Origin of the sequence: Providencia sp. PROV189, assembly GCF_028480065.1 — a bacterium.
Classification (GTDB): Bacteria; Pseudomonadota; Gammaproteobacteria; order Enterobacterales; family Enterobacteriaceae; genus Providencia; species Providencia stuartii.
This window is the reverse complement of sequence record NZ_JAMPOG010000010.1, coordinates 115343-173013: the sequence shown is the minus strand read 5'-3', so window position 1 is coordinate 173013 and position 57671 is coordinate 115343. Positions and strand designations below refer to the sequence as shown.

Annotated in this window: 47 protein-coding genes and 7 tRNA genes (2 of these 54 running past the window's edge); 37 read left to right on the top strand and 17 right to left on the bottom strand. The window is 42.9% G+C overall.

Annotated features, from left to right (window positions below; all coding sequences use genetic code 11):
- The 8 genes from PR833_RS08835 to PR833_RS08800 all read left to right on the top strand — a co-directional run.
- On the top strand, nt 1-161 hold the 3' portion of the coding sequence (locus PR833_RS08835) for a TDP-N-acetylfucosamine:lipid II N-acetylfucosaminyltransferase (RefSeq protein ID WP_004915504.1). It extends 922 nt beyond the left edge of the window; the window shows 161 of its 1083 coding nt (coding positions 923-1083); its start codon lies off the left edge, out of view; its stop codon occupies nt 159-161.
- On the top strand, nt 158-1513 hold the full coding sequence (gene wzyE, locus PR833_RS08830) for an ECA oligosaccharide polymerase (protein ID WP_004915508.1): 1356 nt from the start codon (nt 158-160) through the stop codon (nt 1511-1513). Before PR833_RS08835 ends, wzyE begins: the two co-directional genes overlap by 4 nt.
- 9 nt (nt 1514-1522) lie before the next feature.
- Entirely contained in the window at nt 1523-2260 is a 738-nt protein-coding gene (wecG, locus tag PR833_RS08825) for a lipopolysaccharide N-acetylmannosaminouronosyltransferase (RefSeq protein ID WP_004915511.1), read from the top strand.
- A 289-nt stretch (nt 2261-2549) separates the two neighbouring features.
- Nucleotides 2550-3938, top strand: a complete 1389-nt coding sequence (gene thrP / locus PR833_RS08820; RefSeq protein WP_004915515.1) for a bifunctional threonine/serine APC transporter ThrP — start codon at nt 2550-2552, stop codon at nt 3936-3938.
- A 155-nt stretch (nt 3939-4093) separates the two neighbouring features.
- Nucleotides 4094-4170 (top strand) — tRNA-Arg (locus PR833_RS08815).
- A gap of 81 nt (nt 4171-4251) precedes the next feature.
- Nucleotides 4252-4327: transfer RNA gene (locus tag PR833_RS08810), tRNA-His, on the top strand.
- Nucleotides 4328-4342: 15 nt separating this feature from the next.
- Nucleotides 4343-4428: transfer RNA gene (locus PR833_RS08805), tRNA-Leu, on the top strand.
- Between the two features lie 30 nt (nt 4429-4458).
- Nucleotides 4459-4535 (top strand) — tRNA-Pro (locus tag PR833_RS08800).
- A 1387-nt stretch (nt 4536-5922) separates the two neighbouring features.
- Here PR833_RS08800 and hemY read toward each other — a convergent pair.
- From hemY to hemC, 4 genes are read right to left on the bottom strand one after another with little or no spacing between them, the layout of a single operon-like run.
- Nucleotides 5923-7116 carry a protoheme IX biogenesis protein HemY gene (hemY, locus tag PR833_RS08795; protein WP_272526034.1) on the bottom strand — a complete coding sequence of 398 codons (1194 nt, stop codon included), beginning with the start codon at nt 7114-7116 and terminating at the stop codon, nt 5923-5925.
- A 2-nt stretch (nt 7117-7118) separates the two neighbouring features.
- Nucleotides 7119-8345, bottom strand: coding sequence for a uroporphyrinogen-III C-methyltransferase (gene hemX, locus PR833_RS08790; protein WP_004915527.1), 1227 nt, complete (start codon nt 8343-8345; stop codon nt 7119-7121).
- Between the two features lie 3 nt (nt 8346-8348).
- Nucleotides 8349-9104 (bottom strand): uroporphyrinogen-III synthase, encoded by a 756-nt coding sequence (locus PR833_RS08785; protein WP_272526033.1) that lies wholly within the window; start codon nt 9102-9104, stop codon nt 8349-8351.
- The gene (hemC, locus tag PR833_RS08780; protein WP_004915533.1) at nt 9101-10045 is read right to left on the bottom strand and encodes a hydroxymethylbilane synthase; all 945 of its coding nucleotides are present in this window, start codon (nt 10043-10045) and stop codon (nt 9101-9103) included. Before hemC ends, PR833_RS08785 begins: the two co-directional genes overlap by 4 nt.
- Before the next feature lie 598 nt (nt 10046-10643).
- On the opposite strand from hemC, the gene PR833_RS08775 reads away from it, so the two are divergent.
- Nucleotides 10644-13214: a class I adenylate cyclase gene (locus tag PR833_RS08775; protein WP_272526032.1), complete on the top strand. Its 2571-nt coding sequence runs from the start codon at nt 10644-10646 to the stop codon at nt 13212-13214.
- A gap of 7 nt (nt 13215-13221) precedes the next feature.
- Here the strand turns inward: PR833_RS08775 and cyaY are convergent, their stop codons facing one another.
- Entirely contained in the window at nt 13222-13539 is a 318-nt protein-coding gene (gene cyaY / locus PR833_RS08770) for an iron donor protein CyaY (RefSeq protein ID WP_053110823.1), read from the bottom strand.
- Nucleotides 13540-13815: 276 nt separating this feature from the next.
- Between cyaY and lptM the strand changes: the two genes are divergently transcribed.
- The 8 genes from lptM (at nt 13816) to PR833_RS08730 (ending at nt 21782) form a co-directional block, all read left to right on the top strand.
- A complete protein-coding gene (gene lptM / locus PR833_RS08765; protein WP_004915541.1) occupies nt 13816-13995 on the top strand; it encodes an LPS translocon maturation chaperone LptM in 180 nt (59 codons plus the stop codon).
- A gap of 21 nt (nt 13996-14016) precedes the next feature.
- Nucleotides 14017-14841 carry a diaminopimelate epimerase gene (gene dapF / locus PR833_RS08760; protein WP_014657285.1) on the top strand — a complete coding sequence of 275 codons (825 nt, stop codon included), beginning with the start codon at nt 14017-14019 and terminating at the stop codon, nt 14839-14841.
- A gap of 27 nt (nt 14842-14868) precedes the next feature.
- Entirely contained in the window at nt 14869-15573 is a 705-nt protein-coding gene (locus PR833_RS08755) for a DUF484 domain-containing protein (protein ID WP_004915546.1), read from the top strand.
- Nucleotides 15555-16484 (top strand): tyrosine recombinase XerC, encoded by a 930-nt coding sequence (xerC, locus tag PR833_RS08750; RefSeq protein ID WP_014657286.1) that lies wholly within the window; start codon nt 15555-15557, stop codon nt 16482-16484. Before PR833_RS08755 ends, xerC begins: the two co-directional genes overlap by 19 nt.
- Entirely contained in the window at nt 16484-17200 is a 717-nt protein-coding gene (gene yigB, locus PR833_RS08745) for a 5-amino-6-(5-phospho-D-ribitylamino)uracil phosphatase YigB (protein ID WP_004915551.1), read from the top strand. The genes xerC and yigB overlap by 1 nt, the downstream gene beginning before the upstream one ends.
- Nucleotides 17201-17249: 49 nt before the next feature.
- Nucleotides 17250-19421 carry a DNA helicase II gene (uvrD, locus tag PR833_RS08740; protein ID WP_004915554.1) on the top strand — a complete coding sequence of 724 codons (2172 nt, stop codon included), beginning with the start codon at nt 17250-17252 and terminating at the stop codon, nt 19419-19421.
- Nucleotides 19422-19633: 212 nt separating this feature from the next.
- On the top strand, nt 19634-20932 hold the full coding sequence (locus PR833_RS08735; RefSeq protein WP_040132551.1) for a hypothetical protein: 1299 nt from the start codon (nt 19634-19636) through the stop codon (nt 20930-20932).
- Nucleotides 20933-21197: 265 nt separating this feature from the next.
- Nucleotides 21198-21782, top strand: a complete 585-nt coding sequence (locus PR833_RS08730; RefSeq protein WP_004915561.1) for a 2OG-Fe(II) oxygenase — start codon at nt 21198-21200, stop codon at nt 21780-21782.
- A 53-nt stretch (nt 21783-21835) separates the two neighbouring features.
- Here the strand turns inward: PR833_RS08730 and prfH are convergent, their stop codons facing one another.
- The 6 genes from prfH to PR833_RS08700 all read right to left on the bottom strand — a co-directional run bounded on the left by prfH (nt 21836) and on the right by PR833_RS08700 (nt 29280).
- Nucleotides 21836-22447, bottom strand: coding sequence for a peptide chain release factor H (gene prfH / locus PR833_RS08725; RefSeq protein WP_395756072.1), 612 nt, complete (start codon nt 22445-22447; stop codon nt 21836-21838).
- Nucleotides 22444-23580 (bottom strand): RNA ligase RtcB family protein, encoded by a 1137-nt coding sequence (locus tag PR833_RS08720; RefSeq protein ID WP_272526031.1) that lies wholly within the window; start codon nt 23578-23580, stop codon nt 22444-22446. The genes prfH and PR833_RS08720 overlap by 4 nt, the downstream gene beginning before the upstream one ends.
- 288 nt (nt 23581-23868) lie before the next feature.
- Entirely contained in the window at nt 23869-25590 is a 1722-nt protein-coding gene (locus PR833_RS08715) for an amidohydrolase (RefSeq protein ID WP_060561490.1), read from the bottom strand.
- A 104-nt stretch (nt 25591-25694) separates the two neighbouring features.
- Nucleotides 25695-27047 (bottom strand): APC family permease, encoded by a 1353-nt coding sequence (locus PR833_RS08710; RefSeq protein ID WP_004915576.1) that lies wholly within the window; start codon nt 27045-27047, stop codon nt 25695-25697.
- 712 nt (nt 27048-27759) lie between these two features.
- On the bottom strand, nt 27760-28650 hold the full coding sequence (gene rarD, locus PR833_RS08705; protein WP_004915578.1) for an EamA family transporter RarD: 891 nt from the start codon (nt 28648-28650) through the stop codon (nt 27760-27762).
- Nucleotides 28651-28809: 159 nt separating this feature from the next.
- Nucleotides 28810-29280, bottom strand: a complete 471-nt coding sequence (locus PR833_RS08700; protein WP_014657293.1) for a thioesterase family protein — start codon at nt 29278-29280, stop codon at nt 28810-28812.
- 186 nt (nt 29281-29466) lie between these two features.
- On the opposite strand from PR833_RS08700, the gene pldA reads away from it, so the two are divergent.
- The 6 genes from pldA to PR833_RS08670 all read left to right on the top strand — a co-directional run bounded on the left by pldA (nt 29467) and on the right by PR833_RS08670 (nt 36108).
- A complete protein-coding gene (gene pldA / locus PR833_RS08695) occupies nt 29467-30330 on the top strand; it encodes a phospholipase A (RefSeq protein WP_376738356.1) in 864 nt (287 codons plus the stop codon).
- A gap of 129 nt (nt 30331-30459) precedes the next feature.
- Nucleotides 30460-32286: an ATP-dependent DNA helicase RecQ gene (recQ, locus tag PR833_RS08690; RefSeq protein ID WP_004915592.1), complete on the top strand. Its 1827-nt coding sequence runs from the start codon at nt 30460-30462 to the stop codon at nt 32284-32286.
- A 15-nt stretch (nt 32287-32301) separates the two neighbouring features.
- Nucleotides 32302-33297: a lysophospholipase L2 gene (pldB, locus tag PR833_RS08685; RefSeq protein ID WP_004915594.1), complete on the top strand. Its 996-nt coding sequence runs from the start codon at nt 32302-32304 to the stop codon at nt 33295-33297.
- A 13-nt stretch (nt 33298-33310) separates the two neighbouring features.
- Nucleotides 33311-34117, top strand: a complete 807-nt coding sequence (gene yigL, locus PR833_RS08680) for a sugar/pyridoxal phosphate phosphatase YigL (RefSeq protein WP_004915597.1) — start codon at nt 33311-33313, stop codon at nt 34115-34117.
- A gap of 223 nt (nt 34118-34340) precedes the next feature.
- Complete coding sequence (locus tag PR833_RS08675) at nt 34341-35054, top strand: hypothetical protein (RefSeq protein ID WP_053110818.1); 714 nt, start codon at nt 34341-34343, stop codon at nt 35052-35054.
- 262 nt (nt 35055-35316) lie between these two features.
- Nucleotides 35317-36108: a tetratricopeptide repeat protein gene (locus tag PR833_RS08670; protein WP_004915601.1), complete on the top strand. Its 792-nt coding sequence runs from the start codon at nt 35317-35319 to the stop codon at nt 36106-36108.
- A 9-nt stretch (nt 36109-36117) separates the two neighbouring features.
- On the opposite strand, the gene PR833_RS08665 is transcribed toward PR833_RS08670, so the two are convergent.
- From PR833_RS08665 to rsgA, 4 genes are all read right to left on the bottom strand, one after another.
- On the bottom strand, nt 36118-36450 hold the full coding sequence (locus tag PR833_RS08665) for a hypothetical protein (RefSeq protein ID WP_004915603.1): 333 nt from the start codon (nt 36448-36450) through the stop codon (nt 36118-36120).
- 70 nt (nt 36451-36520) lie between these two features.
- Complete coding sequence (mscM, locus tag PR833_RS08660; protein WP_040132544.1) at nt 36521-39862, bottom strand: miniconductance mechanosensitive channel MscM; 3342 nt, start codon at nt 39860-39862, stop codon at nt 36521-36523.
- A 38-nt stretch (nt 39863-39900) separates the two neighbouring features.
- A complete protein-coding gene (gene asd / locus PR833_RS08655) occupies nt 39901-40857 on the bottom strand; it encodes an archaetidylserine decarboxylase (RefSeq protein ID WP_272526030.1) in 957 nt (318 codons plus the stop codon).
- 127 nt (nt 40858-40984) lie between these two features.
- Nucleotides 40985-42037 carry a small ribosomal subunit biogenesis GTPase RsgA gene (gene rsgA, locus PR833_RS08650; protein ID WP_040133385.1) on the bottom strand — a complete coding sequence of 351 codons (1053 nt, stop codon included), beginning with the start codon at nt 42035-42037 and terminating at the stop codon, nt 40985-40987.
- A gap of 117 nt (nt 42038-42154) precedes the next feature.
- On the opposite strand from rsgA, the gene orn reads away from it, so the two are divergent.
- The 4 genes from orn (at nt 42155) to PR833_RS08630 (ending at nt 43350) form a co-directional block, all read left to right on the top strand.
- Entirely contained in the window at nt 42155-42697 is a 543-nt protein-coding gene (gene orn / locus PR833_RS08645) for an oligoribonuclease (RefSeq protein WP_014657301.1), read from the top strand.
- A 346-nt stretch (nt 42698-43043) separates the two neighbouring features.
- A tRNA-Gly gene (locus PR833_RS08640) sits at nt 43044-43119 on the top strand.
- Between the two features lie 40 nt (nt 43120-43159).
- Nucleotides 43160-43235 (top strand) — tRNA-Gly (locus PR833_RS08635).
- Between the two features lie 39 nt (nt 43236-43274).
- A tRNA-Gly gene (locus tag PR833_RS08630) sits at nt 43275-43350 on the top strand.
- 698 nt (nt 43351-44048) lie between these two features.
- On the opposite strand, the gene queG is transcribed toward PR833_RS08630, so the two are convergent.
- Nucleotides 44049-45206 (bottom strand): tRNA epoxyqueuosine(34) reductase QueG, encoded by a 1158-nt coding sequence (gene queG / locus PR833_RS08625; RefSeq protein ID WP_040132543.1) that lies wholly within the window; start codon nt 45204-45206, stop codon nt 44049-44051.
- 241 nt (nt 45207-45447) lie between these two features.
- Here queG and tsaE point away from each other — a divergent pair, with 241 nt between their 5' ends.
- From tsaE to PR833_RS08580, 9 genes are all read left to right on the top strand, one after another.
- A complete protein-coding gene (tsaE, locus tag PR833_RS08620; protein WP_004915627.1) occupies nt 45448-45912 on the top strand; it encodes a tRNA (adenosine(37)-N6)-threonylcarbamoyltransferase complex ATPase subunit type 1 TsaE in 465 nt (154 codons plus the stop codon).
- A gap of 14 nt (nt 45913-45926) precedes the next feature.
- Nucleotides 45927-47222 carry an N-acetylmuramoyl-L-alanine amidase AmiB gene (amiB, locus tag PR833_RS08615; RefSeq protein WP_036942650.1) on the top strand — a complete coding sequence of 432 codons (1296 nt, stop codon included), beginning with the start codon at nt 45927-45929 and terminating at the stop codon, nt 47220-47222.
- Nucleotides 47223-47233: 11 nt separating this feature from the next.
- Nucleotides 47234-49189, top strand: a complete 1956-nt coding sequence (gene mutL / locus PR833_RS08610) for a DNA mismatch repair endonuclease MutL (protein ID WP_014657304.1) — start codon at nt 47234-47236, stop codon at nt 49187-49189.
- Nucleotides 49182-50123, top strand: a complete 942-nt coding sequence (gene miaA / locus PR833_RS08605; RefSeq protein WP_004915633.1) for a tRNA (adenosine(37)-N6)-dimethylallyltransferase MiaA — start codon at nt 49182-49184, stop codon at nt 50121-50123. The genes mutL and miaA overlap by 8 nt, the downstream gene beginning before the upstream one ends.
- 106 nt (nt 50124-50229) lie before the next feature.
- Complete coding sequence (gene hfq / locus PR833_RS08600) at nt 50230-50526, top strand: RNA chaperone Hfq (RefSeq protein WP_004915637.1); 297 nt, start codon at nt 50230-50232, stop codon at nt 50524-50526.
- 101 nt (nt 50527-50627) lie between these two features.
- A complete protein-coding gene (hflX, locus tag PR833_RS08595; protein WP_004915641.1) occupies nt 50628-51908 on the top strand; it encodes a ribosome rescue GTPase HflX in 1281 nt (426 codons plus the stop codon).
- An 86-nt stretch (nt 51909-51994) separates the two neighbouring features.
- Complete coding sequence (gene hflK, locus PR833_RS08590) at nt 51995-53209, top strand: FtsH protease activity modulator HflK (RefSeq protein WP_004915644.1); 1215 nt, start codon at nt 51995-51997, stop codon at nt 53207-53209.
- A gap of 2 nt (nt 53210-53211) precedes the next feature.
- Nucleotides 53212-54213: a protease modulator HflC gene (gene hflC / locus PR833_RS08585; protein ID WP_004915648.1), complete on the top strand. Its 1002-nt coding sequence runs from the start codon at nt 53212-53214 to the stop codon at nt 54211-54213.
- 251 nt (nt 54214-54464) lie between these two features.
- The gene (locus PR833_RS08580; RefSeq protein ID WP_004915654.1) at nt 54465-55766 is read left to right on the top strand and encodes an adenylosuccinate synthase; all 1302 of its coding nucleotides are present in this window, start codon (nt 54465-54467) and stop codon (nt 55764-55766) included.
- Nucleotides 55767-55829: 63 nt separating this feature from the next.
- Here the strand turns inward: PR833_RS08580 and PR833_RS08575 are convergent, their stop codons facing one another.
- On the bottom strand, nt 55830-57032 hold the full coding sequence (locus tag PR833_RS08575; protein WP_004915659.1) for a mechanosensitive ion channel family protein: 1203 nt from the start codon (nt 57030-57032) through the stop codon (nt 55830-55832).
- 455 nt (nt 57033-57487) lie between these two features.
- On the opposite strand from PR833_RS08575, the gene nsrR reads away from it, so the two are divergent.
- Nucleotides 57488-57671 carry the 5' end (the start) of a nitric oxide-sensing transcriptional repressor NsrR gene (nsrR, locus tag PR833_RS08570; protein ID WP_014657306.1) on the top strand. It continues 239 nt past the right edge of the window, so 184 of the gene's 423 nt are visible here — the first part of the coding sequence; the start codon lies at nt 57488-57490; its stop codon lies off the right edge, out of view.

The following is a 57671-nucleotide window of genomic DNA, read 5'->3' as shown; positions in this document are numbered from 1 at the left end:
ATGTGCCCGTCTTTTTCTATGGCGATGAGCTATCGTTAGGCCTTGTTGATGAGGCTCAACGGCAAATGACGTTGCTGGATAAACAACATATCGATTTTTTTGCCCCTAACTTTACGGATGGTTGGAAAACGATTTTAGGTGTTGCGGAGGAGCAGGCATGACCTTAGCCGAGTTAGGGGGCTTATCGCTTGTCTATCTAATCTCCATTATCTTTATCGGAACACTGCTCTACACAGAGTTTCGACGTGTACGTTTTAATTTTAATATTTTCTTTTCGCTGTTGTATTTACTGACATTTTATTTTGGTTTTCCGCTGACTTGTGCTTTGGTTTTCCAATTTGATGTGGCAGTCGTTCCGGCTGAGTACTTGCTCTACGCTCAACTGGCGGCAACCAGTTTTTATGCTATTTATTATGTTGCTTATAAAACACGCCTAACCAAAAGTGCGACCACTGCTAAGCGACCGCTCTTCACCATGAATAAAGTGGAAACGAACCTAACCTGCTTATTGTTGATTGCGGTTGCGGTGGTGACAGTAGGGATCTTTTTCTTACAGAATGGTTTTTTACTGTTCAAACTTAAATCGTATAGCCAAATATTCTCCAGTCAGGTTTCAGGGGTCGCGCTAAAGCGCTTTTTCTACTTCTTTATCCCTGCAATGTTGATTGTGTACTTCTTGCGACCATCACAAAAACGCTGGCTTTTCTTTCTCGTCAGTACCGTTGCATTCGGTTTTCTGACGTATGTGATTGTTGGCGGAACGCGAGCCAATATCATTATTGCATTCGCCCTATTTTTGTTTATTGGTATCGTCAGAAGGTGGATCACACTTTGGATGCTAGTGGCGGCAGGTGTCGCGAGTATTATTGGTATGTTCTGGCTAGCGTTAAAACGCTATGGCCTAGATGTGAGTGGTGCAGAGGCGTTTTATACCTTCTTATATCTGACCCGAGATACCTTCTCACCATGGGAAAACCTTGCTCTATTGTTGAGTCACTATGACAAGATAGAATTCCAAGGTTTGGCGCCTATTGTGCGTGATTTTTATGTCTTCATTCCATCGTGGTTATGGCCTGAACGACCTGACACGGTACTGAACTCAGCAAACTACTTTACTTGGGAAGTGCTCAATAACCACTCTGGATTGGCAATTTCGCCTACATTGATTGGTTCATTAGTGGTGATGGGGGGCGTGCCATTTATCCTACTCGGCGCGATTGTGGTTGGGTTAATCATTAAATGGTTTGACTGGATCTACGGCATGAGCCTAAAAGAGTCAAATCGCTATAAAGCCGCCATTATGCAAGCTTTTTGCTTTGGGGCTATTTTTAACATCATTGTGTTAGCACGTGAAGGGGTCGACTCCTTCGTGTCACGCGTAGTCTTTTTCTGCCTCATTTTCGGACTTTGTTTGATTCTGGCGAAATTACTGTACTGGTTATTTGAAAGTGCGGGGCTTATTCGGGCAAAAACAGCTTCTTACTTAGGAAGCCAACGTCGCGGAGACCGCTAAAGGAGCATTATGGAACAGCAATCTATTCCACAATATAGTATCAGAGGCCACCAAATATGGGGCTTCAAAGATATGACGCATTTTCTGGATCACCTATTTGCAGACGGTGAAACAAAATCAGGTACGCTGGTGGCTATCAATGCTGAAAAAGTGATGACAGCAGAAAAGGATGCGGCATTAAATACGTTGCTTGGGCAAGCGGAATATCTCTATGCAGATGGTATCAGTATTGTGCGCGCTATTCGCCGTAAATACCCTCAAGCGCAAGTCTCTCGTGTAGCGGGAGCTGATCTTTGGGAAGCGTTAATGGAACGCGCAGGGAAAGAAGGCACGCCTGTTTTTTTAGTCGGTGGTAAGCCGGAGATCCTTGAGCAAACAGAGAATAAGCTACGAGCACAGTGGAATGTGAATATTGTTGGCTCACAAAATGGCTATTTTACGGCAGAGGATAGAGATGCTCTGTTTGAGCGAATTCGAGCCAGCGGCGCAAAAATTGTAACAGTCGCGATGGGGTCACCCAAGCAAGAGATCTTAATGCGCGATTGTCGAAAAGTTTACCCAGATGCACTCTATATGGGCGTTGGTGGCACTTACGATGTCTTTACTGGGCACGTAAAACGCGCCCCTAAAGTCTGGCAAAATTTAGGATTAGAGTGGTTATATCGCTTATTATCTCAGCCGACCCGCATTAAAAGACAGTTTAAATTGTTGAAATTTTTAGCTTACTACTATGGCGGCAAGCTGTAGTTTTGCATAGCATGTCACGGCGTAAGTTACCTTTATTGCGCTGTGACATGTCACCATCTTGTCAATTTTCACCTCCCTTTAATAACATAAACGTTACTTCTGGTCTCTTTCTTCAATTATTTCTATAATTCATCAAAAATACATGTAAGTTACGAGCTTTCGGTTCAAACACTGGAATATGTCATTTTTTTCGACTGATAAAACAGTCTTTTTATGAATATTGATTGTGCTTATTACTATAAATACTCATAAGCCATGATTTATCTTTTTTGTTACGACAGGGGAATTTATGGAGAATTCACAGCAAGGGCTACAGCGAGGCTTAGAGGCACGTCATATTGAGCTGATTGCACTAGGTGGAACAATCGGTGTTGGCCTTTTTATGGGATCAGCGAGCACCTTAAAGTGGGCAGGTCCTTCAGTATTGTTAGCCTATATTATTGCAGGCATTTTTGTCTTTTTTATTATGCGCTCAATGGGGGAAATGTTGTTTGTAGAGCCTGTGACAGGCTCTTTTGCTGCCTTTGGTTATAAATATTTAAGCCCATTTTGGGGATGTTTAACGGCGTGGGGCTACTGGTTTATGTGGGTGGCTGTAGGTATCTCAGAGATCACCGCCATCGGCTCTTATGCTTCCTATTGGTTCCCCGATGCACCTCAGTGGGTATTTGCCTTAACCGCCGTTATCTTGGTGGCCTTAGCGAACCTTGCGGCGGTTAGGTTGTATGGTGAGCTAGAATTTTGGTTTGCGATGATAAAGGTGACAACTATTGTTGTCATGATTTTAATCGGCTTAGGGCTAATATTCCTTGGGATCGGTAACCATTTTGAGCCAATAGGCCTTGGTAATTTAACAGAGCATGGCGGTTTTTTTGCAGGGGGTTGGAAAGGGTTCCTGTTTGCATTATGTATTGTTGTCGCTTCTTACCAAGGGGTAGAGCTAGTGGGGATCACCGCCGGTGAAGCTAAAAATCCACAGGTTACGTTGAAAAAGGCGATCAATAATATTCTATGGCGTATTTTAATTTTTTATGTCGGCGCCATTTTTATTGTCGTGACTTTGTTTCCTTGGACTGAAGTTGGTCAACAAGGTAGCCCATTTGTACTGACCTTTGCGAAAGTTGGTATTGTTTCGGCGGCGGCTGTCATTAACTTTGTCGTACTAACTGCCGCGTTGTCCGGTTGTAATAGTGGCATGTACAGTGGAGGGCGAATGCTGTATGCGTTAGCTCAAAACAAGCAACTACCACCTTCACTATTGAAACTCACACGTAATGGCGTGCCAGCGCGCTGTGTAGGCTTCACGATACTGTGCCTATTAGTCGGCTCAAGTTTAAATTATATTATTCCTGACTCAGAGAAAGTCTTTGTTTATGTCTATAGTGCGAGCGTTCTACCCGGTATGGTGCCTTGGTTGGTTATTTTGACTAGTCAGCTCCGCTTTCGTCAGCAAAACAAAGATAAGCTAGCTCAACACCCATTTAAATCCATTTTATTTCCTTGGGTGAACTATGCCACCTTACTGTTTTTAGTTTGTGTGTTGGTAGGGATGGCGATTAACCCTGAGACGCGGTTATCGTTAATTGTTGGCGCTATCTTTTTAGCGGTAGTGTCTATCCTGTACTTTTTGCTCCGGATCATCAATCGTGGTAAAGGTGATAGTACAATCCACTCTTGATGATATTTTTATTTAACATTTTCGTGATAAAGAGAGGAAAAATGCTCTCTTTATCGACAAAACGAGCAAAAGGCAAGCAATCGATATTTTTATTGAAAAAAGGACTAGACAGGGAGTGATTAAATCCGTACTATCCACACCCGCAACGGCGTTAAGCGCCCGTAGCTCAGCTGGATAGAGCGCTGCCCTCCGGAGGCAGAGGTCTCAGGTTCGAATCCTGTCGGGCGCGCCATTAAATTAGCGTGCGGCTACGGTTGGCAAGACAATGTTGTATGTAGTATAATAGCAACACTTTGAATAAAGTGAAGTTATGGTGGCTATAGCTCAGTTGGTAGAGCCCTGGATTGTGATTCCAGTTGTCGTGGGTTCGAGTCCCATTAGCCACCCCATTCTTTTGTGACATTGCGAGGGTGGCGGAATTGGTAGACGCGCTAGCTTCAGGTGTTAGTGTCCTCAGGACGTGGGGGTTCAAGTCCCCCCTTTCGCACCACGAAAAGAGTGAAGAAAATACAAATAGTATCGGCGAGTAGCGCAGCTTGGTAGCGCAACTGGTTTGGGACCAGTGGGTCGGAGGTTCGAATCCTCTCTCGCCGACCAAATTTAGAAAACCCCGCTTTGAATAAGCGGGGTTTTTGCTTTTTAGCGCATACCCATTATCGGCGGAATCAATCCTTTTCCTCTCCTAGCTTATCTAATCTTTCGCACTTGATTGTTGTGTGGTCATTATCCCTCGACCTGAAATGTTGTTTACTTCCCTATGTTTTTCACTGTTTTTAAATGCAGACTGGACGTGCTATTTTTGGGGAATAAACTATCTCTAATTAATTGCTTTTATTGGTTATTTTTCATTGATAATAGTTGATGTCGTAAAATAGATACAAAGCTATATTTTGCTGTCTCCAAATGGAGACATATAACATCATGATTTATATGAATAAATAACTAATAGTTATTTGGTGTCTCTGAATTGAGACAGCGAAGTCGGGCTGTCGTCATGATGGATAGCGAGTATCGCTGGCTAAAATAGTGGATATTTGAAAAAAACGATGTCATCTCGCAGGCTTGCTAAAAAAACGGGATAAAAAATAGCCATATTTCTGTTTTGGAAAAGTTGGCACGCATCCTGCATTACTTATTATGTAGATGCTCATTCCACTCATTATGATAGCAATGCTTCATAAACCTAGGAATGATGCAAAGCCGATTATCGGTGCCTATTGTCCAATATAGATGAACAAGAGCTCATCCTCTTCTCATCAACCCATGGACGAAACGTTGAGTGAGGCACCATCCGTCTGTAGACCTGATTGTATATTTACACCTGTCATTGTTGGCAGGTGTTTTTTTTTGCATGCGAACTCATCAGCCAAAACTGATCCCCTCTTGAACCGTATTTTGTTGCTTGAGGAAATCAGTTCACATCATACATTAGATTAATTTTTTCTGTTACAGAACCATTTGCTAAACCAACGAGTAATGTAGGTATAGCAAAGAATAATGAATGTAATGATGAAGATGTCTTTGTTTAAATCAACGGTATTGAAACCGATAATCGTGATAAAAACAAAGGGTGACAAAATGAGAAGTAAAAGATCAAAAAATATTTGCAGTCGATTTGGGGTTGCAATAATCCAGCACCAAATAGTTTTAATTACATTCATGTAGATATCCTGAGTCCGGTTAAATCAAAGCCAATGTATTATTTATACACTATGTAAATGATATATTACAGAACAACAGTTGCTTTGTTTGATGTTATGCGAAAATCAATTATTTTTCAGCTTTATTTGTGCGCTTTTAATTTCATAATGCACAGTTAAGTTCTTTTTTAGATGGGTTTAATAAGTAGGTTGGCTATTAATCATAAGATGGTTAATAAAAAATATTCAATTAACTATGATTCTTTTTAGAAGGAATAATAACAAATAAAAAGCTCCGCATATGAACGGAGCTTTTTTATTATAAATATTTATTGCTACGGTTATTAACTTCGATCTTTCTTCAGTGAATGTAGCAACGCTTCTTGGCGAATTTTTGCAGCTTCTTCGGCTTTATGTAGCTTATCTAGCGCATCGGCTAGCCAAGCGGCGTCGTGTGCATCGAAACGCTGTGCTAATGCTGCTTTGAAATAAGACTCCGCGTGTTCCCATTGCGCATGCTGCAAGGCGATTTGCCCCATTGTGCTATTGAGTAATGGCGTAGCTCCAGATTGTTTAACCAACTGTTTTAACACTTTTTCCAGTTGCTCTGGTTTATCACTACGTAGCCTTGGGGCTAACAGTAATAAGCGCTCATCATATTGTTGCTTTAAGCCATCAATAATAATTTTCTCAGCGCTTTCCATGTCATTACATTCAATTAAATGTTCAGCTAAGAAAGATTGTAATGCGATTTCATGGCGAATTTTACGCGGCTGTGCTTTCCACCACTCTTTAAGACCTTCGCTACCGTTTTCTGCCATACACTGGTTCATTAACCCCTCATAAGCTTTGAGCTTTAAGGCTTCTAACTCATCTTCACTGTGCAGCTGGACTTTTGCCATGACAGGCAGTAGCTCAATCAGTGCTTGATAAGCGCCAGAACGTAGATAGGCTTGCTCGGCAAGGCGTAAAATCTCAGGGTGTCTTGGGGCTTGATCAAGAAGTTTGTCGATGCCAGTTCGAGCCGCATAGACCTCATCTTCCGCTAATTGAATACGAACACGGCTGATATCTACAGGCAGTTGATCACTGCCAGCCACTTCTGCGGCTCTATTGAGATATTGGTGAGTTCGGTATTCATCACCACGCTGTTGCGCGGCTTCAGCAGCCAGTAAGTAGTTGATAACAGGCTGTTGAGAGAAGTCAGCATGCTTACTCATCAACTTTTCGACTTGATCGAAATCCCCTTCAGCTAGCTTTAAGAGGGCTTTTTGGGTTTGCGAGTGCGCTTTATGGTACTTACGACCACTCACCCAGCCTTTAGTCCGAGAGGTTGTGCTGATAAAACGACGATAGCACCAACCTAAAAAGAGCAATACGAATTGTAGTAATATAAAAGACAGAACTAAACTGGTGACACTGGTCGTAATGTCATAATTATCTGTACGGATGAAGACATAGCCTTGGTGACCGGCTAATAGCGGCCCTAAGATAATGCCTGCGATCAGAACAATAAAGAGGATGAATACTTTAATCATAATTACCCCTTCTGCTCATTAGTTGGTGCTGTAACGACCGAACTTTCTGATTTTTCGGGTTTAGCCTCAGTTTCAGAAGGTTGTTTTTCCTCCTTTACTGCGGGGGTTGCTGACGCTTTTGCACTTTCCTCTGATTGGGCAAGTAGGTTACGAACACGTGCCTGCATAACTTTTTCAAGTTTTGGCTGACTTTCTAATGTATCAGGCATTTCAGTGTCGATTGATTGATTAAGTAACTCATCAACTTCAGCAAGGAAAGCTTTGGTTGCCGGTGCATTCACATCAAAATAGGCACGTACCCAAGTAGAGACTTGCTCTAAAGATTGCTTATAGGTCTCTTCTTGATAGCGAGGAACCGCTTGTGCAGCAATGAGTAATTGAGAACGAATGTTTTCACGTAAATAGATGTCCTGATTTGGCGCAAGTAGTGGCGCTTCAGAGCCATCACGAGCACGTACAGTAATAAAATCACTGGTAAAGCTTTTCCAACTGCGTGATAAGTTCTGTTTCCAGTCGGCAATATCACCGGAGACCTGTTCGTCATCATCAACTTTGGCATCACCGCTATTGATATCGTTTAGGCGCAAGTTGTCAACTTCATTACTTAACTGGTTCAAACGTAGAATAATACCGTCGTAATCGACTTGGTTGATAGCCGCTAAGCTAGCAATATCATTTTTAATCGCTTTACGAATATCCAAAAGGCTAGGATCATTCATCTCTGCAAGGCTGGAATCGGCGCTTTTCAAAAGTACGGCGGCAGTAACTGGGTCGTGATCATTCCACAATTTTCTGCCTGCCATTTTGACCATAAAGTCAGCTTGCGCCAGTAACCAGCTTTTTACGTCTGAACTGGATAATGCATTGACGTGCGCTTGTAGCTCTTGCATACGGCGGTTTAGTTGATCTTCATACTCGCGAGCTTGTGAGCTTAGTGCTGACTGAGAAGCGACCAGAGAATCTAAACGTTGCCTATCCGCCTTTTGTTGTTCAATTAATTCACTCAACTGTTTTTTTAACTCACTATTTTCATTAGCGAGTTGTGTATTACTTTGTTGAGTAAAATAATAAATACCACCGCCGATAGCGATGATAATAGCGATAGCGATGGCACTACCGATGAGACCAGAACGTTTTTGCTCCGAAGACGGCTTAGTTTGGCGGTTGTTTGGGGTATCCGCGACAGTATCGTTGTTGACCGTTTCGGTAGATTTATTGTGTTCCGTCATAAATTAGCATCCCATGTCGGTTGAGAGTAATGCTTCTAATAAAGCATTATTATCTGCGCTATTTGCCACACAGACCTGTTGCCAGCCAATTTGGCGAGCTTGGTCTGCAATCCGTTCGCTGACAACCAATAAACGGCGATTAAACCACCATGCTTTTGTATTTTCAGCGATCAATTCATTTAATAAGGCTAACATTTGACCACTACTGATAACAATATCTGTAATGCCCTTATTAACCCATTGTTGATTAAACTCTGCTTTATCATACAAAACAGGGTGTCTTGTATAACATTCGCAATATTCCACCTGCGCTCCCCTAGACCGTAACGTAGAGGCGAGGAGTTCCCTACCACCATTGCCCCGTAAGAGCAGCGCACGTTTCCCTTCAAGAAACTGTAATTCAGGAAGGCTTAGCAATGCTTCGCTGGTTTCGCCATGCTCAGGCCAGCGGATCATTTTGCTTGTTAGCGCCTCAAAATACTGACCAGTTGAACGACCGATCCCATAATAGGATAACTTATCTGACCAGTTGCGTCCTGCTTGTTTAAGGGTTAAATCTGCATACCAGACCGCATTTTTAGATAAAAGAAAAACTAAATCATTTTGAGTGAGCTGTTGAAGGCGTGATCCGAGTAAGTCTAATTCAGCCCCCGGCCCCACCTGAATAAGTGGCAAAGCGAATGCTTCTGCCCCTTTTGCTTTGATGGCAGCAACAAGCTCAGAGCCAGCAGGCTCCGGCCGAGTGACTAATATCTTCATGCTGGCGGATTTCCTTGGTAAACTTCCGCCAGTATTTCACGTGCACCTTTATCAAGCAGCTCCTCAGCGAGGGAGATACCTGCTTGAGTGGCTTGTTCTGGTGTGGTTAAACGTTCCCCACGGATAACTTGACTGCCATCAGGCGCGCCAACTAGTGCACGTAGCCAAATTTGTCCATCTTGCCAAATTGCATAGCTACCGATAGGCACTTGGCAGCCGCCTTCAAGGCGCATGTTCATTGCACGTTCAGCAAGCACACAGACAGAAGTATTATCATCATTAAGCTTTTCAAGTAGTTGGCGAGTGCGTTCATCATCTAGGCGGCATTCGATGCCCACCGCACCTTGCCCAACTGCGGGCAGAGATTGCTCAGGTGCTAATGCTGTACGAATTCGCGCTTCTAGACCTAACCGTTTCAGCCCAGCGACAGCCAAAATGATGGCATCATATTCCCCGTTATCCAGCTTTGAGAGACGCGTACCAACATTACCTCGTAGGTCACGGATAACAAGGTCAGGGCGTAGTTCCCTTAATTGGCATTGGCGGCGTAGGCTGGATGTACCAACGACACTGCCCGCAGGTAGTGCATCAAGACTATCATATTGATTAGACACGAAAGCATCGCGGGGATCTTCACGTTCACAAATTGTCACCAGCCCTAGGCCCTCAGGGAATTCAACGGGAACATCTTTCATTGAGTGAACGGCAATATCGGCCCGTTTTTCCAGCAGGGCAAGCTCCAGCTCTTTAACAAAGAGGCCTTTACCGCCGACTTTGGCGAGTGGCGTATCTAGAATGATATCGCCTTTAGTGACCATGGGAACTAGCTCAACTTGTAAGCCTGGATGAAATTGCTCTAGCTTCTCTTTAACAAAGTAAGCTTGCCACAGAGCTAAAGGGCTTTTACGTGTTGCAATACGGACAATATTCGTTGATGTCATTTCGCTGCTTTCTCAGGCATAAACTGCCATAGATTAACCATACAATTATCCCTAGTTTTAACATTTTAGCGATGGGTTTTCCAGTTAGGGCCTCCTAACCCCTCCGTTTATAGAGCGCATTATTCATAAAAATCTTCTCTTTATGATTGAGATAAATAAGAGGGAGCCATCGTAAACAGAGAGTGCCATCCCTATTTTTTTAGCTATTTGTGCTGTGCAGGGAGTAAAAAAGTTTCAATTTACGTCAATCTAGTGGTGAAGCGTTCAAGCATAGGCGCAATGCGAATTAGATTTGAAATAGGCGCTGGATGTATGTTTTTTGAACGAACGAACAATTTGTTATTATTCCATTGATAAACAAGGGATATTCGGGGGTTATAAAAAATAAAAAGCCTTTTTATACAATATGTTGAAAATTAATTTGTATCAAAAATACACAGATAAAATTATGTGATCTACTTTACCCTTTTGCTGCAAGGTGTTAAATTGATCACGTTTCCGACAATTCATTTGAAAAAAATTTTAAATATATTTCTATCTGTTGGGTGCTGGGTTTTACCCAGATTTGTTGTTAAGTTCATTCAGCCAGGCGTATCCCTTGTATCTCTATATTGAAACTTTAAAGCAGAGACTTGATGCGATAAACCAACTTCGGTTAGATCGCGCGACAGCGTCAATGGATGAAACCTTTTGTAAGGTTTACAGCCTGCTGCCTGTCTTGTTTCATTATCATCACCCTATGATACCGGGTTATATCGAAGGGAATGTCCCTTATGGCGTTTGCTTCTTCACCCCCGACAATGACCAAAAACTTTGGTTATCCCAATTTGGCAAGTATCTTCCCAACGCAGAAAAAGCGAATGGTGAATTACCGATAACGGGAATTTACTCGATGGGTAGCACCTCCTCAGTCGGTCAAAGCCAATGCTCCGATATTGATATCTGGGTCTGCCATCCCTCATGGTTAGATAACGAAGAGAAACGCCTACTACAAAAAAAATGTACCTTAATCGAGCAGTGGGCAGCTTCTTTAGGCATTGATGTGACAGTCTTCTTAATCGATGAAAACCGTTTTCGCCATCATGCTAGCGGGCATATCGGTGGGGAAGATTGTGGTTCAACACAACATATTTTATTGCTGGATGAATTTTACCGCACCGCAGTACGTATGGCAGGTAAAAGATTGTTATGGACTATGGTGCCGGTTGAAGAAGAGCATCATTACGATGAATATGTTATGGCGCTTTATGCACAAGGTGTATTGACGCCAAATGAATGGCTCGATCTCGGTGGGTTAGGGGAGTTGTCAGCGGCCGAATATTTCGGGGCTAGCTTATGGCAATTATATAAGAGTGTCGATTCCCCTTATAAAGCCGTCTTAAAAAGTTTACTTCTTGAGTCTTATTCGTGGGATTACCCAAAAGGTAAGTTATTGGCATTAGAATTTAAACGTCATCTTCATGCGGGTGAGATAGTTTGTTACGGTCTAGACTCGTATTGTTTGATGTTAGAACGTGTCACCCGTTATTTAATTGAAATAAATGATACCACCCGTCTTGATTTAATCCGCCGCTGTTTCTACCTCAAAGTCTGTGAAAAATTATCTAAAGATACAGAAAATGAATGCTCTGGCTGGCGACGCGATGTGCTATCTCAGTTAGTTGAATCATGGGGATGGGGTGCTGAACGCTTAGCGATGTTAGATTCGCGTAGTCAATGGAAAATTGAACGAGTTCGTGAAGCACACAATGAATTGCTCGATACGATGATGCAAAGCTATCGTAATTTAATCCGTTTTGCGCGTCGTAATAATTTAAGCGTCAGTGCTAGCCCACAAGATATTGGCGTATTGACGCGTAAGTTATACGCAGCGTTTGAAGCGCTACCGGGTAAAGTGACGTTAGTGAACCCACAAATATCACCGGATCTTAGTGAGCAACACCTCACATTTATTTATGTTCCGCCGGGTCGTGCGAATCGTAGTGGTTGGTACTTATATAACCAAGCTCCGTATATTGAAACCATTATTGGTCATCAGCCGCTCGAATATAACCGTTATTTAAATAAACTCGTCGCATGGGCTTATTTTAATGGGTTATTGACCGAAAATACTCAGGTGTATATGCATCATGGGCAATCTCAGTGTGATGAGAAGAAATTATTGGAATTGATGCATGACGTATCAGGGCACTTCCCGATACGCCTACCAGCACCGACGCCCAAAGCATTATATAGCCCCTGTGAAATTCGCCATTTGGCTATCATTGTCAATTTAGAGCAAGACCCCACCCAAGTTTATTCGAATCAAGTTGTGCATTTTGATTTTAGAAAATTAGATGTCTTTAGCTTTGGTCAAGAGCAGCGTTGTCTTATCGGCAGTATTGATTTGCTGTATCGCAACTCATGGAATGAGGTGAGAACGCTTCACTTTAGTGGCGAGCAGTGCATGTTAGAAGCACTTAAAACCATTTTAGGTAAGATGCACCAAGATGCCGCGCCACCAGACGCTGTAGAGGTGTTCTGCTACAGTGAGCATTTGCGTGGGCTAGTCAGAACGCGTGTGCAGCAATTAGTGTCAGAGTGTATTGATTTGCGTTTATCAAGTAACCGTAATGATCCGGGGCGTTTCAAAGCCCTGCGCATTGCCGGACAGACATGGGGCTTGTTCTTTGAACGCTTAAACGTCTCTGTTCAGAAGCTCGAAAATGCGGTGGAGTTTTATGGTGCTATTTCGCATAACAAACTCCATGGTTGGCCAGTAAAACTCAATGCGAAAGAGAACAACCATTTACCAGCGGTTGTCGATGGTTATGCAAGTGAAGGGATCGTACAGTTTTTCTTTGAGAATACAGCGGATAACACAGGGTTTAATATTTATGTGTTGGATGAAGCCAACCGTGTTGAGATCTACTCACATTGTGAAGGCTCTAAAGAAGAGTTGGTGCGTGATGTGAGCCGCTTCTACTCCTCATCTCATGATCGCTTCACATACGGTGCAAACTTTATTAATTTTAACTTGCCACAGTTTTATCAAATCGTAAACCATCAAGGCAAAAGCCAAGTTATCCCCTTTTCGGGAGGCTCTTGGCCCTTCGATATCGAAAAAGATGAGATGACACACTCAGAGCATTTTGAGTCATCACCTCATCATCGCGCACACTACTATTAATGAGCCTTTAAAATGCGAAAGGTTCACCACTTTGTGTAGCAATCGCCTGTGCAAGCATATCTGTAAAACGTTGGCCTGAACGGTCGCATACCCAGTCGTTATCTTTATAATCGTAGTGATAGCCCCCCTGTTTCGTGGCGAGCCAAATTTGGTGGAAAGGTTCTTGTCGGTTGATGATGATTTTGCTGCCATCTTCAAAACTGAGCGTCATTACGCCACCATTTGTTTCACAATCGATATCCGCATCGCTGTCATAATTATCCAAATGCTCTTCGATTGAAGCCATCATTTGGTCGGCAAGTTGGTGAAATTCACTATCATTCACGGTTAGTTCCCTATTTGTTTAAATCATTCGCTAGTGGAAATTATAGGTGTGAACATCAATGGGGGTCAATTGACGGTAGAAATGTACCGGTACCCTCTGATTTTCCATGATGGCAGTTAAAACATTTGTTGGTGGCTCCCCTTTTAAGCATTATGCTATTGTGGATGGGGAACAAAATCACGACTCAATTGATGAACAATAGTGATTTGCAAAGGCAGCCCTGTTAATCTGTTACCTTATTCAGACGTCACAAGTTAGTTTTACAGGCGAAATATAATGAAAAAAAGTTTAGTTGGACTCTCTGCGCTTATTATTTTGTTCACTCTTTCTGGTTGTGGCTTAAAAGGCCCTCTTTATTTCCCACCAGAAGATAAGGCGACATCATCACAATCATCTGATGAAACACAAAATAGCACAGCGGCAGATTCGCGAGTGTCGACCTCAAACCAACAATAAGCTGCTGCGATGGAGCGGAATATGCAATTTTCTAAAATGCATGGCTTAGGTAATGACTTCATGGTTGTTGATGGTGTCACTCAGAATGTTTACTTTTCTCCTGAGTTGATTAGCCGTCTTGCTGATAGACATACTGGGGTTGGTTTTGACCAATTACTGTTAGTTGAGGCGCCTTATGATCCTGATTTAGACTTCCATTACCGCATTTTTAATGCAGATGGCAGTGAAGTCGCACAATGTGGGAATGGCGCCCGCTGTTTTGCTCGTTTTGTGCGTTTGAAAGGGCTAACAAATAAACAAAAGATTAAGGTCAGTACCCAATCTGGACGTATGGTATTGACAATCAATGAAAATGACGATGTTTGCGTGAACATGGGAGAGCCGGAGTTTGAGCCTCAGAAAGTACCGTTTCGCGCCATCAAAGCGGAAAAGACCTATATTATTCGCGCTTTAGAACGTACAGTGTTATGTGGTGTTGTTTCAATGGGCAATCCCCATTGTGTGATCCAAGTTGAAAGCGTCAAAACGGCGGAAGTGGAAATTTTAGGCCCTGTATTGGAGAGCCATGAACGTTTCCCTGAGCGAACCAATGTTGGTTTTATGGAAATCGTCAGTGCTCACCATATCCGTTTGCGGGTGTTTGAACGTGGTGCCGGCGAAACACAAGCCTGTGGCAGTGGTGCATGTGCGGCGGTCGCGATTGGCATTCAGCAAGGGTTACTGGCTAATCAGGTAAAAGTTGATTTACCGGGTGGTTCACTCGACATAAGTTGGAATGGTCCAGGCACTCCGTTATATATGACAGGCCCTGCCAGTCATGTTTATGATGGTGTGATCCAGCTCTAAGCTTTATTCAATTATCAAGAGGTTATAATGGATAAACCGGAAGTAGCACTAGACAGCCCTTATCAAATTGATGATAGCCAAGTGGTGCGTTACTTACAGGAACAGCCAGATTTCTTTATCCGTAATGCCTCGCTTATTGAACAGCTTACAATCCCACATGCTATTCAGGGAGCCATTTCGCTCCCTGAAGCCGTCATGAACCGTCAACGTTTGAAAATCAAACAACTCGAACAAGATATCTGTTTCATGGTTGAACAGGCTCATGAAAACGGTCAACTATTTGATGAATTGCTGTATTTAGTGATTGAGATGTCAATGGCGCAGAGCCTGAGTGACATGTTAAACAGCTTGAATCGCTGGGCGAAAAAATTAGGTCTATCCGGGGCGTCTGTGCGTCTATTTAGTGATTGCTGGCGGCTATCTGCTCCGCTTGATGCCCAAGCACTTGTCGTGTCTCGACGTGCATTTGAGTCGATTCGTATTCAGCGTTTCGGTGATAAGACCCACTATTTAGGTCATTTAAACGGCCCTGAAATACAACTTTTACTGCCTGATGCCATGAATGTGGCGTCAGTGGCTATCTCACTATTTGGTCATCATGGGGAGTCTGGCATGGTGATATTCACGAGTCGCGACCGAGATCACTATCAACAGGGTATGGGAACGGTTATGTTAGAGAAAGTGGCTCAAATTCTACCGAGGTTACTTTGCCGATGGATAGAGCGCCTATAACCCCCCAGCCACAAGGGCTGATGAACCAAGTCGAAGCATTTTTACGTTATTTACAAATTGAGCGTAGGCTCAGCCCTGTCACTATCACCAATTATCGCCGTCAACTCACGGTGGTGGTAGAGATGCTGAATGAAATGAACGTCAGCGAATGGCGGCAATTAGATGCCACGAAAGCGCGCAACGTGGCAGCAAAAAGTCGTCGTAAAGGCTTACAAGCTGCCAGTATGGCATTACGTTTATCGGCATTGCGGAGTTTCTGTGATTGGATGGTGCAACAAGATAAGCTTTCTGCAAATCCAGTGACTGCCGTCCATGCACCAAAGGCCAAAAAACGTTTACCCAAAAATATGGATGTGGATGAAGTTTCAAAGTTGCTGAGCATGGAAAGCGGCGACCCGCTGGTGGTCCGTGATAGGACAATGTTAGAAGTGATGTATGGTGCGGGGTTACGTTTATCTGAATTGGTTGGGTTAGATGTTCGTCATTTAGACCTCGCGATGGGTGAGGTTAGAGTGATGGGGAAAGGGAGTAAAGAGCGTAAGATCCCATTAGGCAAAACCGCAGTGAGCTGGTTAAAGCGTTGGTTAGAAATGCGAGAGCTGTACGAGCCGGAAGATGGTGCCGTTTTTATCTCCACAAAGAGTGGTAAACGCATATCTAACCGTAATGTTCAAAAGCGCTTTGAGCAATGGGGGATCAAACAAGGGGTTAATAGCCACATTAACCCTCATAAATTGCGTCACTCATTTGCAACACATATCCTTGAATCAAGTGGTAATTTACGCGGTGTGCAAGAGTTGCTCGGTCATGCAAATTTATCGACGACACAAATCTACACACACCTAGATTTCCAGCATCTGGCTAATGTTTATGATGTGGCTCATCCCAGAGCAAAAAGGGAGAAACCTTAATGCATTTTTACCGTCCGTTATCACCTATTCAGGCCATTACGTTTGACTTAGATGATACATTGTATGACAACCATCCGGTCATTGATAAAACGGAAGAAGAAGTGTTACGTTTTGTCCGTGAATATGATGCGCAGTTTAATCATTTTACCCATGATGACTTATACACTTTTCGCAATATTGTGGCGAAGCAAGAGCCTGATATTTGCCATGACATCACGCGTTGGCGTTGGTTATCATCGAAAATGATGTTTTGCCACTATGGGTACAGCCGTGAAGACGCGCAAAAAGGGGCGGATGACCTCATGGCTCATTTTACTTATTGGCGTAATCAAATCGATGTTCCTGAATCCACTCACCAAACACTCACTCAGTTAGCCAAAAAATTGCCATTGGTAGCAATTACTAACGGTAATGCAGAGCCTGATGCGTGTGGATTAGGGCAATATTTTCAGTTTGTATTAAAAGCTGGCCCGGATGGGCGCTCGAAACCCTATTGTGATATGTATCGGTTAGCCGCTCAAAAGTTAGCACTGGAGCCTCATGCCATTTTGCATGTTGGCGATAATTTGCTGACTGATGTCGAAGGTGCGATCCGCAGTGGTATGCAAGCTTGTTGGATCAATGTCGACAATAAGACGCTGATGGAAGAAAAAGATGTCCGCTTATTGCCGCATGTTGAAATTTCTCAGTTGGCTTCTCTATTGTCACTGGTATAATCATTTTTCTGTATAAAAATACAGTGGTCATCGCCACTGTTCTGCTTTGATGGTAATTATGGACGTTTCTTATCTGCTCGAAGGCCTTAACGACAAACAGCGTGAAGCGGTTGCTGCACCACGCACTAACTTATTAGTACTTGCGGGAGCGGGTAGTGGTAAAACGCGTGTGTTAGTACATCGGATTGCTTGGTTAATGGCGGTTGAGCATGCATCGCCATTTTCGATTATGGCGGTGACCTTTACCAACAAAGCGGCGGCAGAAATGCGCCACCGTATTAATCAATTGATTGGCTCAAGTGAAGGTGGCATGTGGATAGGAACGTTCCATGGTTTAGCACATCGCCTTCTACGCCAACATTATCTGGATGCTGGCCTACCACAAGATTTTCAAATTTTAGATAGTGATGACCAGTATCGGTTAATTCGCCGTTTGCTAAAAGCGATGAACCTTGATGAAAAGCAGTGGCCACCCCGTCAGGGCATGTGGTATATCAACGGCAAAAAAGATGAGGGGCTACGGCCTCAACATATTGAGTGCTATGGTAATCCGGTTGAAAGCACTTGGCTGAAAGTATATCAAGCCTATCAAGAAGCTTGTGATCGTGCGGGGCTAGTGGATTTTGCTGAGCTCCTGTTACGCGCCCATGAACTGTGGCTGAACAAACCTCATGTGCTACAACATTATCGCGAACGCTTCACCAATATTTTAGTCGACGAATTCCAAGATACTAACAGTATCCAATATGCGTGGATCCGAGTGTTAGCGGGTGACACGGGTAAAGTGATGATCGTCGGCGATGATGATCAGTCCATTTATGGCTGGCGTGGTGCACAAGTGGAAAATATTCAGCGTTTTTTGAATGATTTTCCCGGTGCCGAAACTATCCGTCTTGAGCAAAATTATCGTTCGACGAATAATATTCTGAAAGCCGCTAATGCATTGATCGCACATAATAGTGATCGATTAGGGAAAAATTTATGGACGGAAGGCGGTGATGGCGAGCCAATCTCTCTCTATTGTGCTTTCAATGAATTAGATGAAGCACGTTATATTGTCAGTCGTATTAAACAGTGGCAAGAAAATGGGGGAGCTTTGCAAGATTGTGCCATGCTATACCGTAGTAATGCTCAGTCGCGTGTACTGGAAGAAGCCCTTATTCAAAGCGCGATGCCATATCGTATATATGGTGGTCAGCGTTTCTTCGAACGCCAAGAAATCAAAGATGCCCTCTCTTATTTAAGGCTTATTGCTAACCGCAATGATGATGCGTCGTTTGAACGAGTCGTGAATACACCGACGCGGGGCATTGGTGAGCGGACGCTGGATACGGTACGGCAAACCGCGCGTGATCAACAACTGACACTCTGGGAAAGTTGTGAATATTTATTGCGTGAGCAAGTCCTCGGTGGGCGAGCGGCGGCAGCGATTGAACGTTTCTTGGAATTAGTGGATGCACTTGCGAAAGAAACGCAAGAGATGCCACTGCATGTACAAACGGATAGAGTGATCAATGACTCTGGCTTACGTGCAATGTATGAGCAAGAAAAAGGGGAAAAAGCACAAGCGCGTATCGAAAACTTGGAAGAGTTAGTCAACGCAACGCGCGACTTTAGCTATCAAGATGAAGATCAGGATCTGATGCCATTGCAGGCTTTCTTATCTCACGCAGCGCTCGAATCGGGAGATGGGCAAGCGGATATTCATCAAGATGCAGTCCAACTGATGACGCTTCACTCGGCTAAAGGTTTGGAATTCCCGAATGTATTTATCGTGGGCATGGAAGAAGGAATGTTCCCAAGCCAAATGTCGATGGATGAAAGTGGGCGTTTGGAAGAAGAGCGGCGTTTGGCTTATGTGGGGATCACTCGAGCTATGCAAAAGTTGACGATAACTTATGCAGAAAGCCGCCGTTTATATGGGAAAGAGGTCTATCACCGTCCGTCACGTTTTATTGCGGAATTACCGACGGAATGTGTTGAAGAAGTGCGTTTACGTGCAACCGTATCACGCCCTGTTAATCACCAACGCCTTGGCACACCCGTTACTCGAAATGATTCAGGGTATGCGTTGGGGCAACGTGTTCGCCATCCGAAATTTGGTGAAGGCACAATTATTAACTTGGAAGGCAGTGGTGAGCATTGTCGATTGCAAATTGCTTTTCAAGGGCAAGGGATCAAATGGCTGGTTGCATCGTATGCACGGTTAGAAAATTTATAGTTTATTGATAAATGCCAATTCTAATTTCGCTATTAGAATTGGCATTTTTATAGTTTTCACTTTTATTATAAACGAATTAATTAATAGCTTTATGTGGTTTTAATTAACGTATATAAAATTAAAATTTGTTTTGTTCTCCTCTCAGTTATATATTTTTAACGCTCCGCATTGCTATCAGTTAGCACGTTTATTTAAAACTAAGGGAAAATAAAATGGATTTTGTAAATAGAGATGATATAACTAATTATAAAAATAAGTTTAATGCAATAAAAAAGGATTATGATCAATTTATCGGTGATAATCAATCTGTGTTAAGAGTATTAAAAACAGAAATAAATCACCTAACTACGAGCCCATATGTAGCGCAATATAAAAGAAACCAACAACTAATACAATGGATTAATAGCGCTATTTATCATATTGAAAAAGCCAATAAAATAATATTAAAACAGTTATCCAATCACCGCTCATCACTACGTGCTTTTGAACGGGGTAAACAGCCTTTCCCTGGGGCCTTTAGTCATGGCGTGATCAAATTTGATCTCGAGTTTCCTGAGTCGGTAATGAGTGAATTACGCTTTACGGCACGTCATGCAATCGGGAGAACAATGGATAGATTCACTGAATTGGATAAACGCGTTTCCTCGTTAAGCAGCAACAGTCCATCACCATTAGAGAAGACGCCAGTAAATAGCCCGTTCTTAGAGAGCGTACAGGTTGCACTAAAGGTGACGACATTGGATTACCTTGATGCTTATAGAAGGCAAACCAAATTGTGTGATAAGGCGCTTTTAGATATTAAACATGTTTTTAAGGGGGTGAATTCAAAAATTAACAAAATAGAAGCGCTATCGCGTAAATTAACAGCATGGTCTGCGAGAGGCGCATCAAAACAGACGGGTTTAAATAAAGAGTTACTTCTCTCTGTAGGTAATGCAACGAAAATTGCGATTCAGACACAGAAAAATAATATCGAAATACTCAATAATCACTATAGTAACGTTATAAATGCGCTTAATATAAGCCGTGATGACAATGCGTATTTAACAATGGATCCTACCGAGCTACAAAACTATATTGATAGTCTAAATGAGTTAAAAGATAATAATTATATTTCGAATAAATTAAATGAACTCAAAGAGACTAATGTTGCCATCCATGATTTTATGGATAATGCAACTAAGGCTTATATTAAGAAGTTTCATCGAGAAGTGAATTCGGTGTACTCGTTATTAAAAGCTCAGCAAGAGCAGTTAGCAAATATTAGCGAACAATATTTATCTTCCCGTATTGCACTGCTTACCGCCTATCGCGATGACCAGAAAATGGTGGAGTCAAAACTTATTTCATCGTCCTCTCAACTATTGAGTGAGCAAATCTCAAGTTTTGAAAAAGCCCCAGAAGCTGTGAGTTGTTTTACGTATGCAACGAAGGACAATAGAGAGGGTGCATCAGCCGCACTAAAATTTTGTATGGGGAAAACCGCATTTTGTGGGCATGGAACGTGTTGATGGTTGAGGCCTTAGCGTTCGACTAGGGCGTAAAATAGATTAATTGTCATTGGTTTCATTAGGGCGTGCTCATCCTAGTGGTGAGCACTCTTGGGGTTTGTTTGTAATATCGTTGTTTTTCAAATGGTTCACTAATTTAAAATCGTTATCTTGTGGTAGGTTACTTTGATTCGAGAGTTTAATCTTTAAGATTTAAGTTTTTAATTTTAAATTTTCCACACAGTGAAGTATAAAATCATACCGAATAACCTTTCTAATATTTATCATGTCATTGAATAATCTAATTGATTCTCTTTCTACACAGGGTTGGTATGTGTGGGATGATTTTTTGAACCTGTCAGAAATAGAGGCTATTAAGGGCTGTATTCCTGATAATCTGCATGATGCGCGCATAGGTAACGGTGAGTCACTGCATGGCAATAAAGCCATTCGCGGTGATCAGACAATTTGGCTAGAGTCTGAAATGGGCGAGCCTATCGCCAGTTATATGGCGAAGATGGATGAAATCCGCCAAGCGCTAAATCGCTCGTGCTATATGGGATTGCGTGATTTTGAAACCCATTTTTGCCGTTATCCTAATGGGGCATTTTATAAAAAACATGTGGATAATTTCCAAGGGCAAGGGCGGCGTAAGGTGACGACTGTGCTTTATATGAACGAAGCATGGAAATCTGGGGATGGGGGTGAATTGGTCGTGTATGATCAGCAGGATAATAAGCTATTTCAGCTTGACCCTTTAGCCGGTCGGATGATTGTATTTATGTCTGAAGAGTTCCCTCATGAAGTGTTACCTACCCAACAAAAGCGTGAAAGTATTGCCGGATGGTTTTTGACGGAAAAAATACTTTAAGCTTTATCTATCCAATGAATGCCACCTCCTTACGGAGGTGGGCTGTAAATGAATTAATTAATTTGTTTAAATGCTTGTCCAGAAAAGATAATGTTCGCATTTCCTCTTTCTATTTGATAATGCGCATTATGTCGTTGTTTATTTAATGCCGATGCTTGCTGATCTTGGTATTCATTTAAGCGCCAATAAATAAGCTGCTTAGCTAATTTTTTATTGGCATGCTGACTACGCTCAGATTGCACTTTGACACTGATCCCTGTTGCAAGATGTTTTGCTCTTACCGCGGAGCAGGTTTTATTAACATGCTGCCCGCCAGGACCTTGAGCTTTTATAAATTCAAACTCGATATCACTCTCTTCAATGGTTTGAATCGGCGAAAAGCGGATCACATTAATAAACCAATTTTTCCGTTTATGTTTTGGCCTTAAGGGGCTTTGACACTGCCACTGTATTGTCCCAGACCATAACTGAGCTAGCTCCTCAGCACCATGCCCTTCTAAAGCGACCAAAGCAGATTTTAAGCCATGTTTTGATGCAACCGTTTCGAGCGTATTGACCATGACTTCACGTTTTTTAGCCTCAATAAAAAAGCAAGCCAGTGCTTTTTCAACAGCGATACAGCACTCCTCGGGGCCTTGTGCAGAAGAAAATTGTAATAACATTATGCACACTCCCCACTGGTTTTGTAGGTGAGTAAGGGGCGTAAACGTGCGATAACCTCAATTAACCCTGCTCCCACCATACTTTCAATCACGGTTTCAATCGACTTATAGGATTGTGGAGCTTCCTCATAGATCAATTGTTTATTAGCACAGATGACTCGGCTACCTAATGCAGTACGCGATAGCTGCAATGGAGTATAGCGGTGAGACAACCGCCCCTTACACTCAGTACGCATCCATTTGCGGCCAGCACCGTGAGCCAGTGAATTTAAGCTCACCTCACTTGCATGAGGCAGAACTAAATAACTGAAATCGCCACGTGACCCAGGAATAATGACCATGCCTTTGTCAGAAGGGGTTGCTCCCTTGCGATGGAGCCAACCTTGTATGCCGTTAATCGTGCAAGGTTCAACCAAGTTATGATTAACATCAAGGGCCATTTCCCCCTTTGCCTTGACCTGCTGCAACATGCGTAAGCCAATTAATTGGCGGTTTAGTTCGGCAAAAGATAATGCATGTTGGTGAGCTTCTAAATAGGCTTTCGCGTCATTTGAATGCTCTTCAAGGCCATTATGGCTATGATTTTCAACATGTTGACGTAATATGGATTGCCCTAATCCTCGGGATCCACTGTGCACAAGCAGTAATGCACACTTTTTATTTAAACCGCTTTGTGCAATCGACTCATCGTTAAATATTTTGTCGATGATTTGAAATTCAGCAAAGTGATTACCGCCGCCAATCGAGCCGAGTGAGGACATAAAATGATGGGATTGCATTTCATGAGGAACATGCTCATCGAGCCATTCTAAGGGGGCGCTATCCGGCATTGTGGATAACTGTTTTTCAAACTTATCCAAGTTTAACTTCGTGGTCTTGATATCGGTCTGAAATAAACTCATTCCACAGCCAATATCATTACCGACCAATGCAGGATAGAAACGTTGTGTTGAGAAAAATGCCGCACCAATTGGGTAACCACGACCAGGATGTAGATCTGGCATGCCTACCACGGAAACCATATTAGGGAGCGCTGCGGTTGTTTGTAACTGTTGGATTGCTTTACTTTCAATCCAAGTATTTTCTGTCGCGATATAACTGACGTGTTCGCTGACAGAATGAATAATATTGCCCATAAGTCATTAACTCATTTTTAAGGAAAAAATAAGGTGATTTAGCAGGCAAGAACTGGAGAGATAGAGAGACTATTTCTGAGTACGCCCGCAAAGAGTGTGATGAATTGTCGTCATGATGTTCCTCCTTGCAGTGTGTGAGATGGTAAAAAACGAGCGGATAATAACGACAGGGATGGGGGATTGCAAGCGGTTTTCACAAGAGTGTTGCTGATTAAGAATTGTTTACGCTTTGTAGAACGGCTTACAGAAAGACGGTAAGCCGTTTAATTATTGGGCTGAAATATCAAGTTACTGCGCGATATGGACGGTCTTACCGCCAATAATCGTACGTAATACCTTCACATTTTCAATATCATCAGCTGGGATCTGAAATACGTTACGATCGAGCACGATCATGTCTGCAAATTTACCCACTTCAAGTGATCCAATCACATCTTCTCTGTGTTGAGCATAGGCAGAGTCAATCGTGGCTGAACGAAGGACTTCAATGACCGTCATATCACGGTCATTATCCAAGCGAGGGGCTGGTTTACCATTGATATCACGTCCACGGCGAGTGGCTGCGACTTTTAAATCATACCATTCGTCAAAATCATCAATCGGCCAGTCACTACCAAAGGCGACCACAGCACCCGCATCGATAAACTTCGCGATAGGCTCTAATTGTTCAAAACGCTCTTCACCGAGCATGTTACGCTCAAAAGCGGCCAATTCAGGGGTTGGCGCAGCCCACTGGAATGAAAGACAAGCGATCGTTTTGAGGCGTGCAAATCGCTCATAATCTTTTGGATGAACCAATTCATTGTGAGCAAGGCCTGGGCGAATATCTTTTTCTGGATGGGCTGCACGCATTTTTTCGATGGCATCAAGCACAATAGAAACGGCACCTTCACCGACTGTATGTAGATGTGGGTCATAACCTGCCGCCGCAATCTTTTCCATCAATTCATCAAGAATTTCAGCAGTAAAATACAAATCGCCATAGTTATCTGTTTCAACCCAGTTTGGAGCTTCATCGGTGCCGATATTGATGCGATAAGGCTGTAACAGTGAAGCCGTCATTGTTGGGAACTGCATCACACCATCGACAAACATTTTGATATTTCGCAGGCCGATCCCCGGCGCTGGCGTCCAATCAGCTTGGTGCCATTTTTTAGCGAAAGCGACAGCTTTATCGACAGCGGCTGCAACTGAGGCGACATCCGGAGTTTCATCTGGCGTGATCTCGCGGGCAGCTTGAAAGCGAACGGTCAGCTCTTCGCGACGTTGTAGTTCAGCAAAGGCTTCTAATTGCTGCTCAGAAACACGGGCATCCATTACGGTGGTTACACCTTGCTGGTTTAACACTTTTTGTACCAGTTCAGCAACTTCAATGGCTTGGTCATCGCGAATTGATGGGATGCTGTCTGCTGCACGCATCGCCGGTGCATCTTCTAAAATCCCATTTAGTTCGCCGTTAGCATGTTTACCAATTTTACCATCGGGTGGCTCAGGGGTGTCTTTGGTAATACCAAACAATGCTAAAGCACGGCTATTTGCTAGCAGTGTATGGCAGTCATTGGAAAACAGCACCACAGGGCGATTGGTTTTCAGTTTGTCCATGTCCTCGCGGTACATATCAATACCTGCCGGTAGCATACCTTGGCGTAGCCAAGCTGTGACTTTTAGCCAATCATTTTCCCCGGTACGCGGGTCTTTATCTAAATGATCTTGGACACGTTGTAGTATCTGCTCAATCGTTAGCGACTCGTAGTTGAGGTGGCAGCCAAATAGCTGGATCCCACCCCAAAATGGGTGCATATGGCCATCGATGATGCCGGGCATCATCATTTTGCCTTCTAAATCGATACTCTCAGTTTCCGGCCCAACGTATTGGTGTAATTCCTCTGAAGTACCACTTGCGATAATGTAGCCATCTTGTACGGCAATGGCATCTACAACACTGTTTTGCTTGTCTGCGGTGTAGATATAACCGTTGAAATAAATGACATCTGCAACTTTATTATTCATTTCTAACCAGTCTTTATCAGGGCCCTATCGGTATGGGCAGGAACAAAAATAATGGGGAAATTATGCATCCCCATTATTATCATACGTGTACTAAAGTATAGGTACTAATTGATGATCATATTGGTCTCATCGTCCGAAATTGCGGGTGGACGACGTCTGAAACCATGTGTGAGCAATGTGAGATAAAATGCACCAGCCGCTAGCCAGCACAGGCCCACAGTAAAGGCCTCTTTATCTAGGCTTGTCCATAACCATAGGGTGAGTATGACACCAATCGACGGCATAATCAGGCAAGTGATAAATTTTTTACCATCAAGCGCTTCTTTGCGATCGATATAGAAGTGTTTAATCACGGACAAGTTCACAAAGGTAAATGCAATCAGTGCACCGAAGCTAATCATTGAAGCTACCATGCTGAGCGAAAGCACCAGCGAAAGCAGTGATGCGATGGCAACAAAAATGATTGAATACACAGGGGTATTCAGTTTGGGATGCAGGTACGCAAAAACTGAGCGTGGCAAGACTCCATCACGCCCCATCGCATAGAAAATACGCACAATGCTGGCTTGTGATGTCATAGCAGAGGCAAAGACACCAATGACATAAGCGGTAATAAAGCTAGATGCCATCATTGCGCCGCCGACTTTTTCCATGACCGCGAGGCTAGCAATATCGGTATTTGGAATAAAGTCTTGCCATAATGGATAACTCAAATGGGCGCTGTAAGAGATGATGATAAACAGCGCACCCGCAATAAAGACGGTATAAATAATCGCTTTTGGTAATGTGCTACGCGCATCTTTTGTTTCTTCTGCCATGGTTGAAATGGCATCGAAACCTAAGAAGGCCAAACATAGCACGGCAGCACCCGCGAATAATCCAGGCATTTGATCTGCCGTTAGCGTAATCGGTGCGAGTAGTGCGTCTGTATCTAGCACAAAATTAGTCTTAAAGCTCAAGAACAAGAATACGGCGATAAAGACAATTTGCATGCTAATAATCAGCATATTCATTGAAGAGACGAGTTTGATCCCTAAAATATTCATGATGCTGACAACGGCAATCGTGGTGCAGATAATGACTGGCATTGGAATATTAGGGAAAGCTTCATGCACGAAGATCCCAATCGCAATATAGTTAATAATCGGCAAAAATAAATAATCGAGTAATTGCGCCCAACCGACTAGGAAACCCAATGTTCCGCCAAATGTTTTTTGCACATAAGAGTATGCAGAACCCGAAAGAGGTAGCGCACTCGTCATACGGCAATAGCTCATGGCAGTAAAGAGAACGGCAGCCAATGTCACAAGATAAGCGATAGGCAAATGGCCTTCACTTAATACTGTCACTTGTCCATAGGTAGTGAAAATTCCGAGTGGCACCATATAAGCCAGCCCAAAGAAAATGAGCGCAGGCGTGGTCAGTACACGTTTCATTTGAACGGTATTCTGTTGCATTTTTAAGCCCTTCCCAAAAGCCCTTAACAACTATCAACTCTTTCTGAATACACAGGCGGAGTGAACCTAAAATGCAGCCATATAAACTGACTACACTATTGTATTTAAAAAATTTTTTAGAGCGGACCTGTATTCAATTTCAGAAAACCTCGCACCAGGACATAAATAAATTACATGTCATCGTGCGCACTTTAATGAAACGTCAGTGATGAATCGGACCATCACCATCCGCTGGGGTGAATACAAGCGGCGTACAATATAGAGTCGATGTTCCTTTAACGCAATGATTAATTATTAAAAAATAAAAAATGACTTTTTTTCAAAGAGTTGGTTTTAATTTAGAGATAAACCGGAATTTAATTTTAGATAAATTTAATAATAGCCTGTTTTAAGCGTAACGCAACCCTATTGGATTTTCATTCAACACTTTGATTTTATGGGTTTTTCTTTTGTGCGTAAAAGTGGGTTCTACTGAAAGGTGAGTGTTTTATATTGTCGAGAGTTATGGCTTATTTTAATAATAAATGGGCTTTTTTTAATATATTTAGGTTGAGTTAACATTTAGATAAACGTGATGAATTAGCATATTGTCTATTATGCTTAAAATAAATTAACTCATTCAGTTCCATAAAATGAAACACTGACCTTTTATTCATAAATAAATAAAGGTCAGTGTTTTGGGCTTTGCCTTTATATAGGCAATTTACAGGAATTACTTTCTTAACCTTTGTTGTGTGTAAAGTGCATCCAAGGTAAATAAAATTAATGCGACCCAAATAAAGCCAAATGTCACGAGTAGCTCTGATGTCATTTTTTCGCCGTAGATAAATACCGCGAGTAAAAACATAATAGTTGGCCCTAAATATTGGAAAAAGCCCAGTGTCGACAAGCGAAGGTGGTTAGCTGCTTCAGTAAATAGCAACAATGGCACGGTTGTGATAACACCAGCAAGGATTAATAACACATTTAAGTGCCAATCATTCATTGCCATGTTGCTGGTTGGGCTATCGGCAAAGAACAGCAAGAAAATAACGCCCACTGGGAGTAACCACAGGGTTTCAAATGTCATTCCCGTTTGGGCATCAACTCCAAGTTTTTTCCGTAATAAACCGTAGGTTGCAAAAGTCACGGCGAGGCTAAGTCCGATAACCGGAACGGAGCCAAATTGCCATAACTGAATAAGAACACCCGTTAAGGCTAAAATAACCGCGACCCACTGCATGCGGCGAAAGCGCTCTTGCAGAAATAGCATTCCAAATAAAACGTTCACCAGAGGGTTAATAAAGTAGCCTAGGCTAGCTTGCAACATATATCCATGGTTAACGGCCCAAATATAAATTAGCCAGTTGGAAGCGATAGTCACCGCGGTGACGCCTAATATAAGGATTTTTTTAGGCTGCTTTAACACTTGGCGCATATAGCTCCAGTGTTTTGTTGCAGTTAATAAAACCAACATAAAGAAAAATGACCAGATAATACGATGAGTCAGTATCTCTTCTGCCGGCACCTCTTGGATGGTTTTAAAATAAATAGGTGCGACGCCCCAAATTAAATAAGCGCCCAAGGCACATAACACGCCTTTGATGGTATTTTGTTGGCTCATTATTGGCTCTGAATTTGAATAAACGGCTAAAAGTAAGTCGATTGAGATATCGAGCCTTAGAAAATATCGGCTCGATTTATGACCTTATTAATGTGACATTGCTCGAGTTTTTTTACAAGTTATTAGTTGAGTAAGTAACTAATTTTTTACTTTCTCGTTTCATCCAATGAGATAAGTGGCCGTGGCTGTTGCGATATGCTGATTACGTTCGTTATGTAGTTCGCAACGCGTCACTGCAATTTTATTGCCATCGCGTAATAAACTGGCGCTTGCAGTAAACACTTCACCTCGACCAGGACGTAAATAATCAACTCGTAGATCAATGGTGCCCATTTTTGACATTTTATCGACAATATCTTGATGCACTAATGGTGTGATCCGTTGGAGAATACGGTTAATACATACCATGCCACCAGCGACATCTAATATTGATGCAATGACACCACCGTGAAGAATGTTTTGTGTAAAATTACCAATCAATTCTGGACGATTCTTAATTGTTAGTTGGACAAAATCATCATTTATCTGAGCCAATTGTATTCCCAAAAGCTGATTAAAAGGCATTTTATAGATAAACGCATCACTCATGAGCTTACTCGCTTCTTCTAATGTATAAGTACGGTCATTCATCTTATTCATCCTTTAAAAAATATGTGAATAATAAGTTATCACTATGTATAAAATATGTCTCTATGAAATGAACGAATAATCTTTCAGCAGTTGTCAGATTTTGTGTGTAAAATGAGATAAACTTTTTTGGGATTTTTTCAGAATAGGAATAACAGAATGCGCGTTTTTCACAAATTAGTTGGTACTGTGCTCTGTTTTTGGTCTGTATCATTATTCGCCGCAGAAAATACAGATACATTAACTTCCGTAGATACAACAGAGAAAACGCCAATTAGAGGCAGCATTATTTCTGGGTTATTACAAAATTACGAGAGTCCTTTTGTACTTTACCCTTATGAATCCAATTACATTATTTATACCTATACCTCATCGATGAATAAAGAGGCGATAAAAAGCTATGATTGGGGTAAAGATGCATTGCGCGATGAAGTAAAGTTTCAGATTAGTCTAGGTTTCCCTTTATGGCGCGGGATTGCGGGGGAAAACTCCGTATTAGCGGCGTCATATACTCAGCGTTCTTGGTGGCAATTAAGTAATAAAAAAGAGTCTTCACCATTTCGCGAAACCAATTATGAACCTCAGCTATTTATTGGTTGGGCAACAGATTATCAATGGGGAGGTTGGACATTACGAGAGCTGGAAACAGGCTTTAACCACGAGTCGAACGGTCGCTCAGAGCCAACCTCTCGCAGCTGGAACCGCATTTATGCGCGGGCCATGGCACAAAATGGCAATTGGCAAGTTGATTTAAAACCGTGGTATCGCATTCATGAGAGTGAAGGCAGCGATGATAATAAAGATATCACCAAATACATGGGCTACTATCGACTAAAAGTGGGTTATGCTCTAGGTGATAGTGTGATTACCGCGACAGGGCGTTACAACTGGAACAGTGGTTATGGTGCCGCGGAATTGGGTTGGAGCTATCCCATTACCAAACATGTGCGATTATATACCCAGTTGTTTAGTGGCTATGGCGAATCGATGATTGATTATGATTACCGACAAACACGTTTTGGTATCGGTGTGATGCTAAATGATATGCTTTAGTCATTAGCGCTTATTTGCTAGCATACTGCAACTCTATTTCAAGTGATACCTTGAAAAACACCGAGTGCTAACCCGCTATTTAGATGCTGCTCTATTGAGCAGCTATCAGTTTGTCATTTGAGGATCCGCGTGTCTACAGCTGAAGTGATCTCCCAGTTTTCACTGGCTGAAAGTATACTCAATAATACTTTTGGTTATCAGTCTTTCCGCCCTGGGCAGGAAGCTGTTATTCGTGCCATACTCGATAACCGCGATTGTTTGGTGCTTATGCCAACTGGGGGCGGTAAATCGCTATGTTATCAAGTTCCTGCTTTGGTTAAAGAGGGGGTAACGCTGGTGGTATCGCCTTTGATCTCCCTAATGAAAGATCAGGTCGACCAATTACGCCTTCATGGTATCAAAGCAGCTTGTTTAAACTCCTCTCAAACCGCTCAAGAGCAGCGAGACGTGATGGCCTTATGCGCCCAAGGCGCCATCAAGTTGCTGTATGTTGCGCCCGAAAGGTTATTAACTGACTATTTTCTTAGCCAGCTGAGTAGTTGGAATATCAGTTTATTGGCGGTGGATGAAGCACACTGTGTTTCGCAATGGGGGCATGATTTTCGTCCTGAGTATCGCGCCATTGGTCAGTTACGGCAGCACTTCCCTGATGTTCCTATCATGGCATTAACGGCAACAGCAGATGAAACGACACGAGCCGATATCGTACGTTTATTGGCCTTACATGACCCTTTGATACAAATCAGCAGTTTTGATAGACCCAATATCCGCTATACCTTAGTCGAAAAATATAAACCGCTTGATCAGCTTTGGTTCTTTATCAAAGCACAAAAAGGTAAAGCGGGTATTGTCTATTGCAATAGCCGTAGCAAAGTGGAAGAAACGGCAGAGCGTCTGCAAAAACGTGGGTTAAGCGTTGCAGCTTATCATGCAGGGTTAGATAACCAACAACGAGAGTGGGTACAAGATGCTTTTTTAAAAGATAACCTACAAATTGTTGTGGCAACGGTGGCTTTTGGTATGGGGATCAACAAGTCCAATGTACGCTTTGTGGCGCATTTTGATATCCCTCGCAATATCGAAGCTTATTATCAAGAAACAGGGCGAGCAGGTCGCGATGGGGTTGAAGCGGAAGCCGTACTATTTTATGACCCTGCGGATATGGCATGGCTACGCCGCTGTCTTGAAGAGAAACCCGCTGGCTTGCAGCAGGATATTGAGCGCCATAAGTTGAATGCGATAGCTGCATTTGCGGAGGCTCAAACTTGCCGCCGATTAGTGCTGCTCAATTATTTTGGTGAAAATAGGCAAGCGCCGTGTGGCAATTGTGATATCTGTTTAGACCCGCCAAAACAGTATGATGGGCTAGTGGATGCCCAAAAAGCGCTATCTTGTATTTACCGTGTTGGTCAGCGTTTTGGTATTGGTTATATTGTTGAGGTCTTGCGCGGGGCAAACAATCAGCGCATCCGCGAACTAGGTCATGATAAATTACCGGTATATGGCATCGGTAAAGATCAATCCCATGAGCATTGGGTCAGCGTTATCCGCCAGTTGATCCATCTTGGGATGATCACACAAAATATTACGCATTTTTCAGCGTTGCAATTAACGGAAGCGGCTCGGCCGATATTACGCGGCGAATCCGCTTTGCAACTTGCTGTTCCTCGTGTTTTGGTGGCAAAAAGCCGTAATCAGCAAAGCAAAGTTTATCGAGGAAACTATGATAAGAAGTTATTTGCTAAGTTGCGCAAATTGCGTAAATCTATAGCAGACGAAGAGAATATTCCTCCATTCGTTGTGTTTAATGATGCAACCCTGATTGAGATGGCTGAGCATTGTCCGGCTTCCCCTTCAGAATTGTTGTTAATTAATGGTGTGGGGGAGAAAAAGCTTGAACGCTTTGGTGATGCTTTTATGACATTGATTAGGGACCATCTTGAAGGTTACGAATGACGAAAGGATATACATATGACCCCAGAAAAGCTGAAAGAAAATTGGTTAAACCGAGAAACTCAATTTTCTGCATTTGCTAACGGTCCACTTTTAGACTTTTGGTTGCGCAGAGAAGAAGCTGAATTTCTAGGGGTCGATGATGTTCCTATTCGCTATGTTCGTTTTACCCATTCCCTAAATAATAAAGCCGTTGTTATCTCCCCTGGTCGTAGCGAAAGCTATATGAAATACCCAGAAGTTGCCTATGACTTCTATCACCTCGGTTTCGATGTCTTTATTATTGACCATCGAGGGCAGGGGCGCTCCGGACGTATGTTGGATGATCCACAAAAAGGCCACGTTGAAAAGTTTACTGACTATATTGATGATTTTGCAAAGTTTGTTGAACTTGAAGTGCAATGTCGGCATTATCTCAAATGTTATGCATTAGCCCACTCAATGGGGAGTGCGATCCTCGGCGGCTATTTATTACGGGATAATGTCACCTTTGATGCAGCGGCGTTTTGCGCCCCTATGATTGGGATTAATTTACCGATCCCACACTGGTTAGCGAGCTTTATTGTTGATCGGGCGGAGCTACACCGCAGTGTGCGTAATGACTATGCGATTTCAACGGGGAAATGGCAGCCGTTGCCTTATTTGATCAATGTGTTGACTCACAGTCAGGAACGTTACCGGCGTTATCTCCGCTATTATGCGGATTATCCCGAATTGCGGCTAGGTGGCCCTACCTATCATTGGTTAAAAGAAAGTTTTGCAATTGGCGATGAGCTAATTGCCCGGGCGGGAGAAATTGATGTACCACTGTTGGTGTTAGAAGCAAGTGAAGATAAAGTGGTCAGCAATCGAGAGCTACAGGCTTTTTGTCAAAGTCGGCAAAAAGCACAGACAGGAAGAGAAGAAAAATTACCCCTCGTGATTGAAGGGGCACACCACGAAATCCTGTTTGAAGTGGATGCATTAAGAGCGATGGCGCTTAATGCTATCTGTGATTTTTTTGAGCAGTATTAGCTAGGAATGATTTATGAAATATCCTGTTGTTGCTTCTGATTTGGACGGTACTCTTTTATCTCCTAATCATGATTTAACCGCTTTCACCAAGGAAACACTGAAACAATTAGTAGAAACACAAGATATCCATTTTGTGTTTGCGACGGGTCGTCACCATGTGGATGTTGCACAAATTAGAGATGGTTTAGGTATTGATGCCTATATGATCACGTCGAATGGTGCACGGGTACACAATACAAAAGGTGAATTGATTTTTAAGCATAATGTTGATCCTGAAATTGCTCATGAGTTGTGCTTGATGGAGTTTGATCACCCTGATTTGGTGACCAACTATTACGGGGGAGATGACTGGTTTATTAACCGTGAAAGCCCCGAACAGAAAGAGTTCTTTAAAGAATCGGTATTTCAGTACACGCTATTTGATCGCCATAACTTTGATACTTCAGATGTTTGTAAAGTCTATTACACCAGTGAAGATCACGATATGTTGGTAGATTTACAAAATCGCATCCGTGAACGTTGGCAAGATCGTGTTAATGTAACTTTTTCACTACGTAGTTGCTTAGAGGTCATGGCTGGTGTGGTTTCTAAAGGGGAAGCCCTGCAACAAGTTGCGGCACTTCAAGGTTATCAAGTGCATGACTGTATCGCCTTTGGTGATGGTATGAACGATAAAGAAATGCTGACCTTGTCAGGGAAAGGTTGCATTATGGAAAATGCTCACCAGATGCTTAAAGATGAATTACCTCAACTTGAGGTCATTGGCTCTAATGCCGATGATGCGGTAGCGCGTTATTTAAGAAAGCTCTATTTAGCATAATGTAAAAATTAAATGTTATCCGAAAATAGAGGTCGATAAAACGACCTCTATTTTATTATCGCAAATCTATTCATTCACCTACTGCTTAGCTATTTAAATATTAAATAAAAACAGCGTTTATATGTTAAATATAAATTTTAACTCTAAATTAAGTTAGTTTAAGCTATGCTATTAATATTAAAATAATATTGTTTATCTAGGCTTGAAAATAGAGGGAATGTGTATGGATATCGACGTCAGAGTGGAAAAACTCCTAGAAAAAATAAGTCTCGCCCATCGTTCAATAAAGCTGTATGAAGAGAGGGTATTGCAGTTAAATCAATCAGCTAAAATGAGTTTTAACTCAATAGATAATGAGGTTAACGAAGGTGATTTTCAATTTATTTTCAGTATTTTAAATAATCTAAAATCTGATTTGGAAAATAACAAGGAATTATTTGGATTGATTTTAGAAAAACAAATAATATATAAAAATATACTCGATGAAATTAGCGCAATTAATGTTGGTTCAGCATTATATCAAGCCACTCAATTTGATAATGATATTGAAATGCTAAATAGCTTTATAGTATCACAGGAATTTTTCGATAAAGTTAACGATGAATTAAGCCGCATTAGTCATTCTTATTATGGTTCATACCGTCAAATTATTGAGGAAATGCAGCAGTTAATTGAAGTGAGAGGTTATCTTCAATATGACCTACAAGGGATTAATAGTGACCTTGAGCCGATTAAAGAAACATTAGATGTATTTCGGTTAACTGGGGAGCTGCCTCGAGACATTGTGTTATACCGGAGAATACAAGAGAGAGCCGATGAGTTATTGCTATCAAGCCATATTAGTGCGCTCCCTCCAGCAGAAAGCGAAATACCAGTATTTCGAGACAACTCTCTCGATGCTTTTTTACCCAATCAATTGTGCCATGCTAAACCGTAAGCGTGTGTCTTACCATAACGAAAGTAAGGTGTTGCCGACACCTTACTTGGATCAGGAAATATCTCATTTTATACAACAAACTTAAAAAAAGATGCTGAATTTGCAATAAAGTCAATTTTCCTATTCTTTCTGTATGCAAGTGGCATTAAACTATCAACGAGTCGGCAGTGTGTTTAGGCTATAGCTTAGCAGCAGTTTGCCGATAATAATGGATCACACTGTTTTCGCAGTCGGTAATTTGCACTGTTGAGGGTTGTTTAGGATGAAAAAAATTGCGTTAGCGCTATTGTTGGGCTCTGTTTGCTATAGTTCATTATTACTGGCTACTCCCCCGATAAAATCGGCACCTTCACAACAGACAATAGAGCAAATTACGCAATTAGCACAAAAAGGTGATCCAACCGCACAATATCTTCTCGGTCAACGCTATTTTAAAGGTAATGGCGTTTCTCAAGATTCTAAAGTCGCTGCCGAATGGTTTATCAAGGCGGGTGATCAAGGCAATGCAGACGCTCAATTCCAATTAGGAACAATGTATGTGAACGGCTTTGGCGTTCGCCGAGACTACGATAAAGCGATGCTTTGGTATCAACAAGCGGCTAAACAGAATGATACACGGGCAGAAACCAATATGGCGATGATGTATGCTCAAGGCCTTGGTGTCGCTCAAGATCTCGAAAAGGCAGCTTATTGGTTCAGAAAGGCCGCTCAAGGGGGCAACGTGATTGCCCAATTCCATATTGGCCAAATGTATTCTATCGGCAGTGGTGTTGATCTCGATAATGAAAAAGCGGTGTTTTGGTTCCGCAAAGCTGCGAAGCAGCGCGATGCAAAAGCACAAGATCGTTTAGGGGTCATGTACTCTGAAGGGAAAGGTGTAAAGAAAAACCTTCAGCAATCTTATGCTTGGCTAACCACCGCGGTGTATAGCGGTAATAAAGAGAGCCATCGGCTGCAAAGTAAAGTCGCAGAGCAATTAAGCGAAAGCGAATTAAAGCAAGCGCAAAAATTAGCAGAGAACTATATTCAATCCTATGGATTTAAAGCAGGTTGAATGATCTGATCATTCGTGGGATATGATCCGATATCCCACCATAATGATCACGGATAATACAAGATAGGCCCAGCTCATACGGTAAAAACGGTTATATCCCCATCCCCGACGCACATCCAACTGTAGTTGCTTATTTGATACTTTACTCACCAAAATACGAAACGCCACAATATATAACAGGGTCAGCACTTGCCATAAATACAGGATGTTGACTGCAAATGATTTACCTACCACCAGTAAGATGATGAGTGGAATAAGAAAAAACAGAATGGAGCCGATCTTCTCAAGTTGAGAGACTCGCAATAAAGTCAGTTCATCTTGTGGTTCAATGGGCGCTTTCATTTTTCTACCTTAATCATCGATTGAGTATTAAGGTCAACGGCTTGATGGCCGCTGACCTTGAATATCGCCATTATAACTCCCCGGATTTACGCGGAGGGTTGCGACCAGAGAGGTTGTTTGTTGCGCTTTGCAGTGCATTCTCCCGTATGTCCACTCGAGCTTGGAATGGTGGGAATGGCAAGGTAATGCCTTGCTCTGCAAATGCTGCCAGTATGTTTTGATGGATTTCATGACGTGCAGGTAACCGATGCCCCATCTCGGCAGCATAAACACGCAATTCAAAGATTTGAATGCCTTGTTGTAAATCAACTAAATAAACCTCTGGGTTCGGGTTATCAAGTATCATCGTGGAACGCTCGGCCGCACTGAGTATGATAGAGGTCACTTGCTGGCTATCTGCATCGGCAGGAGCAGGGATCGTCATCACGATACGCGTGATCGTGTCAGATAAGGACCAGTTAATAAATTGCTCAGTAATAAAGGCCTTATTAGGCACAATAATCTCTTTTCTATCCCAATCTGTTAAGGTTGTGGCTCGAGTATTAATCTTTGTAATACTCCCTGTCAGATTACGGATCGTCACGGTATCGCCAATTCGAATTGGTTTTTCAAATAAGATCATCAACCCAGAAATAATATTGGCAAAAATCTCTTGTAAGCCGAAACCTAAACCAACCCCCATGGCGGCTATCAGCCATTGTAATTTTGACCAATCAATCCCGAGCATTGAGAAACCAACGATGGTACCAATGATGGTCAATGAGTATTTGGTTAATGTCGTGATGGCATACCCTGTACCAGGGGTTAAATCTAAGTGCTGCAATACTGCCAATTCAAGGAGTGCAGGTAAGTTACGCACCAACTGAGTCGTGACGATAATGATCAGTATGGCGATAAAGATAGACCCCATAGTGATCGGCTGAACAGTATCGACCCCATTAATTGTCGAGGTTACATCCCACAGACGAATATTTTCAAGGAACGAAAATGCAGTGTGGAGTTCAGACCAGAGCCAAATGAGAGAAACCAACGCTATCATCGTGAGGATTGAGCGGACTAACCCGACGGATTGCGCGCTGATTGCATCAAGGTCAATCACTTGCTCATCAATATCAATGTTCCCTTCGCCACTCGCATTGGGTTGGTGAATATCTTCTTCCCCTTTGGCCCTTTGCGCTAAGATTTCTGCACGACGTTGTTTGGCTCGTTCAAAGGCTAATTTACGGCGCTGTATTGACATCCAACGGCGGATAGCATGGTAGACAATCAATAATACAAACCATATCGCGACAGAGGTCTCTAAACGGCCAAGCAGGGCTTGAGACGTTGAGAAGTAGCCTAATAGTGAGAAGAATGCAGCGATAATCGGTGCAACCAGCAGCATCCACCACAGTGCTTTATTGATTAGGTTATCCCCTGAACCATGTCTATCAAGGTAGAGAGGCACATGGGTGCGGCGCAAATTGTTTGTCATTAAGCTCAATGCAAAGCACAGTAGCAAGAAGCAGAAGCGACCGATGGAGGCAGAAAATTCCCTATCACTGTAGTGCTCAAAAGTGATCAGCGCCATCATCAGAGGTACGATGACAAATATCGCGAGCCGGTAATAACGCATCGCACGTTTTACCGCATCTTTATCCCACCCAAAGTGCGCAATAAATAGACCCGTTGGGCGTGAAAATGTTTCACTGATCATAAATAGCCATAGCACGGGAGTTGTGGCACTGACACCATAACCTATTGCCGCCGCCATCGGGTATTGCCAAGCACTTTGCAGGCCATAACCAATGGCAGACCACATCATTGGGAGTGGTAGCGCCACAATAATAGACCAAAAAATCGTGCGTATGGTGAGGTAAAAGTGGTCTTGAGTCACTTTACCAATGCGTAAGCTTGCTCTATCTAGAAAGTCTTGATAATGCTTACGCGTGCTAATACTAAAAATCACTAAAATGATCGAGCCAAACAGATATAGGAAGGTGTCTTGAGTTGTTAACATCACTTTAAAGGCACCAGTGAGCTGCGATAAGGTGTCTAAAGAGAGCAACTGAGTAATATCTGTTATCAATAAAACAGGATAGTGGAGTGTTACCGGTGGAGCATCGGCAACCCAAAACAGATAACGGTGTGACGCATCTTTAACATCTTTTAATGCGTCTGTTAGTTGGCTAGTGGCGACATTTAATTTTGTCAGCTCTAACATCTCGGTATCAAAGCCAGAAATGAGCGCGGTTAGCAGCTCTTTACGCGTCTTAATTAATGATGAGTAGACTTGCGCTTGTGCTGGGCTTAAATTATTTTCGGTCTCTTGTGTGGCGGTATCCAGTTTGGATAACCGGTCTAGCATATCTTCATAATTTAGGCGTTGTACCCGTAAATCTGCCATATCACGGTTAAGCTGCTGGCTTTTAGGAATTTCCGGTAAACGTGATAATTGGGTACGAAGTGCCTCACCTAACGTACTTGAACCATCAAGCCACTGCGCTTGCTCGCGGATAGTTGTCAATGCTTGGCGTGCATCTTGTATTCCCGAGGAGATTTCTGCTTGGCTCGTACTGATAGTGTTCATACGAACCGCTTGCTCAGTCAGTTCTTGGGATAGCTTGCGGTTAATATCAATTTGATCTTTAAGGAAAGGGGTCAACTCACCTTGTTCTGCAAGCATTTCGGTGTGTTCGAGTGCTAATACCGCTTTTTGCTGGCGCAACGTATTTTGCACTTCACGTAATTTTTGTAATTCAAGCTCCAGCCGGTTATAACGCTTTTTATTCAGTTCTAAAGCGACGCGTGAAATTTCTTGGCGGTTATTCGCGGATAATTGCGCCATTTCAAGCTCATTAACCTCAGCTTTGCGAGCACTCACTTCGGCTTGAGCTAAGGTTGTTTGGGCTTCTGCTAATGGTGTAGTAGGAGAGCTTAGTGATTGTAAGCGAAATGACGCTTCAGAAAGGAGGCGGCGTGCTTCTGATAATTGTTTTGGTAATGCACTTAGCGATTCACTGATTTCTCGGCCTTTATCTTGCTCCTGCTGTGTCTTTCTTCCCTGATCGAGAAGCTGACTACTCACTTGAATGATTTGTTGTTCAAGCTCAGACAAGCTGATATTGGTTGGAATATTGGTTGGCTCATCGCTTTCATTGAGTAGTTCTTGTCTTAGCCCCTTGATAATTTTAGGGAAATTATCGATGGCGTCTTGATAAGACTTGGCTTTAGCTTCCGACTGATTGGCTTCACTGATCCAGTTAAGTGCGCCTTGAAATGCTTGCGCTATTTCCGCATCTTTAGGGTTTTTACTGGGGTCGAGCTGAGCAAGCTCTTGCTTAATCAGTGCTTCATTTGGCGTACTATTGGAAGCCCCTGCCGCAGAGAAGGCGATTAGCAGGCTGAAAAAAAAACCGATAATCAAACGCACAGTCAGGAGCTCCTTCAAGCAATTAACAATATAAGGTATTACTGGGTTTCAATTTGCTCAGCGGCGGTATCCACTGAGGTATCATTTGCCACGGTTTCCGCCAGTAGCTCTCCCATACGAGTCGCATAGCCGGGGATCAGTGAGGCATTAAAACGAATAGCGTTCGGTTCAAACAGGTTAATGACGGTTGAACCTAGCTTAAAGAGACCCATTTCTTCGCCTTTTTTCAAGAATACGGCACTTTCAGTCAGTTGATCTGGGTAGGTCCAGCGCTTAATAACCCCTTCACGCTGTTGGTTAACACAACCACCCCAGACAGTTTCAATGCTACCAACGATAGTGGCACCGACTAAGATTTGCACCATCAGACCCACATCGGTTTTAAACACACAAATTAGGCGCTCATTACGGGCAAAGAGGTTGGGAACATTGGCGGCGGTCAATGGGTTGACAGAGAATAAATCACCCGGTACATAAATCATCTCGGTTAATAACCCATCGCATGGCATATGTACACGGTGATAATCGCTAGGGGATAAATAGGTTGTGATAAACTCACCGCCACGGAATTTATCAGCTAGCTGATAATTACCCGCGAGCAAGGCTTCGACCGTATAATGGTGACCTTTGGCTTGAAAGATTTGGTCATCTTGAATTGAACCTAATTGGCTCACCGCACCATCAGCCGGTTGCGCTAATTGGTGTTTTCCTGTCACTAATGGGCGCGCTTCTTCTTTTAGCGGCCTAATAAAGAAATCATTAAACGTTGCATAAGCGGTGAACTCGCTTTTTTGTGCTTCACTCATATCCACTTTATAGGCTTTTGCAAACAGCTTAATTGCCCATTGAGTGACAAAGCCTGCATTCTTATCGGCGAACCAGCCGGCAAGTCTTGTAAGACCCTGTTTTGGTAGAATATATTGCAAACGTATTTTAATCTTATCTAGCACGTTAACCTCAAATTCGTAAAGGCCAGTTAGCAAAAAGGCAGTCATTGTACCTTTGCTTTTTTAAATAGGCTATTTTGTTTCGATAGGCTTAAAAATCTTTACCATTGATGAATCACCTACCAAAATAAATGTAAGTACTCGCTCACTTGGTTAGTGAGTCGTTAAGCCAAAACTACTTATCTTTACCCGTAAAATTCCCACGAGGCTTAATCTGTTCCATGCTCTCCAAAATACGATGATAATTTTCAAACCGTGATTCGGCGATTTTCCCTTCTTCCGTGGCTTCACGCAGTAGACAACCGGGATCATCCAAATGCTTACAATCGCGGAACTTACAGCCACCTAAATAGTCTTTAAATTCGACAAAACCTTTTGTTACTTGTTCCGTAGAAAGATGCCATAGGCCGAATTCACGTACTCCCGGGGAGTCAATGACATCACCACCTAACGGAAAATGATATAACCGCGCTGTCGTTGTGGTGTGCTGGCCTAGCCCTGAAGTATCTGAAACGTCATTGACTAAAATGGTTTCTTCATTATGAGGCAAAAGAGCGTTCAGTAAACTGGACTTGCCAACGCCAGATTGACCTACAAATACTGATATTTTGCCGATCAGTGCGTTAGTAAGTGCTTCCATTCCTTCGTTGGTATGGCTAGAAACTTCCAGTACTTGGTAACCAATATCACTGTAAATAGTCATTAATTCGCTGACCCATTCACGGTTTTCTTGGTCTAATAGGTCAATTTTGTTTAGGACAATAATGGGTTGGATGCCTAAAGTTTCGCAAGCCACTAAATAGCGATCGATAATATTCAGAGATAGCTCGGGTAAAATCGAGGAAACGACCACAATTTGGTCAATATTTGCAGCAATAGGCTTTAGCCCATCATAATAGTCAGGGCGTGTTAGGACGGAGTGGCGTTCGTGAACGGCTTCAACAATGCCATTAACTTTGATATCGGCTTGTGTATTCAACGCAGGGCGCCAAACTACGCGATCTCCTGTGACGAGAGATGAAATAGTTCGGCGTAAGTTACAACGCTGTAATGTGCCATCGCTTGCTTCGATGTCAGCATGTTGCCCAAATCGGCTGATCACTAGCCCTTCTTGCGCTTCTCCTAATAGGCTGTCATCAATCTCAGTGACTTTTTGTTTTTTAAGTCTTTTTTGATGATTTGCCTGTACTCGGCGCTGTTGGCCTTTTGACAGTTTCTGCTTAGCCACCTGACCTCTCTTGATATTGTTGGCTGAGTTTTCTTGTTTACTAACTTGAGTGGATCGCGTCGATACCTCAAACGCGTTATCATACACGAACTCCATTGGATCAAGTTAGGGTATATGATGCAAAAGAATGAGAATAATTTAATCTGGATCGATTTAGAAATGACGGGTCTCGATCCTGAGCGTGACCGTATTATCGAAATTGCCACTATCGTTACCGACAGTCAGCTTAATATTTTAGCACAAGGTCCTGTCATTGCGGTTCATCAAACACAAGCACAATTGGATTTGATGGATGAATGGAATGTGAATACCCATACAGCAAGCGGCTTGGTTGAACGCGTTAAAAGCAGTACTTTCAGTGAGCGTGAAGCTGAATTAGCGACGATTGAGTTTCTAGAGCAGTGGGTACCAAAAGGGGCATCACCAATCTGTGGGAATAGCGTTGGTCAAGACCGTCGTTTTCTATTCCGCTACATGCCTGAGTTAGAAAGCTATTTCCACTATCGTTACCTTGATGTTAGCACCCTAAAAGAGTTAGCTCGTCGCTGGAAACCTGAAATTCTCGCGGGCTTCACTAAAAAAGGCACACACCAAGCTTTAGATGATATTCGCGAGTCTATTGCAGAATTGGCTTATTACCGTGAGACCTTTATCAAATAATCAAAGCAGAAAACTGAGATTGGCGACCAAAAGGTGGCCAATTTTTTTAGCGGTTAACTTATTACAGCGCGTTAAAAGTATAAGTAACAGGCATTGGGGTTTTCATGGCATGGACGTCATTGGGCGATGCGTTTTTAGAAAAAAGTAAAAAATGTTAACTGATTGAAATCAGAAGTTTACTTGCAACGCTGATAAAATCATCACAATGCCCAATTTATCAGCAAACAAATAAAAAAGTGAAAAAATTGAGCTAAGGGGCTTGCCTGCCGTGCAATTTCTCGTATAATGCGCTCCCCGTACCGATGAAGATTTTCATGAGTACGGTAAAGCAAAAAGAAAGTATTTTGCGGGAATAGCTCAGTTGGTAGAGCACGACCTTGCCAAGGTCGGGGTCGCGAGTTCGAGTCTCGTTTCCCGCTCCAAACTCTCTTAATGTTTTAGCTAGAACACTATTTTCGGTATGCGGGAATAGCTCAGTTGGTAGAGCACGACCTTGCCAAGGTCGGGGTCGCGAGTTCGAGTCTCGTTTCCCGCTCCAATCTCTCTTAGTGTTTTAGTTGTAGTTACCTATCCAAATGCGGGAATAGCTCAGTTGGTAGAGCACGACCTTGCCAAGGTCGGGGTCGCGAGTTCGAGTCTCGTTTCCCGCTCCAAAATCCTTAGTCTCTTACCTCTTATTGTTAAAAATCCAACTGCTTTCATTAAGAAATGACACCTATTTGATGCACTAGGTGAATTGCGTTCGAATCTGTTTATTCATCAACAAATGCTTTTCTTTTAGTGATGATCGGCAGAGAGTGATGATCATCACACTCTTTGGGATCTTTTTCAGATCTTGCGGTTTTTTCTGCTTGCATTCATTAACTTGTCGCCATAGAATAGCCACCCCCTGACCAATAGGGGCGATCAATAAGTATCCAAATTGTTATAATTTCAGTTGTAATAATAAACAAAAAAGCCGATTTTTGCAGTTTCAGTAATTTTTTTGTACCAACCTTGTGTTTTAAGCGCTTTAATTTTGCTGAGAGTAGTAAAAAAGAGGACTTATTTAATTTCCTATCATTAATAAGTTATCCACAACCTATCATCAATGCTGTGGTGCTTTTACGCGTCTGTAATACTTTAATGCACCGAGTTATCCACAGGATAGCATGATAGGTAATCGCACATACTCCAAAAAGCTATTGCTTCGTGGTGATAGATATCTTACTGAATTTAATAGTAAATATTTTTGTTTAAAATGTGGCTAACCTAGCTTGCAAATTCTTTACCTATTGTCAGCTAAGCAATTTTTTATTTTATTCACACGGAGTTGATTTTTATTCGTTTGCAGTATAGGGGTGTATTATTTTTAAGCATCCCTAGGTAAACCTTTAGATATGGCGCGTACAAGGCGTTTCTGCTGTGAAGTTTGAATAGTTACTTGGTTTTCTTCTCGGCGCTGTAATTGTTGTTGTATTGCCCATTGGATATGCTCATCCAACATCTCCCCCATGCCTAACCGTGAGCGCAATGCGTTGACAATCGTGTCCTGATAGGGGGCATTGCCTAACGCGACACTGATATTTCTGAGCCATTTTAAGTAACCAATGCGGCGAATTGCTGAACCTTCAGTCACTTTTAGGAAAGTCTCTTCATCCCAGCTAAATAGTTCAAGAAGTTCGGGCGTGTGTAATACGCGTCTTGGGCTAAAATCTTCTTCATCGGTTAATTGTGAAAAACGGTTCCAAGGGCAGATCAATTGGCAGTCATCACAGCCGTAGATCCGATTCCCCATCAGTGGGCGAAACTCTTCCGGGATCGGGCCATCAAGCTCAATGGTTAGATAAGAAATGCAGCGGCGAGCATCGACGACATAAGGTTCAACGATCGCGCCGGTAGGGCAAGTGGTCATACAGGCCAAACAGCGACCACACTGCTCTTCAACAGGTTGATCGATAGGAAGAGGTAAATTAACTAAAAGTTCACCGAGAAAAAACCACGATCCAGCTTCACGATTAAGGATCAACGAATGCTTGCCTGTCCAGCCTAAGCCTGCCTTGACGGCGAGAGGGCGTTCTAAAATAGGGGCAGAGTCGACAAATGGGCGAAAATTGAGATCGTCAGAGCAGATATGTTCTCGGCAGTATGCCAAGATGCGATCGCTGAGCATTTTCAAGCGCTTTTTTAATAGCTTATGGTAATCTCTACCTAGTGCATAGCGGCTAATATAACCTAATTCAGGGTTACTTAATGTGCTGGCAAAAGCTGCTTTTGCAGGCAGGTAGTTCATACGCACGCTGATCACGCGCAATGTGCCGGGATGTAATTCGTGAGGTCTTGCTCGCATCATCCCATGGCGTGCCATCCACGCCATCTCACCGTGGTATTGCTTATCGAGCCATGCCTGTAATTTTGGCTCTTCAAGGGAAAGGTCAGTGTCACAAATACCGACTTGCTGGAAGCCAACTTCACTCCCCCATTGTTTGATATTTTGTGCAAGAAGGTTGAGATCGAGATGTGTTGCCATTAGATTTTATATTGATGCTAAGCTGAGTGAAATTGCAGGGGCACTTTACCATGATCCCGTGATTTCACAAAATCATCACTGATGCCCTGTTGTGTGATGTAACAGGATTAGTCGCTTATCTGATATCCACTATCTAAATATTTCTGTAATGTTATTTAAGAAAAATGGATCGGCTTAGGTTAATATAGTCATTATATCTATATTGATCTATTTTTCCTTACTATAGCTGATTGAACTTTCCATGAAAGAACGTATTTTACAACTTGCCAACGAAGAGCAAACAGTGGCGCTAGGGCGCGCTGTCGCAAATGCCTGTCAACGAGGCGTCGTGATTAACTTGTATGGCGATTTGGGCGCTGGCAAAACGACATTTAGTCGCGGTTTCTTACAGGCACTCGGGCACCAAGGTCACGTAAAAAGCCCGACGTATACGCTTGTGGAGCCTTATGATCTTCCTGATGGGCAGGTTTTTCATTTTGATCTTTATCGTTTAGCTGATCCAGAAGAATTGGAATTTATGGGGATCCGAGACTATTTTTCCCCTGAGTCGATCTGTTTAGTGGAATGGCCTCAACAAGGCAAAGGTTTTCTGCCAGAAGCGGATCTTGAACTCCATTTGACTTATCAGGATGAAGGGCGTCAGGCTCACTTTATTGCTTTTTCTGCAAATGGGGAGTCGTTGTTAGAAGAATTACAAGCACTCTAAGGGATATATTGCTCATGACGAATGCATTGCCGAGAAAAATAACAAAAAGAAGTTTTTTCTCCTTCTTATTGCTGTTGATGATTGTTGCATTATGGTTAGTTGCACGACCTGTACAGGCGGCGACCTTATCGAACATACAGGTTGATAATAGCCCATCAAATGCACAGGTGACACTATCCTTCATGGATGGTAAGCCTGATTACAAATATTTTCCCCTGCATTCGCCAGAGCGGCTAGTTATTGATGTTAAGCAAAATGGCGAAATTATCGGCCTACCAATGAGAGTGCCTGCTGGTGATTTGGTTAAAGTGGTTCGTACCAGCCAGCCACCGGATAGCCGACACAAACGTATCGTATTGGAACTGTCAAAAGCGGCAAAAGTACAAACGTCGCTGAAACAAGTCGCTGGGCAGTATCAAGTGGTATTTACGCTTTCCTCGGGGCAAAGTCGTGCACCAACGTCTTTCAATAATACGACTCAACCGATGCAAGTGCCTAATAATGCGGTGCAAGATAAACCGTTAAAAATGAATTCGCAGGCACAGCGACCAGCTGTTGCACCTGCACCAGTTAAAACCAATAAAACAATGCCCAAGGGGGCAAAACAGGTCGTGATTGCTATTGATGCTGGGCATGGTGGCAAAGACCCCGGAGCGATTGGTAAAAACGGCTATCGAGAAAAAGATGTTACGTTAAGTGTTGCACGTAAACTGTATGCAAAACTTGAGGCTGACCCTATGTTCAAGCCAGCGATGACCCGAGATGGTGATTATTTTATTTCTGTCAGTGGGCGTTCAGATGTTGCACGTAAGAAAGGGGCTAACATGTTAGTTTCTATTCACGCTGACTCTGCACCAAATAGTAGTGCGCGAGGCGCTTCTGTTTGGGTATTGTCAAATCGACGTGCGAATAGTGAATTAGGTAACTGGTTGGAACAACGAGAAAAACAATCCGAGCTATTAGGTGGAGCAGGCGATGCATTAAGTGGTGCAGACCCTTACTTGAGCCAAGCGGTACTCGATTTACAATTCGGTCATTCACAGCGGGTTGGCTATGATGTGGCGGTACAAGTACTCCATCAATTAAGAAAAGTGGGTAATATTCATAAACGTAGCCCAGAGCATGCCAGCCTTGGGGTTTTGCGTTCGCCTGATATTCCTTCGATTCTGGTAGAAACAGGGTTTATTAGTAATAGCGCTGAAGAGCAGTTGCTTAAATCCAATGACTATCAAGAGAAGGTCGCCGAAGCTATCCACCAAGGTTTGCGGCAATACTTCCTTGCAAATCCGTTGCAAGCGGCACCTAATTAAGGGGGATGGTGATGGCAATACAGATCCTCTCTCCCCAACTTGCTAACCAAATCGCTGCCGGCGAGGTTGTCGAACGCCCAGCCTCAGTGGTTAAAGAGTTGGTTGAAAACAGTCTCGATGCAGGTGCAACACGCATCGACATCGATATTGAACGTGGAGGAGAGAAGCTGATCCGTATTCGCGATAATGGTAGTGGGATCAGCAAAGATGAACTGGTCTTAGCGTTAGCGCGCCATGCGACCAGCAAAATTGCCACGTTAGATGACCTAGAAGCCATCATGAGTATGGGGTTCCGTGGTGAAGCACTGGCGAGTATTAGCTCCGTCTCTCGTTTGACGCTCACATCAAAACCGGCTGAGCAATCAGAGGCGTGGCAAGCTTATGCGGAAGGGCGAGATATGGCGGTGACCGTCAAACCCGCCGCTCACCCAAATGGCACCACCGTAGAAGTGCTTGATCTATTCTACAATACGCCAGCGCGTCGCAAATTTATGCGTACCGAAAAAACCGAGTTTGGCCATATTGATGAGGTCGTCCGGCGTATCGCGCTTTCTCGCCCTGATGTGACAATCAATTTGAACCATAATGGGAAGCTGGTGAAACAGTACCGCGCTGCAAAAGGGGAAGCTCAACAAGAGCGGCGGTTGGCAAACATCTGTGGTACAGGCTTTATGCAGGGGGCGCTAGCGATATCTTGGGAGCATGGTGACCTTGGCATTAAAGGCTGGGTGGTTTCACCGTCTTCGACGCCAGTGAGTGATATTCAGTACTGTTATGTAAATGGTCGAATGATGCGCGATAGGTTAATTAACCATGCGATCCGCCAAGCGTATGAAGGGCATCTTGATGATAATCAACAGCCAGCCTATGTCCTTTATTTGACCATTGACCCCCAACAAGTGGATGTTAACGTCCATCCTGCTAAGCATGAAGTGCGTTTTCACCAAGCTCGGCTAGTGCATGATTTTATCTATCAAGGTGTGAGAACGGCCTTATTAAATGCGCATGAGCCAGATGAGTTGCCCGGTATTGAACCTGTTACCCATGAATTAACTAATCGTTCATCCGCGGGAGACAACTACTTTTCGTCATCATCCACGCTCAATGAAAACGATGAAAATGAGACGAGTCGTACGGCGCAACAGCAACATGACAGCACGGGCAGTAGTCGTTCGCATTCAGCCCCTTCCGTAGCGGCTACATCGCCGACATCAACAAATCATTTTAGTCGAGAAAAAAGCGCGTTTACGCCTTCTAATACGCATTATGACCGAAAAGCGGGGCAACTGTACCAAGCATTGATGTCTGTTCCTGTTGCTGAAGAAGATAAAAAGCCACTATTTCCTAGTCGGCAACCATTAGATGTTCCAGCAGTTTCTTCGCAATCAGTGGAAGAAAATACCAATAACTTCACATTTGGCAAAGTATTGACAATTTACGCAAAAAACTTTGCATTAATTGAGTCTTCATTAGGGCTAATCCTGTTATCCTTATCAGAAGCAAATTATTTACTGAAGTTGGCTCAGTTATCACCTGATGGCGAAGCGTTAAAACCTCAACCGTTGTTGATCCCGCTAAAATTATCACTTAATTCTGATGAAATTGCGGTTTTTCAGCGTAACAAGGAACAATTGACATTATTTGGTATTGAAGCCACGATATCTCATGGAAAAGTAACTATTCATGCGGTATCGTTACCGTTAAGAACGCAAAATTTATCTCAGCTTTTTTCGGGTTTACTGAATTTTTTGTCGACAAAAGAGCAGGCATCTCGTCAAGATATTGCTCAATGGCTTGCAAAAACAGTTTCACAAGAAAAAACACAAGAAAGCTGGAGCTTAGCACAAGCAGTTCAGTTACTCGCTGATGTTGAGCGGCTTTGCCCGCAGTATGTTAAAAAGCCGTCACCAACATTATTACAATTAATTAATTTACAATCCGTGGTAGCTACACTAACAAATGAGTGAACTTGTAACTCAGAAAAAACCGAATGCAATATTCCTGATGGGGCCAACGGCCTCAGGCAAGACAGCGTTAGCTATTGCTCTACGCCAACACTTGCCTGTTGAGATAATCAGTGTCGATTCGGCGTTGATCTACCGTGGTATGGACATCGGCACAGCGAAGCCAAATGCAGAGGAGCTTAGTCAAGCGCCTCATCGTCTGATCGATATACTCGATCCCTCTTTACCATACTCCGCTGCTGATTTCCGGCGAGACGCATTAAATGTAATGGAGGAAATAACTTCTCAAGGTAAAATTCCATTACTTGTGGGGGGCACAATGCTTTATTTTAAGGCATTACTAGAGGGGCTTTCGCCTTTGCCTTCTGCAGATCCCGCTACTCGTGCTGAGATTGAAAAAATTGCACAGCAGCAAGGGTGGGGTGAAATCCATCGTCGTTTAGCGGAGGTCGATCCGGTTGCGGCAGCGAGGATTCATCCTAATGATCCACAAAGATTATCCCGAGCTTTAGAGGTATATCTCATTTCAGGGCAAACTTTGACTGAAATGACACAAACAGCAGGTGAAGAATTACCTTATAATGTGTTTCAATTTGCTATTGCGCCCCAAGATCGTAAAATTTTACATCAGCGCATTGAACAACGTTTTCATCAGATGTTAGACGCCGGTTTTGAAGAGGAAGTTCGTGCTCTTTATGAACGGGGTGACCTCCATGTTGATTTACCCTCTATTCGTTGTGTGGGGTATCGGCAAATGTGGTCGTACCTAGAAGGCGAAACAGATTATGATGAAATGGTTTATCGGGGAATTTGTGCAACACGCCAATTGGCAAAACGTCAAATTACCTGGTTGAGAAGCTGGGAAAATGTTCATTGGTTAGATAGTGAACAACCACAGCAAGCGCTTAAGGCTGTTATGCAGGTTGTATGTGCATAGAGCTATGGTTTGTGTACAATTAGAACGCTAAGCGCAATTTTTGAGTAGTTAATTTTTGGAATCGAAAGGTTCTCATTTAAAAACAACAAAATAAGGAAAACATAGAATGGCTAAGGGGCAATCTTTGCAAGATCCGTTCCTGAACGCATTACGTCGTGAAAGGGTTCCGGTCTCAATTTATTTGGTTAACGGCATCAAATTGCAGGGTCAGATTGAATCTTTTGACCAGTTTGTCATTTTACTAAAAAACACGGTTAGTCAGATGGTTTATAAGCATGCTATCTCTACCGTTGTCCCTGCTCGCCCTGTTTCTCACCATAGTGGCAGTGCTACTGGCGGTGCGGGTAATGGTAACTACAACTCTGGTGCTTCAACTCAACAGGATGGCGAAGCTGCTGAGTAATACCAGTTGTGCGTTAAAATTCAAGGAAAACATGGGTAGGGAGACTTTACCTGTGTTTTTCCTTTGTATTTCTAGTGATTAAGCCTAAGAGGTTATAGCCCTTGTTTGATAGGTATGAAGGCGGTGAACTGGCTGTATTGGTGCATGTCTTTTTCTCCCAAGAAAAGGACACTGAAAATCTGGCAGAATTTGAGTCACTCGTGACATCGGCGGGTGTGAAACCTGTACAGATAGTAACAGGCAGTCGTAAGTCTCCCCATCCTAAATATTATGTTGGAGAAGGGAAAGCGGAAGAAATCGCTGAAGCTGTGAAGGAAAGTGGCGCAGATGTGGTGCTATTTAACCATACGCTGAGTCCAGCACAGGAACGTAATCTCGAAAGGTTATGCCAATGTAAGGTCGTTGACCGTACAGGGGTGATTTTAGATATTTTCGCTCAAAGGGCGCGGACACATGAAGGTAAACTTCAAGTTGAATTAGCGCAGTTACGCCATTTATCGACCCGTTTGGTAAGAGGATGGACGCACCTTGAGCGGCAAAAAGGTGGGATTGGTTTACGTGGTCCTGGTGAAACTCAGTTAGAGACAGACCGTCGGTTATTAAGGGGCAAAATTAGCCAAATTTTATCCCGTCTCAGCCGAGTAGAAAAACAACGTGAGCAAGGGCGCCAAGCACGAAATAAAGCGGATATTCCGACAATTTCGCTGGTGGGTTATACCAACGCCGGTAAATCAAGTTTATTTAACCGGATGACGGCTTCCGATGTTTACGCTGCTGACCAACTATTTGCAACACTTGATCCAACATTAAGACGTATTAACGTGGAAGATGTTGGGCCAGTAGTACTTGCGGATACTGTTGGTTTTATTCGTCACTTGCCACATGATTTGGTTGCTGCCTTTAAAGCAACACTGCAGGAAACGCGTGAAGCAACGTTATTGCTCCATGTTATTGATGCAGCAGATAGCCGTTTGGATGAAAATATTCACGCGGTCGAAAGTGTATTGGAAGAAATTGAAGCAGATGAGATCCCAACACTTTTAGTCATGAACAAAGTGGATATGCTGGAAGACTTCATCCCGCGTATCGACAGAAATGAGGATAACAAGCCTGTTCGTGTCTGGGTATCAGCACAAACGGGTGACGGTATCCCCTTGTTGCTACAAGCATTGACGGAACGCCTTTCAGGTGAAATCGCACACGTTGAAATGCGTTTGCCACCGAGTGAAGGCCGCTTACGTAGCCGTTTTTATCAACTCCAAGCCATTGAACGCGAGTGGCAGGAAGAAGATGGTTCAATTGGCCTTGAGGTGCGTATGCCGATGGTTGATTGGCAGCGTTTGTGCAAACAGGAACAACAATTACCTAGCTATGTGATTTAACATATCGCTAGGAAATGGAATTGATATTAAGAGTTATTTGTTGCTCTTAACCCGAAAAATCAATCATAAAGATATGGAGCTAAAACATGGCGTGGAATCAGCCCGGTAATGACGGACAAGACCGCGATCCGTGGGGAAGCGGCAATAAAGGCGGCAACTCTGGCGGGAATAAAGGTGGTCGAAAACGTGGGGCTTCTGATCTCGACGATCTCTTTCGTAAGCTGAGCAACAAGCTTGGCGGTAAAAAAGGCGGCAGCGGTGGTGGTGATGGTGATAATAAACAGCCATTCCAAATCAGCGGTCGCTTTGGTGTATTGGCTCTCGCGGCAGTCGTCGTTGTATGGGCGGGTTCAGGTTTTTATACCATCAAGGAAAGTGACCGAGGTGTGATACTACGCTTTGGTGAATACAGTGGTATTGTCGGACCTGGTTTGAACTGGAAACCAACTTTTATTGATAAAGTGATTCCAGTTAACGTTGAAACCGTTCGTGAACAAGCGACGAATGGTATGATGTTAACCTCAGACGAAAACGTGATCCGCGTTGAGATGAACGTGCAGTATCGTGTGACTAATCCTAAAGAATATCTATTCAGCGTCACTAACCCTGATAACAGCTTACGTCAGGCACTTGATAGTGCAGTCCGTGGCGTAATCGGTCAGTCAGCGATGGAACAAGTGCTTACAACGAATCGAGCATTTATTCGTGATGTAACACAAAGGGATCTGGAAGCGACGATAGAGCCATACAAAATGGGGATTACGGTACTCGATGTTAACTTCCAAGCTGCTCGTCCGCCTGAAGATGTTAAGGCTGCCTTTGATGACGTAATTGCAGCACGGGAAGAAGAGCAAAAAACGATTCGTGAAGCACATGCTTATCGGAACGAAGTGCTACCAATGGCAAAAGGTAATGCGCAAAAACTGATCGAAGAAGCTGAAGCTTATAAGGCGAGTGTGGTCTTTAAAGCAGAGGGTGAGGTTGCAAGTTTTGCAAAAATGTTGCCTGAATATCGTGCAGCACCTGAAATTACCCGTGAACGACTCTACATTGATACCATGGAGCGTGTTTTAAGTAATACACGTAAAGTTATCGCTAATGATAAGAGTAATAGCATGTTAGTACTACCATTAGAGCAATTAATGCGTGGTAATAACAACAATACAGCAGCACCAAAAACGGGCTTAGAACCAAAAGTGATGAATCCAAATACGACTAACAATTCATCATCTTCGGGTACTCAGCCTGCACAGCAAAGCAGTAATGTGCGCGGTGATACTGTTCGAGTAGGGAGACAATAATCATGCGTAATTCGCTAATTGTTATTATTATTGCTATTTTGGCAGTCGCTTACGCATCCATTTTTATTGTCCCTCAAGCCGATCGCGGTATTGTGCTGCGTTTTGGTAAGGTTGTGCGTGACGCTGACAATAAACCTATCATTTATGAGCCAGGTTTGCATTTTAAAGTGCCTTTCATCGAAACGGTGAAAATGCTTGATGCGCGTATTCAGACATTGGAAATCCAAGCTGACCGCTATTTGACAAGTGAAAACAAAGACTTGATGGTAGACTCCTACCTGAAATGGCGCATTACTGACTTTAGCCGTTATTATGTGGCAACGGGTGGTGGTAGCTCAGATCAAGCTGAAACATTCTTAAAACGTAAGTTTAGTGACCGTTTGCGCTCTGAGTTTGGTCGTCTGAGTGTTAAAGATATTATTACAGACTCACGTGGTCGTTTGACTGTTGATGTGCGCGAAGCTCTGAACGTAGGTTCAGCATCTGATGAATCGACTAAGGAAGTCGATGCAGAGATTGCTTCTGCGGCAGCGCGCGTTGAAGAAGAGACTAACTTAACGCCGTTAGTCGCTAACGCAAACAGTATGGCTGCTTTAGGGATTGAAGTTGTTGACGTTCGTATCAAACGTATTGAGTTACCGAACGAAGTTTCTGAGGCTATCTATGCGCGTATGCGTGCAGAGCGTGAAGCGGTTGCACGTCAGCATCGTTCACAAGGCCAAGAAGAAGCCACGAAGATCCGTGCGGTGGCTGATAAAACTGTGACTGAAACGTTAGCAGAAGCTGAACGTACAGCATTGACTCTACGCGGTGAAGGGGATGCGATGGCAACAAAACTGTTTGCTGACGCATTCAACCAAGACCCAGAGTTTTATGCCTTTATCCGTAGCTTACGTGCCTATGAGCACAGCTTTAATAGCGGTGAGGACGTGATGGTATTAAGCCCAGACACAGACTTCTTCCGCTTTATGAAAGCACCAACCAAGTTGCGTGCAACGGATTAAAATAACTGTTAAGCTAATAAAGAAAAGCCCGCTTCGCGGGCTTTTTTTACGTCTGTCTCTTTAAGTATTAGATTTTTCAGGGAAAACTAATACTGTTTAATCTGGTCGCTATCAGTTGGATTGATGACAGAAATAAAAAAGGCCATTTTTTCTTGCTTTCCAGAAAAAAATTTTTTGCTGTGCAAAAAATCACTGGAACAGATTATTTTAGATGGTAGAATTCATTTTTAAGCAACCGAGTGTATTTTGAAATGGGTAAGAACGTTGTCGTACTGGGCACCCAATGGGGTGACGAAGGAAAGGGCAAGATCGTCGACTTGCTGACAGAGCGTGCTAAATATGTAGTTCGCTATCAGGGCGGCCATAATGCTGGCCATACTCTTGTTGTAAACGGTGAAAAAACCGTTCTCCACTTAATTCCATCCGGTATTCTTCGTGAAAATGTCATCAGCATTATTGCTAATGGTGTCGTACTCGCGCCTGACGCATTGATGAAAGAGATGAAGCAATTAGAAGATCGCGGTGTTCCTGTTCGCGAACGCTTACGTATTTCTGAAGCATGCCCACTGATCCTGCCTTATCATATCGCATTAGACAATGCGCGCGAAAAAGCGCGTGGCGCGAAAGCGATTGGTACTACGGGTCGTGGTATTGGTCCTGCTTATGAAGACAAAGTTGCTCGCCGTGGCCTGCGTGTTGGCGATCTGTTTGACAAAGCAACCTTTGCTGAAAAACTAAAAGAAATTGTTGAATACCACAACTTCCAGTTGGTGAATTACTATAAAGAACCCGCTGTTGATTATCAGAAAACCCTTGATGATATCATGGCAGTCGCTGATATTCTGACTGGCATGGTAGTTGATGTTTCTGATCTGCTCTATAAAGCACATCAGAAGAATGAATTAGTCATGTTCGAAGGTGCACAAGGCACTTTATTGGATATTGACCACGGTACTTATCCGTACGTGACCTCTTCCAACACAACCGCGGGTGGTGTTGCGACAGGTTCAGGCTTAGGCCCACGTTATGTAAGCTATGTTTTGGGTATCATTAAAGCTTACTCTACTCGTGTAGGGGCTGGTCCATTCCCAACTGAGTTATTTGACGAAACGGGTGATTTCCTACGTGAAAAAGGCCAAGAGTTCGGTGCAACAACAGGTCGTAAGCGCCGCACGGGTTGGTTAGATATCGTGGCGATTAACCGTGCTGTTCAGATCAACTCACTGTCTGGCTTCTGTATGACGAAACTAGACGTTTTAGATGGCCTGAAAGAAGTAAAAATTTGTGTAGGCTATCGTCGTCCAGATGGTACTGTTCTTGAAACAACACCATTAGCTGCTGATGAGTGGGAAGGTTTAGAGCCTGTCTATGAAGTATTACCAGGCTGGAGCGAAACAACGTTCGGTGTGAAAGACAGAGCGCTGTTACCACAAGCTGCGTTAGACTATATCAAGCGTGTTGAAGAGTTGACTGGTGTTCCGGTTGATATCATCTCAACAGGTCCTGATCGTTCTGAAACGATGATCTTACGCGACCCGTTTGATGTTGAATAATATCGAGCCTAATTTTTAGGTTTAGAGAAAAAACACCGAATATTTCGGTGTTTTTTTTATCAATTAATCACGTTTTAAATGGGCTAAATCGCTACCGGATGGGTGTTGATAGATCCGTAATTTGAAATATTTAGCGGATGCGTTGACGTACTCGAATATTTCCGACTGCACTTCTTCATAATCCACCCAAGTGGTGGAACGAGTAAAACAGTATATTTCGACAGGAAGACCATTAGGTGTTGGTGGCATGGTTCTGATCACTAAATACATATCAGCTCTGACATCCCCACGCATTTTTATCCAATTCAAAATATATTTTCTAAACAATTGGAGATTGGTCACGCCATTGTCAATCATCCATTCATTGATATTACCGAGTTCGCCTTTCTCTTCGAGCATCGTTTCTAGGCTTTTACGCAGTGGTGCCGTATTCTTTAATTCATTCAATAACGCTTCGGTTGCAAATTCAATTGATGATTGGTCGATATAAAAACTACGCTTAATCCTACGGCCACCCGAAGAGAACATGGGTTGCCAGTTTGTGTATTTCTCCGTGAGGAAATCTTTAGTCGGAATACGTGAAATCGTGTTATCCCAATTACGAATGGTGATGGTGTGCAGTGCGATATCGATGACTTCACCGCTAATATTACTACTTGGTAGCTCTATCCAATCATAAAGTTTTAAGACTTTCCCATTAGAAACTAAAATATTTGCTACAAACGACAGTAAGGTATGTTGGAATACAAACATTAATACCGCTGCGATTGCACCAAAACTGGAAATAATAATGACAGGTGACTGGTCCGTCATTAATGCGATAATAAGGATAAATGAAATAATCCAAACAATAATTTTGGCGATTTCAATATACCCTTTGATGGAGTTATTTCGATGCAAAGTTCGGGTCGTTTGCCGTAAAATAAAGACATCAAGGCCATCATTGACTAGCCCTGCACCATTGATCACAATGAGCGACCAACAAATGGTTTTGAAGGTTATATTGACTTCATCGGAGAATGAGGGCAGCAACTGATTAAGGTAAAGTACCAAGGTTACAGCGACAATTGAGGCTATTTTCTTCGCAACACCATCAATCAAGTCATCATCGGTTAAGTTAGTCAGTAACGGTAGCAACCGTCGGGCAAACCGCAAAAAAATCACTTTTCCCACAAACCAAGTGAGCAGCAGGATCACGACTAAAAGCGAGGTCATTAATAGGGTGTTGTTCGAGATAACATTATAAATTTCAGCAAGTTGTTCCATAGTATCCTACATCATATCCTCAATGTGCTGATGGCTTATTATAAAATGAGCAAACTAAAAAGAATTGATGATAAAAGTGATATATAGGTTTTCGGTTCACTCTAATATCCTTTTAGATAGTGCAAATCCACGAGTGGCCTTAGCAATCTATGTTATTATAGGTATGATTAGCGTTATGGCATTACTCGCTATTGACATATTATTAGTCAAATTATGTCAATAAAACACCGCATAATGGCAAATAATCATAGATATGTATTGTTATTGAGGGGATATTACCTCTTTGTGGTAAGCTAAACTAGAATGAAAAGGTCGCTTATGGTTGCAAATTAAAGCGTTATTCGTCGTAGTTATTGGGTATAAAACAGTAACGGGGTGTGATGTCGCTACAATTTGAAATTAATAAGTCGGTAAGGTCAGATAACCATTGGCAAAGCCGAAATTTTGAGGTGATTGTGCAACTAACGAGTTTTACAGATTATGGGTTACGTGCTCTGATTTACTTGGCATCCCTTCCTGAAGGGAAAATGACCAGTATCACAGAAGTTACTGAAGTTTATGGAGTCTCCCGCAATCATATGGTTAAGATTATTAATCAGCTCAGTCATCTTGGTTATGTTAAAGCAACGCGAGGTAAAA

Bases quoted from the DNA above. Each gene is read 5' to 3' on its own strand.
- wzyE (WP_004915508.1), top strand. From the start codon at position 158: ATGACCTTAGCCGAGTTAGGGGGCTTATCGCTTGTCTATCTAATCTCC.
- wecG (WP_004915511.1), top strand. From the start codon at position 1,523: ATGGAACAGCAATCTATTCCACAATATAGTATCAGAGGCCACCAAATA.
- thrP (WP_004915515.1), top strand. From the start codon at position 2,550: ATGGAGAATTCACAGCAAGGGCTACAGCGAGGCTTAGAGGCACGTCAT.
- hemY (WP_272526034.1), bottom strand. From the start codon at position 7,116: ATGATTAAAGTATTCATCCTCTTTATTGTTCTGATCGCAGGCATTATC.
- hemX (WP_004915527.1), bottom strand. From the start codon at position 8,345: ATGACGGAACACAATAAATCTACCGAAACGGTCAACAACGATACTGTC.
- PR833_RS08785 (WP_272526033.1), bottom strand. From the start codon at position 9,104: ATGAAGATATTAGTCACTCGGCCGGAGCCTGCTGGCTCTGAGCTTGTT.
- hemC (WP_004915533.1), bottom strand. From the start codon at position 10,045: ATGACATCAACGAATATTGTCCGTATTGCAACACGTAAAAGCCCTTTA.
- lptM (WP_004915541.1), top strand. From the start codon at position 13,816: ATGAAAAAAAGTTTAGTTGGACTCTCTGCGCTTATTATTTTGTTCACT.
- dapF (WP_014657285.1), top strand. From the start codon at position 14,017: ATGCAATTTTCTAAAATGCATGGCTTAGGTAATGACTTCATGGTTGTT.
- PR833_RS08755 (WP_004915546.1), top strand. From the start codon at position 14,869: ATGGATAAACCGGAAGTAGCACTAGACAGCCCTTATCAAATTGATGAT.
- xerC (WP_014657286.1), top strand. From the start codon at position 15,555: ATGGATAGAGCGCCTATAACCCCCCAGCCACAAGGGCTGATGAACCAA.
- yigB (WP_004915551.1), top strand. From the start codon at position 16,484: ATGCATTTTTACCGTCCGTTATCACCTATTCAGGCCATTACGTTTGAC.
- uvrD (WP_004915554.1), top strand. From the start codon at position 17,250: ATGGTAATTATGGACGTTTCTTATCTGCTCGAAGGCCTTAACGACAAA.
- PR833_RS08735 (WP_040132551.1), top strand. From the start codon at position 19,634: ATGGATTTTGTAAATAGAGATGATATAACTAATTATAAAAATAAGTTT.
- PR833_RS08730 (WP_004915561.1), top strand. From the start codon at position 21,198: ATGTCATTGAATAATCTAATTGATTCTCTTTCTACACAGGGTTGGTAT.
- PR833_RS08720 (WP_272526031.1), bottom strand. From the start codon at position 23,580: ATGGGCAATATTATTCATTCTGTCAGCGAACACGTCAGTTATATCGCG.
- PR833_RS08715 (WP_060561490.1), bottom strand. From the start codon at position 25,590: ATGAATAATAAAGTTGCAGATGTCATTTATTTCAACGGTTATATCTAC.
- PR833_RS08710 (WP_004915576.1), bottom strand. From the start codon at position 27,047: ATGCAACAGAATACCGTTCAAATGAAACGTGTACTGACCACGCCTGCG.
- rarD (WP_004915578.1), bottom strand. From the start codon at position 28,650: ATGAGCCAACAAAATACCATCAAAGGCGTGTTATGTGCCTTGGGCGCT.
- PR833_RS08700 (WP_014657293.1), bottom strand. From the start codon at position 29,280: ATGAATGACCGTACTTATACATTAGAAGAAGCGAGTAAGCTCATGAGT.
- pldB (WP_004915594.1), top strand. From the start codon at position 32,302: ATGACCCCAGAAAAGCTGAAAGAAAATTGGTTAAACCGAGAAACTCAA.
- yigL (WP_004915597.1), top strand. From the start codon at position 33,311: ATGAAATATCCTGTTGTTGCTTCTGATTTGGACGGTACTCTTTTATCT.
- PR833_RS08675 (WP_053110818.1), top strand. From the start codon at position 34,341: ATGGATATCGACGTCAGAGTGGAAAAACTCCTAGAAAAAATAAGTCTC.
- PR833_RS08670 (WP_004915601.1), top strand. From the start codon at position 35,317: ATGAAAAAAATTGCGTTAGCGCTATTGTTGGGCTCTGTTTGCTATAGT.
- PR833_RS08665 (WP_004915603.1), bottom strand. From the start codon at position 36,450: ATGAAAGCGCCCATTGAACCACAAGATGAACTGACTTTATTGCGAGTC.
- asd (WP_272526030.1), bottom strand. From the start codon at position 40,857: ATGACTGCCTTTTTGCTAACTGGCCTTTACGAATTTGAGGTTAACGTG.
- orn (WP_014657301.1), top strand. From the start codon at position 42,155: ATGCAAAAGAATGAGAATAATTTAATCTGGATCGATTTAGAAATGACG.
- queG (WP_040132543.1), bottom strand. From the start codon at position 45,206: ATGGCAACACATCTCGATCTCAACCTTCTTGCACAAAATATCAAACAA.
- tsaE (WP_004915627.1), top strand. From the start codon at position 45,448: ATGAAAGAACGTATTTTACAACTTGCCAACGAAGAGCAAACAGTGGCG.
- amiB (WP_036942650.1), top strand. From the start codon at position 45,927: ATGACGAATGCATTGCCGAGAAAAATAACAAAAAGAAGTTTTTTCTCC.
- mutL (WP_014657304.1), top strand. From the start codon at position 47,234: ATGGCAATACAGATCCTCTCTCCCCAACTTGCTAACCAAATCGCTGCC.
- miaA (WP_004915633.1), top strand. From the start codon at position 49,182: ATGAGTGAACTTGTAACTCAGAAAAAACCGAATGCAATATTCCTGATG.
- hfq (WP_004915637.1), top strand. From the start codon at position 50,230: ATGGCTAAGGGGCAATCTTTGCAAGATCCGTTCCTGAACGCATTACGT.
- hflK (WP_004915644.1), top strand. From the start codon at position 51,995: ATGGCGTGGAATCAGCCCGGTAATGACGGACAAGACCGCGATCCGTGG.
- hflC (WP_004915648.1), top strand. From the start codon at position 53,212: ATGCGTAATTCGCTAATTGTTATTATTATTGCTATTTTGGCAGTCGCT.
- PR833_RS08580 (WP_004915654.1), top strand. From the start codon at position 54,465: ATGGGTAAGAACGTTGTCGTACTGGGCACCCAATGGGGTGACGAAGGA.
- PR833_RS08575 (WP_004915659.1), bottom strand. From the start codon at position 57,032: ATGGAACAACTTGCTGAAATTTATAATGTTATCTCGAACAACACCCTA.